The 55790-nt window shown below is 68.8% G+C and carries 55 protein-coding genes, 1 tRNA gene and 1 riboswitch (1 of these 57 cut by a window edge); of the genes, 18 read left to right on the forward strand and 38 right to left on the reverse strand.

The window, feature by feature from the left end; translation table 11 throughout:
* On the forward strand, window positions 1–112 hold the final stretch of the coding sequence (locus AC5W7N_RS02715; protein ID WP_014348722.1) for a response regulator transcription factor. 551 nt of this gene lie to the left of the window's left edge; the window shows 112 of its 663 coding nt (coding positions 552–663); the start codon falls outside the window, past its left edge; the stop codon is at window positions 110–112.
* 183 nt (window positions 113–295) lie between these two features.
* Window positions 296–553, forward strand: coding sequence for an SHOCT domain-containing protein (locus AC5W7N_RS02720; RefSeq protein WP_163813634.1), 258 nt, complete (start codon window positions 296–298; stop codon window positions 551–553).
* Between the two features lie 103 nt (window positions 554–656).
* Here AC5W7N_RS02720 and AC5W7N_RS02725 read toward each other — a convergent pair whose 3' ends face one another.
* The 19 genes from AC5W7N_RS02725 to ftsH form a co-directional block, all read right to left on the reverse strand.
* Complete coding sequence (locus tag AC5W7N_RS02725; RefSeq protein WP_194990200.1) at window positions 657–3212, reverse strand: ATP-dependent Clp protease ATP-binding subunit; 2556 nt, start codon at window positions 3210–3212, stop codon at window positions 657–659.
* 277 nt (window positions 3213–3489) lie between these two features.
* The gene (locus AC5W7N_RS02730; RefSeq protein WP_495923185.1) at window positions 3490–4422 is read right to left on the reverse strand and encodes an esterase/lipase family protein; all 933 of its coding nucleotides are present in this window, start codon (window positions 4420–4422) and stop codon (window positions 3490–3492) included.
* Window positions 4423–4486: 64 nt separating this feature from the next.
* Window positions 4487–5080 carry an anthrone oxygenase family protein gene (locus AC5W7N_RS02735; protein WP_194990198.1) on the reverse strand — a complete coding sequence of 198 codons (594 nt, stop codon included), beginning with the start codon at window positions 5078–5080 and terminating at the stop codon, window positions 4487–4489.
* A gap of 235 nt (window positions 5081–5315) precedes the next feature.
* Window positions 5316–5939 (reverse strand): FHA domain-containing protein, encoded by a 624-nt coding sequence (locus AC5W7N_RS02740; protein ID WP_163813638.1) that lies wholly within the window; start codon window positions 5937–5939, stop codon window positions 5316–5318.
* A 147-nt stretch (window positions 5940–6086) separates the two neighbouring features.
* Window positions 6087–6446, reverse strand: a complete 360-nt coding sequence (locus AC5W7N_RS02745) for a histone-like nucleoid-structuring protein Lsr2 (protein WP_036532452.1) — start codon at window positions 6444–6446, stop codon at window positions 6087–6089.
* A gap of 115 nt (window positions 6447–6561) precedes the next feature.
* Window positions 6562–8028 (reverse strand): lysine--tRNA ligase, encoded by a 1467-nt coding sequence (lysS, locus tag AC5W7N_RS02750; protein ID WP_195020916.1) that lies wholly within the window; start codon window positions 8026–8028, stop codon window positions 6562–6564.
* 190 nt (window positions 8029–8218) lie between these two features.
* The gene (locus AC5W7N_RS02755) at window positions 8219–8650 is read right to left on the reverse strand and encodes a rhodanese-like domain-containing protein (protein WP_163813639.1); all 432 of its coding nucleotides are present in this window, start codon (window positions 8648–8650) and stop codon (window positions 8219–8221) included.
* The gene (locus AC5W7N_RS02760; protein WP_228806302.1) at window positions 8650–9294 is read right to left on the reverse strand and encodes a cupin domain-containing protein; all 645 of its coding nucleotides are present in this window, start codon (window positions 9292–9294) and stop codon (window positions 8650–8652) included. The genes AC5W7N_RS02755 and AC5W7N_RS02760 overlap by 1 nt, the downstream gene beginning before the upstream one ends.
* A 167-nt stretch (window positions 9295–9461) precedes the next feature.
* Window positions 9462–10256, reverse strand: coding sequence for a type III pantothenate kinase (locus AC5W7N_RS02765; RefSeq protein ID WP_194990197.1), 795 nt, complete (start codon window positions 10254–10256; stop codon window positions 9462–9464).
* 28 nt (window positions 10257–10284) lie between these two features.
* Entirely contained in the window at window positions 10285–10704 is a 420-nt protein-coding gene (panD, locus tag AC5W7N_RS02770; RefSeq protein WP_195020508.1) for an aspartate 1-decarboxylase, read from the reverse strand.
* Between the two features lie 13 nt (window positions 10705–10717).
* Window positions 10718–11647, reverse strand: coding sequence for a pantoate--beta-alanine ligase (gene panC / locus AC5W7N_RS02775; protein ID WP_163813641.1), 930 nt, complete (start codon window positions 11645–11647; stop codon window positions 10718–10720).
* Complete coding sequence (locus tag AC5W7N_RS02780) at window positions 11644–12576, reverse strand: Rossmann-like and DUF2520 domain-containing protein (protein ID WP_194990196.1); 933 nt, start codon at window positions 12574–12576, stop codon at window positions 11644–11646. The genes panC and AC5W7N_RS02780 overlap by 4 nt, the downstream gene beginning before the upstream one ends.
* Before the next feature lie 131 nt (window positions 12577–12707).
* Entirely contained in the window at window positions 12708–13922 is a 1215-nt protein-coding gene (locus AC5W7N_RS02785) for a DUF6779 domain-containing protein (protein WP_195020507.1), read from the reverse strand.
* Window positions 13923–13992: 70 nt separating this feature from the next.
* Window positions 13993–14463, reverse strand: coding sequence for a DUF3180 domain-containing protein (locus AC5W7N_RS02790; protein WP_163813710.1), 471 nt, complete (start codon window positions 14461–14463; stop codon window positions 13993–13995).
* Entirely contained in the window at window positions 14460–14999 is a 540-nt protein-coding gene (gene folK / locus AC5W7N_RS02795; protein ID WP_195020506.1) for a 2-amino-4-hydroxy-6-hydroxymethyldihydropteridine diphosphokinase, read from the reverse strand. The genes AC5W7N_RS02790 and folK overlap by 4 nt, the downstream gene beginning before the upstream one ends.
* Complete coding sequence (gene folB / locus AC5W7N_RS02800; protein WP_195020505.1) at window positions 14996–15403, reverse strand: dihydroneopterin aldolase; 408 nt, start codon at window positions 15401–15403, stop codon at window positions 14996–14998. Before folB ends, folK begins: the two co-directional genes overlap by 4 nt.
* Window positions 15400–16221, reverse strand: a complete 822-nt coding sequence (gene folP, locus AC5W7N_RS02805; RefSeq protein ID WP_194992575.1) for a dihydropteroate synthase — start codon at window positions 16219–16221, stop codon at window positions 15400–15402. The genes folB and folP overlap by 4 nt, the downstream gene beginning before the upstream one ends.
* Before the next feature lie 53 nt (window positions 16222–16274).
* Window positions 16275–16919 (reverse strand): GTP cyclohydrolase I FolE, encoded by a 645-nt coding sequence (folE, locus tag AC5W7N_RS02810; protein WP_280210473.1) that lies wholly within the window; start codon window positions 16917–16919, stop codon window positions 16275–16277.
* A gap of 111 nt (window positions 16920–17030) precedes the next feature.
* The gene (ftsH, locus tag AC5W7N_RS02815; RefSeq protein WP_195020504.1) at window positions 17031–19415 is read right to left on the reverse strand and encodes an ATP-dependent zinc metalloprotease FtsH; all 2385 of its coding nucleotides are present in this window, start codon (window positions 19413–19415) and stop codon (window positions 17031–17033) included.
* A gap of 290 nt (window positions 19416–19705) precedes the next feature.
* Here ftsH and AC5W7N_RS02820 point away from each other — a divergent pair, with 290 nt between their 5' ends.
* Window positions 19706–20650: a hypothetical protein gene (locus tag AC5W7N_RS02820; protein ID WP_194992537.1), complete on the forward strand. Its 945-nt coding sequence runs from the start codon at window positions 19706–19708 to the stop codon at window positions 20648–20650.
* Between the two features lie 49 nt (window positions 20651–20699).
* Here the strand turns inward: AC5W7N_RS02820 and AC5W7N_RS02825 are convergent, their stop codons facing one another.
* The gene (locus tag AC5W7N_RS02825; protein ID WP_228807082.1) at window positions 20700–21491 is read right to left on the reverse strand and encodes a DUF1266 domain-containing protein; all 792 of its coding nucleotides are present in this window, start codon (window positions 21489–21491) and stop codon (window positions 20700–20702) included.
* Between the two features lie 144 nt (window positions 21492–21635).
* On the opposite strand from AC5W7N_RS02825, the gene AC5W7N_RS02830 reads away from it, so the two are divergent.
* A complete protein-coding gene (locus tag AC5W7N_RS02830) occupies window positions 21636–21896 on the forward strand; it encodes a DUF2277 domain-containing protein (protein ID WP_163813649.1) in 261 nt (86 codons plus the stop codon).
* Between the two features lie 18 nt (window positions 21897–21914).
* Here AC5W7N_RS02830 and AC5W7N_RS02835 read toward each other — a convergent pair whose 3' ends face one another.
* Window positions 21915–23240, reverse strand: a complete 1326-nt coding sequence (locus AC5W7N_RS02835; protein ID WP_195006914.1) for a PucR family transcriptional regulator — start codon at window positions 23238–23240, stop codon at window positions 21915–21917.
* A gap of 164 nt (window positions 23241–23404) precedes the next feature.
* On the opposite strand from AC5W7N_RS02835, the gene AC5W7N_RS02840 reads away from it, so the two are divergent.
* The 3 genes from AC5W7N_RS02840 to AC5W7N_RS02850 all read left to right on the forward strand — a co-directional run bounded on the left by AC5W7N_RS02840 (window position 23405) and on the right by AC5W7N_RS02850 (window position 27153).
* Window positions 23405–25009: an aldehyde dehydrogenase family protein gene (locus AC5W7N_RS02840; RefSeq protein WP_195006913.1), complete on the forward strand. Its 1605-nt coding sequence runs from the start codon at window positions 23405–23407 to the stop codon at window positions 25007–25009.
* Window positions 25010–25843, forward strand: a complete 834-nt coding sequence (locus tag AC5W7N_RS02845; RefSeq protein ID WP_163813652.1) for an SDR family oxidoreductase — start codon at window positions 25010–25012, stop codon at window positions 25841–25843.
* A 425-nt stretch (window positions 25844–26268) separates the two neighbouring features.
* A complete protein-coding gene (locus AC5W7N_RS02850) occupies window positions 26269–27153 on the forward strand; it encodes a LysR family transcriptional regulator (RefSeq protein ID WP_163813653.1) in 885 nt (294 codons plus the stop codon).
* Window positions 27154–27168: 15 nt separating this feature from the next.
* Here the strand turns inward: AC5W7N_RS02850 and AC5W7N_RS02855 are convergent, their stop codons facing one another.
* A complete protein-coding gene (locus AC5W7N_RS02855) occupies window positions 27169–28572 on the reverse strand; it encodes an amidase (RefSeq protein ID WP_228806993.1) in 1404 nt (467 codons plus the stop codon).
* A gap of 226 nt (window positions 28573–28798) precedes the next feature.
* On the opposite strand from AC5W7N_RS02855, the gene AC5W7N_RS02860 reads away from it, so the two are divergent.
* Window positions 28799–30847, forward strand: a complete 2049-nt coding sequence (locus AC5W7N_RS02860) for a serine/threonine-protein kinase (RefSeq protein WP_194992263.1) — start codon at window positions 28799–28801, stop codon at window positions 30845–30847.
* 1 nt (window position 30848) lies between these two features.
* Here AC5W7N_RS02860 and hpt read toward each other — a convergent pair whose 3' ends face one another.
* From hpt to AC5W7N_RS02880, 4 genes are all read right to left on the reverse strand, one after another.
* Window positions 30849–31409, reverse strand: a complete 561-nt coding sequence (gene hpt / locus AC5W7N_RS02865; RefSeq protein ID WP_194992262.1) for a hypoxanthine phosphoribosyltransferase — start codon at window positions 31407–31409, stop codon at window positions 30849–30851.
* A 103-nt stretch (window positions 31410–31512) separates the two neighbouring features.
* Window positions 31513–32529, reverse strand: a complete 1017-nt coding sequence (tilS, locus tag AC5W7N_RS02870) for a tRNA lysidine(34) synthetase TilS (protein ID WP_324197410.1) — start codon at window positions 32527–32529, stop codon at window positions 31513–31515.
* Between the two features lie 134 nt (window positions 32530–32663).
* Window positions 32664–33788, reverse strand: coding sequence for a zinc-dependent metalloprotease (locus AC5W7N_RS02875; RefSeq protein WP_228815228.1), 1125 nt, complete (start codon window positions 33786–33788; stop codon window positions 32664–32666).
* A gap of 14 nt (window positions 33789–33802) precedes the next feature.
* Entirely contained in the window at window positions 33803–35266 is a 1464-nt protein-coding gene (locus AC5W7N_RS02880; RefSeq protein ID WP_228815933.1) for a D-alanyl-D-alanine carboxypeptidase/D-alanyl-D-alanine-endopeptidase, read from the reverse strand.
* A 199-nt stretch (window positions 35267–35465) separates the two neighbouring features.
* Here AC5W7N_RS02880 and AC5W7N_RS02885 point away from each other — a divergent pair, with 199 nt between their 5' ends.
* Window positions 35466–35957, forward strand: a complete 492-nt coding sequence (locus AC5W7N_RS02885) for an inorganic diphosphatase (RefSeq protein ID WP_014348688.1) — start codon at window positions 35466–35468, stop codon at window positions 35955–35957.
* Window positions 35958–36106: 149 nt separating this feature from the next.
* On the opposite strand, the gene AC5W7N_RS02890 is transcribed toward AC5W7N_RS02885, so the two are convergent.
* Window positions 36107–36928, reverse strand: a complete 822-nt coding sequence (locus tag AC5W7N_RS02890) for a crotonase/enoyl-CoA hydratase family protein (RefSeq protein WP_195020502.1) — start codon at window positions 36926–36928, stop codon at window positions 36107–36109.
* A 102-nt stretch (window positions 36929–37030) separates the two neighbouring features.
* Here AC5W7N_RS02890 and AC5W7N_RS02895 point away from each other — a divergent pair, with 102 nt between their 5' ends.
* Together AC5W7N_RS02895 and AC5W7N_RS02900 are read left to right on the forward strand one after the other, a co-directional pair.
* Window positions 37031–37504, forward strand: a complete 474-nt coding sequence (locus AC5W7N_RS02895) for a YbaK/EbsC family protein (protein WP_163813658.1) — start codon at window positions 37031–37033, stop codon at window positions 37502–37504.
* A 126-nt stretch (window positions 37505–37630) separates the two neighbouring features.
* On the forward strand, window positions 37631–38101 hold the full coding sequence (locus tag AC5W7N_RS02900) for a flavin reductase family protein (protein WP_228807083.1): 471 nt from the start codon (window positions 37631–37633) through the stop codon (window positions 38099–38101).
* Between the two features lie 188 nt (window positions 38102–38289).
* On the opposite strand, the gene AC5W7N_RS02905 is transcribed toward AC5W7N_RS02900, so the two are convergent.
* Window positions 38290–39609 (reverse strand): aminotransferase class V-fold PLP-dependent enzyme, encoded by a 1320-nt coding sequence (locus AC5W7N_RS02905; RefSeq protein WP_195020501.1) that lies wholly within the window; start codon window positions 39607–39609, stop codon window positions 38290–38292.
* A 45-nt stretch (window positions 39610–39654) separates the two neighbouring features.
* Window positions 39655–39768, reverse strand: a riboswitch (SAM riboswitch).
* A 203-nt stretch (window positions 39769–39971) separates the two neighbouring features.
* On the opposite strand from AC5W7N_RS02905, the gene AC5W7N_RS02910 reads away from it, so the two are divergent.
* Window positions 39972–43898, forward strand: a complete 3927-nt coding sequence (locus tag AC5W7N_RS02910) for a Pls/PosA family non-ribosomal peptide synthetase (RefSeq protein ID WP_195020500.1) — start codon at window positions 39972–39974, stop codon at window positions 43896–43898.
* Window positions 43895–45244, forward strand: coding sequence for a M1 family metallopeptidase (locus tag AC5W7N_RS02915; RefSeq protein WP_195020499.1), 1350 nt, complete (start codon window positions 43895–43897; stop codon window positions 45242–45244). Before AC5W7N_RS02910 ends, AC5W7N_RS02915 begins: the two co-directional genes overlap by 4 nt.
* 7 nt (window positions 45245–45251) lie before the next feature.
* Here the strand turns inward: AC5W7N_RS02915 and AC5W7N_RS02920 are convergent, their stop codons facing one another.
* The 3 genes from AC5W7N_RS02920 to AC5W7N_RS02930 all read right to left on the reverse strand — a co-directional run bounded on the left by AC5W7N_RS02920 (window position 45252) and on the right by AC5W7N_RS02930 (window position 46156).
* Entirely contained in the window at window positions 45252–45440 is a 189-nt protein-coding gene (locus tag AC5W7N_RS02920) for a hypothetical protein (protein ID WP_195020498.1), read from the reverse strand.
* A gap of 76 nt (window positions 45441–45516) precedes the next feature.
* On the reverse strand, window positions 45517–45960 hold the full coding sequence (locus tag AC5W7N_RS02925) for a DUF2752 domain-containing protein (RefSeq protein ID WP_163813663.1): 444 nt from the start codon (window positions 45958–45960) through the stop codon (window positions 45517–45519).
* Window positions 45961–45994: 34 nt separating this feature from the next.
* Entirely contained in the window at window positions 45995–46156 is a 162-nt protein-coding gene (locus AC5W7N_RS02930; protein ID WP_228806764.1) for a glyoxalase superfamily protein, read from the reverse strand.
* Between the two features lie 349 nt (window positions 46157–46505).
* On the opposite strand from AC5W7N_RS02930, the gene AC5W7N_RS02935 reads away from it, so the two are divergent.
* Both AC5W7N_RS02935 and AC5W7N_RS02940 read left to right on the forward strand, forming a co-directional pair.
* A complete protein-coding gene (locus AC5W7N_RS02935; RefSeq protein WP_163813664.1) occupies window positions 46506–47558 on the forward strand; it encodes an alpha/beta fold hydrolase in 1053 nt (350 codons plus the stop codon).
* A gap of 157 nt (window positions 47559–47715) precedes the next feature.
* Window positions 47716–48636 carry an NADP-dependent oxidoreductase gene (locus AC5W7N_RS02940; protein ID WP_195020497.1) on the forward strand — a complete coding sequence of 307 codons (921 nt, stop codon included), beginning with the start codon at window positions 47716–47718 and terminating at the stop codon, window positions 48634–48636.
* Between the two features lie 413 nt (window positions 48637–49049).
* On the opposite strand, the gene AC5W7N_RS02945 is transcribed toward AC5W7N_RS02940, so the two are convergent.
* Window positions 49050–49406, reverse strand: a complete 357-nt coding sequence (locus AC5W7N_RS02945; RefSeq protein WP_195020496.1) for an Rv2640c family ArsR-like transcriptional regulator — start codon at window positions 49404–49406, stop codon at window positions 49050–49052.
* Between the two features lie 99 nt (window positions 49407–49505).
* On the opposite strand from AC5W7N_RS02945, the gene AC5W7N_RS02950 reads away from it, so the two are divergent.
* Entirely contained in the window at window positions 49506–49979 is a 474-nt protein-coding gene (locus AC5W7N_RS02950; RefSeq protein ID WP_195020495.1) for an ArsI/CadI family heavy metal resistance metalloenzyme, read from the forward strand.
* Between the two features lie 14 nt (window positions 49980–49993).
* Here the strand turns inward: AC5W7N_RS02950 and AC5W7N_RS02955 are convergent, their stop codons facing one another.
* Together AC5W7N_RS02955 and AC5W7N_RS02960 are read right to left on the reverse strand one after the other, a co-directional pair.
* Complete coding sequence (locus tag AC5W7N_RS02955; RefSeq protein ID WP_194991578.1) at window positions 49994–50521, reverse strand: GNAT family N-acetyltransferase; 528 nt, start codon at window positions 50519–50521, stop codon at window positions 49994–49996.
* Between the two features lie 11 nt (window positions 50522–50532).
* Complete coding sequence (locus tag AC5W7N_RS02960; protein ID WP_228806765.1) at window positions 50533–51270, reverse strand: helix-turn-helix domain-containing protein; 738 nt, start codon at window positions 51268–51270, stop codon at window positions 50533–50535.
* A 208-nt stretch (window positions 51271–51478) separates the two neighbouring features.
* On the opposite strand from AC5W7N_RS02960, the gene AC5W7N_RS02965 reads away from it, so the two are divergent.
* On the forward strand, window positions 51479–51790 hold the full coding sequence (locus tag AC5W7N_RS02965) for a hypothetical protein (RefSeq protein ID WP_195020494.1): 312 nt from the start codon (window positions 51479–51481) through the stop codon (window positions 51788–51790).
* Here the strand turns inward: AC5W7N_RS02965 and AC5W7N_RS02970 are convergent.
* The 3 genes from AC5W7N_RS02970 to AC5W7N_RS02980 form a co-directional block, all read right to left on the reverse strand.
* Window positions 51774–52781: an asparagine synthase-related protein gene (locus tag AC5W7N_RS02970; RefSeq protein WP_195020493.1), complete on the reverse strand. Its 1008-nt coding sequence runs from the start codon at window positions 52779–52781 to the stop codon at window positions 51774–51776. The genes AC5W7N_RS02965 and AC5W7N_RS02970 overlap by 17 nt on opposite strands.
* A 117-nt stretch (window positions 52782–52898) precedes the next feature.
* Window positions 52899–52974, reverse strand: a tRNA-Thr gene (locus AC5W7N_RS02975).
* A 142-nt stretch (window positions 52975–53116) separates the two neighbouring features.
* Window positions 53117–53509, reverse strand: a complete 393-nt coding sequence (locus AC5W7N_RS02980) for a winged helix-turn-helix transcriptional regulator (protein ID WP_195020492.1) — start codon at window positions 53507–53509, stop codon at window positions 53117–53119.
* 37 nt (window positions 53510–53546) lie between these two features.
* Between AC5W7N_RS02980 and AC5W7N_RS02985 the strand changes: the two genes are divergently transcribed.
* Window positions 53547–54509 carry an NAD(P)-dependent oxidoreductase gene (locus AC5W7N_RS02985; protein ID WP_495923196.1) on the forward strand — a complete coding sequence of 321 codons (963 nt, stop codon included), beginning with the start codon at window positions 53547–53549 and terminating at the stop codon, window positions 54507–54509.
* A 4-nt stretch (window positions 54510–54513) separates the two neighbouring features.
* On the opposite strand, the gene AC5W7N_RS02990 is transcribed toward AC5W7N_RS02985, so the two are convergent.
* Window positions 54514–55746, reverse strand: coding sequence for a DNA polymerase III subunit delta' (locus AC5W7N_RS02990; RefSeq protein ID WP_163813672.1), 1233 nt, complete (start codon window positions 55744–55746; stop codon window positions 54514–54516).
* Window positions 55747–55790 lie beyond the last annotated feature (44 nt).

Below are 55790 nucleotides of genomic sequence, written 5' to 3' on the forward strand. Positions count from 1 at the left end.
CACCGCCCGCACCCACGTCAGCCGCATCCTCACCAAGCTGAACGCCCGCGACCGCACCCAACTGGTGGTCCTGGCCTACGAATCCGGCCTGGTGCGCCCGGGCTGGCAGTAAAACCGGGTTGTCGGCGGGTGATGCTGGCCCGGCTACGGCCTCTGGCTCCGGTCTGCCGGATAGCCGACGCGACGCAGCCGGGGTGATCGTGCGGATCTGCCGTTCCCGTACGCCCGCAGACGTAGTGGAAGCAGGAACGCGCGACCGATGTGATCACGGTGCTCGCGGGCGCACTCTCGTGGCATGACCACTTACCTGACACCTGAAACCGCCACGCTGCTCGCCGACCATTACGACGGCGGTTGGCATCCCTGGCCGTTCTTCTGGATCTTCCCGCTGCTGTTCTGGATCACCGTGATCGTGATCGCCGTGGTGCTGACGCGGACCAGGTTCCGGCGCGACAGCGGCGTCGGTGCGTTGCGGAATTCGTTCGCTCGCGGCGAGATCACCGAGGCGCAATACCGCGAACGACTGGCGGTGCTACGCGAAACCCGAAGGTGACCTGCCCGCACCCACAACCCGCCGACGCGCACGGAACATCGTCCACCCGCAGACGAGCACGGGCCCGCTCCCATCAGGAAGCGGGCCCGTGTCGACTCGGTTGTTACTCGCCGGAGGCGGCCTCGGTGGTGCCTTCGGCGGCGCCGGTCAGCACGACCTCGGGCTTCTCCTCGGCGGCGGCCTTGGTCAGCTTCGCCTTGGGGGTGAAGGTGAACTTGGCGTCCTCGCCGGAGCCTTCGCCGTCCCAGCCCTCGACGTCGACCGTGACGACCTGGCCGGGGCCGATCTCGCCGAACAGGATCTTCTCCGAGAGCTGATCCTCGATCTCGCGCTGGATGGTGCGGCGCAGCGGCCGGGCACCGAGCACGGGATCGAAGCCGCGCTTGGCCAGCAGGCTCTTGGCGGAATCGGTGAGCTCCATCGCCATGTCCTTGTTCTTCAACTGGACACCGACGCGGTTGATCATCAGATCCACCATCTCCACGATCTGCTCGGTGGTGAGCTGGTGGAAGACGATGACGTCGTCGATGCGGTTGAGGAACTCGGGCCGGAAGTGCTTCTTCAGCTCGTCGTTGACCTTGAGCTTCATCCGCTCGTAGTTCGAGCCCTCGGCGTTGGACTGCGAGAAGCCCAGGCCCACGGCCTTCGAGATGTCGGAGGTACCCAGGTTCGAGGTGAAGATCAGCACCGTGTTCTTGAAGTCGACGGTGCGTCCCTGGCCGTCGGTGAGACGGCCGTCCTCGAGCACCTGCAACAGGGTGTTGTAGATCTCCTGGTGCGCCTTCTCGATCTCGTCGAACAGCACCACCGAGAACGGCTTGCGGCGCACCTTCTCGGTGAGCTGGCCGCCCTCCTCGTAGCCCACGTAGCCCGGAGGGGCACCGAAGAGCCGCGAGGCGGTGAAGCGGTCGTGGAACTCGCCCATGTCGATCTGGATGAGCGCGTCGTCGTCGCCGAACAGGAAGTTCGCCAGCGCCTTGGACAGCTCGGTCTTACCGACACCGGACGGGCCGGCGAAGATGAACGAACCGGACGGACGCTTCGGATCCTTCAGGCCGGCGCGGGTGCGGCGGATGGCCTTGGATACGGCCTTGACCGCATCTTCCTGGCCGATGATCCGCTTGTGCAGCTCGTCCTCCATGCGGAGCAGACGGGTGGTCTCCTCCTCGGTGAGCTTGAAGACGGGGATACCGGTCCAGTTGGCCAGCACCTCGGCGATCTGCTCGTCGTCGACCTCGGCCACGACGTCCAGATCACCGGAGCGCCACTGCTTCTCCCGCTCGGCACGCTTGGCGACGAGCTGCTTCTCCTTGTCGCGCAGGCGCGCGGCCTTCTCGAAGTCCTGCGCGTCGATCGCGCTTTCCTTCTCGCGACGGGCGTCGGCGATCTTGTCGTCGAATTCGCGCAGGTCCGGCGGTGCGGTCATGCGGCGGATGCGCATGCGGGCGCCGGCCTCGTCGATCAGGTCGATGGCCTTGTCCGGCAGGAACCGGTCGTTGATGTAGCGGTCGGCCAGCGTGGCGGCCGCGACCAGGGCACCGTCGGTGATGGAGACCCGGTGGTGCGCCTCGTAGCGGTCGCGCAGACCCTTGAGGATGTTGATGGTGTGCTCGACGGTCGGCTCGCCCACCTGGACCGGCTGGAACCGGCGCTCCAGGGCGGCGTCCTTCTCGATGTACTTGCGGTACTCGTCGAGGGTGGTGGCGCCGATGGTCTGGAGCTCGCCGCGGGCCAGCTTCGGCTTCAGGATCGAGGCGGCGTCGATCGCGCCCTCGGCGGCACCCGCGCCGACGAGCGTGTGCAGCTCGTCGATGAACAGGATGATGTCGCCGCGGGTGTTGATCTCCTTGAGCACCTTCTTCAGGCGCTCTTCGAAATCACCGCGGTAGCGGCTGCCCGCGACCAGGGAACCCAGGTCGAGGGTGTAGAGCTGCTTGTCCTTGAGCGTCTCGGGAACCTCGCCGTTGACGATGGCCTGGGCCAGGCCCTCCACCACGGCGGTCTTACCGACACCGGGCTCACCGATCAGCACGGGGTTGTTCTTGGTGCGGCGGCTGAGCACCTGCATGACCCGCTCGATTTCCTTCGAGCGGCCGATGACCGGGTCGAGCTTGCCCTCGAGCGCGGCCTGGGTGAGATTGCGGCCGAACTGGTCGAGCACCAGCGAGGTGGACGGGGTACCGGTCTCACCACGGGCACCGGACTCGACCGGCTCCTTGCCCTGGTAACCGGACAGCAGCTGGATGACCTGCTGACGCACCCGGTTGAGATCGGCGCCTAGCTTGACCAGCACCTGGGCCGCCACGCCCTCGCCCTCGCGGATGAGGCCGAGCAGGATGTGCTCGGTGCCGATGTAGTTGTGGCCGAGTTGCAGGGCCTCGCGCAGGCTCAGCTCCAGCACCTTCTTGGCGCGCGGGGTGAACGGGATGTGCCCGGACGGGGCCTGCTGGCCCTGCCCGATGATCTCCTCCACCTGGCTGCGCACGCCTTCCAGCGAAATGCCGAGCGACTCCAGCGACTTGGCCGCGACGCCCTCACCCTCGTGGATCAGCCCCAGCAGGATGTGCTCGGTGCCGATGTAGTTGTGGTTGAGCATCCGGGCCTCTTCTTGGGCCAGGACAACGACGCGCCTCGCGCGGTCGGTGAACCTCTCGAACATCGCTCCCTCACTCTCCTGCTCCGACATTCTGGCAACAGACGCCGCAGTGTGCTGTCGAACAAACCTGGGCGCCAAACCCGACGAACCTAGCCGTCAGCCTGCCATGAAGCCCGGGGGTTGCGGCCCCCGCCTCCACTCTAGTTGGCGGAGGATTCCGCCGCCGCCGGTCCACCCTATTGCCGACCGGCGACAGCACGGTCATTCACTCATAACGTGGCTGTTCCCGGTTTCGTTTCCGATGCGGTTTTGCCCTCAGCGAACATCGCCGATCGGGCGCTCAGCCGGTGAACGGCGCCACGAAATGGCACGGAACTTCCCGGGGATGGGCAGGGTCGAGGGCGTTGAGCACGTGCGCCGCGGCCCGCGGGCTGCCCGCGATACCGAGATGTTCGGAGTAATCCTGCGCGCAACCGTGCTGGACGACGATGTTGGTGACGTTCGGCCCCGGCGGCACCGCCGAGGTGTAGGGCACCACGATCTCCTCCATACTGCCCACGATATTGGTGTAGGTCACGCCGGGGTGGTAGATACCGTCGGCATTGAGTTCGGCCAGGAACGGCCCGCCTGCGGGCATCTGCGCACAGGCCAGGCACGGGATCGAGTTCCAGGCCTCGCCCAGCCCGACCGCGCGGGCGAAGGCGGCCACATCGGCCATGCCGAAGGCGGTGGTGCCGAGCCATGGCACCGCGAGCGAGACGATCTTGTCCACCTTGTCCGCCCCACCGAGCCGTTTGACCAGGTAATTGGCGACCAGCCCGCCCTGCGAGTGGGCGACCACATCGACCTGCCCGGCGCCGGTGGCGGCGAGCACCCGGTCGACAAAGGCGCCGAACTCGGCGGCGTTGTCCTGGATCGGCATCATGCCGCCGAGCGCCGACAGCGGCCAGGGCAGGTCGTACGCGCCGTAGGTGAGCGCGTAGACGCAGTAGCCCTCGTTGGCCAGCAGTGCGACGTAGGTGCCCCAGTTGGTCTGCGCGCCGCCGCCGGTGCCGTGCGCCAGCACCACCGGGTTGGGATGTTCGGCGGTGGGACGGCAGGACCAATCGTTGGAGCCGGGCAGCGAGCCGCCGGGGTTGGTCAGTTCGCCGGGGATGCCGGCGAAGAAGTTGTAGACGACCGGATATCGCTCGGCCTGCGCCGCCCCCGCCGAGCTGACCCACAGCGCGGCGAGGACGGCGACGATGACGGCGATGACGGGTGCTCGGCGCATGACCCCTCCCAATTTCTGTAACGCGTTCCAGAAGGCTACGTAGTGACCAGCGCCGATGGGGCCGTTACTGACGGGTAGGTTCTGAAACGAGTTCCGCTCGGGCCGGGGCCTGCGCGACCGCGACACCCGGCTGCGCGGGCAGCGCCGCGGCATCGTCGCGGCCCTGCTGCAGACCCGCGCTGAACAGCGCGCCCGTCAGCACCAGGAACGCCAGCGTGTGCAGCACCGCGCGCACGATATTCCAACGCACCCAAGCGGATTCGAACTCCGCGCGCACCGCCGCCGGATCCGCGATGGCCCCTGGATCGCCCGCCGCCATCAACTGATCATTGAGCGGGACGTTGAGCGCGATGGTCACCGCGAACGCGATCACGTTGAGTACCAACGCGACTGCGATCCACAGCAGCGTCATCCTGCGGTCCGCGCCCAGATGCAGCAGCGCCGCGAGCACGGTGAACCCGACCGTGCCGAGGAACCCGATCATGAAGGCGGGGTTGATGATCACGACATTGATCTTCTGCATGGTCTCGATCAATGCGCGATCGTCCATCCGGGCCAGCGCGGGCATCACCGAGATCGCGTACGCGTAGAAAACCCCCGCGATCAACCCGGTCGCCAATGTTGCCGCCACCAGCGCGACGATTCGCCCTACCGACATGATCTGCTCCGTTACCGTCCGGCCGCCGACGCGGCGTGTTCGTGTCCCTTCGGCTCCCGAACGGGGATCCGCATGGTCGCCCCTTCGCGGTTGCGCGGGGCGCTTGCGAACCTGTGCGTTCCGGCCGAGCGGGTGGAGCCTCGCGAGCTCCGATGACACCTATGAGTCAACAGAGTCCGGAGCCGCGCGACCATCGCCGAGACGCTCGCACCCATCAGCGAGCGTCTACGGCCGGCTACAGGTCGCGGTCGGAGATGAGTCCGCTCTGCATGGCGAGGGCTGCCAGGCGCACCCGTTTCTGGTTCTGCGGCAGATCCTCGACGCCGAATTTGGCGAACAGCGCGCGCAGGTGGGTCTTGATGGCGTCGACGCTGAGGAACAATTCCTCGGCGATCTGCTGATTGGAGGCCGGAGTGGCGAAACCGGCGCCGTGTTTGTAGGGCCTGCACAGCGCGACCAGCACCGCGCGCTGGGTGTCGGTCAGTGAGCGGGCAGTGGGGATGGTGCCGGTGGAGGCGCGGGTGGCGTCGTCGGCCACGGCACCGAATTCGTGGAACGACACCAGCGAGGTGCCGACCCGGATCCGGTCGCCCGCCATCAGCCTGCGCCTGCCGACCAGGCGCTCACCGTTGACGAAGGTGCCGTTGCGGGACAGGCCGTCATCGACGATGGTCCACTGGGCGCCCAGATATTCGACGGCCGCGTGCAGCCGCGAGACCTCGGCGTCCCAGCGCAGGGACAGATCGGCATGAGTGGAACGTCCGATGGTGACGCGCGGGTGGTCGGGATTCAGCAGGTACTCGTGCCGATGCCCGTCCGCGTCGGTGTAGCGCAGGATTGATCCGACGAAAGCTGTCACGACCTCATGACCCCAGCTCGACGGGATGACACGACTCTGCTGGATACGGTGCTGCGCACAGATCCATGGTGCCGTGCCTCGGCCACTACGAACAAGGCTGCCGCCGGGGCGTCGCACGATTCGCCCGGCGGCAGCCGCGAATTACGACTAGCTCTTGGCGGCCTTGTTGTAAGCCTCGGTGATGTCGGCCGAGATACGCCCCCTGGCATGCACCTTGTGACCATTCCGGCGCGCCCACTCACGAATTGCCGCGGTTTGTTCACGGTCCATCGGAACGCGGCTCTTGGTGGTGCTACCGGTGGTGGACGCGGCCTTCACCCGACGCCGGCCGCTCACCCGCCGAGCGTTGGCAACCCACTGCTCCATCTCTTCCCGCAGCTTGGCCGCATTTGCCGCCGACAGGTCGATCTCGTACGACACACCATCGATACCGAACTCGATGGTCTCGTCCGCGATGGACTCACCGTCGACATCGTCGATCAAGCTTACGGTGACCTTCTTTGCCATGAGATGAACGTCCTCTCGAAATCGTGCGACCCGCATACTAGGCCGATTGCCCGAGGCAAGAATACCTCTAATTCGAAAAATGCCAAGACGAGCTTCAGACGTGCAATCCGTTCGCTCAGCGAGCGGACGGTCGCACAATTGGGAACAGTATCGTTTCCCGGATTCCCAAACCAGTGAGGGCCATCAACAAGCGGTCGATTCCCATACCGGTTCCGGTGGTCGGCGGCATACCGTGTTCCATCGCGGCGAGGAAGTCCTCGTCGAGCACCATGGCCTCGTCGTCACCGGCGGCGGCCAGCCGAGCCTGATCGACAAACCGTTCGCGCTGAATCACCGGATCGACCAACTCCGAATAGCCGGTGGCCAACTCGAACCCGCGCACATACAGGTCCCACTTCTCGGTGACACCGGCCTTGTCGCGATGCTGACGGGTCAGCGGAGAAGTCTCGACCGGGAAGTCACGCACGAATGTGGGCGCGTACAACTTGTCGCCGTACTGGTGCTCCCATAGTTCCTCGACGAGTTTGCCGTGGCCGTAGCCCTTGCCTTCCGGAATTTCCAAACCGACCCGTTCGGCCAGCGCGAGTAATTCCGGAATCGTTGTTTCCGGGGTGACCTCCACGCCGAGTGAGTCCGACAGCGACGGATACATCTCGACGGTCGCCCACTCACCGCGAAGGTCATATTCGGTGCCGTCGGCGAGGGTCACCACCTGGGTGCCGAAGGCTTCCTCGGCCACTTCTTGGATCAATTCCCGGATCATGCGCGCCGAGTCGTCATAGGTGCCGTAAGCCTGATAGGTCTCCAGCATCGCGAACTCCGGCGAATGCGTGGAGTCGGCGCCCTCGTTGCGGAAGTTGCGATTGATCTCGAACACCCGCTCGAGGCCACCGACCACGCAGCGCTTCAGGAACAGCTCCGGCGCAATACGCAGGAACAGATCCATATCGAGCGCATTGGAATGGGTGACGAACGGCCTGGCCGCCGCGCCGCCGTGCAGGGTCTGCAACATCGGCGTCTCGACCTCGAGGAATCCGCGCCGCTCCAGCGCGTTGCGCAGCGCACGCACCACCGCGACCCTGGTGCGGGCCATCTGCCTGGCCTCGGGGCGCACGATCAGGTCGACGTAGCGCTGCCGGACCCGCGATTCCTCGTTCATCTCCTTGTGCGCGACCGGCAGCGGGCGCAGCGACTTGGCCGCCATGCTCCACTCGTCGGCCATCACGCTCAATTCGCCGGTTCGCGAGGAGATGACCTCACCGTGCACGAAGACGAAATCACCGAGGTCCACATCGGACTTCCAGGCCGCGAGCGCCTCGGCCCCGACCCCGTTGAGGCTGATCATGGCCTGCAATTTGGTGCCGTCACCCTCCTGGAGGGTGGCGAAGCACAACTTGCCGGTATTGCGCATGAAAATGACGCGCCCGGCCACACCGACGATGGTGCCGGTCTGGGTGTCGGGCGCCAGATCCGGATATTCGGCGCGGATCTCGGCCAGCGAATGAGTGCGCGGCACGACGACCGGATACGCCTGCCCGCCCTCGGCGAGCAGGCGCTCCCGCTTCTCCCGGCGAATCCGCATCTGTTCCGGCACGTCATCGACGTCGACGGGGCGGTTGGCGCGGCCCGCGGGAGCCGAGGCCGCGGAGCTACCGGAGGAAGGGGAGTTGGGGGTGCTCACGTTGAACTACCCTAGCGTGCACCGGAAACCGTTTTGCGTCCCGCCCGCCCCTGCTGACCGGCTGCTCCCGGCCCGGCTGAGGTGGGTATTTCTACAGCGAGGCGAGGGCGGCGACCTCACGGGCGAAATGCGGCGCCCGCGACGCCACGGTGAGTAGTCCGGCCGCCTTCAGCGCCTGGTAGCCGCCGACCAGGTCGGTGGCGCGATGCAGCCCCAATTGCTGTAGCGAGGCGGCGGCCAGGCTGGAGGTGTAGCCCTCCGAGCACAGCACGATCCATTCCACGTCGTGATCGGTGGCCAGCGCCAGCCGAGCCGAGCTGGTGGGATCGAGCCGCCATTCCAGAACATTGCGTTCGATCACCAGGGCGCCGGGCATCGTGCCCTCACGAATTCGCTGCGCCTGCGGTCGGATGTCGACCAGAATCGCGCCGCGTTCGAGCGCCTGCGGCAATTCGAAGGCGTACAGCCTGCGCAATTGCGAGCGCGCGGCGTCGAGCATCTGGTCGATGGTCTGCGGGCTCATCACATATCACCTTCGGGCTGGTCGGTGAGGACGGTGCGGGTACGGCGCAGGCCGCCGTGCCCGGTGAGTTCGTAATAGGACATGGCGGTCAACGGTGGGGAGTAGGCGTGCACGCTCAGCGTCGGATCCAGCGGACCGACCGATTCGGCGACCGACGCCGGCACGTCGAGGCCGGCGACGGGCGGCTCGGGCGCGCGCACGACGTCGTGCACCCAGCCGATCGGGAACGAGGCCTGATCACCGGCCACCAAAGTGCGATGACGCAATTCGGTTCCATTCCAACGGTATTCCGACAGCGCGCCGCTGAGCACGGTGAGCGCGCCGATGGAGCCGGCGTGATCGTGCAGCTCGGTGTGGCGGTCCGGGGTCCAGCTGATCAGCCACACATCGACCTCGTCGTCGGACAGCAGGCGGGTGGCCCAGCGTTCCTCGGTCGGCCAGCGGCCGTCGGCGGGTAGTAGGTGGTCGTAGCGGCCGGCCAGTACGTCCTCGGCGCCTTCGTCGGTCAACCGGAGCAGGTCGGCCGGGCGCAGCCGGGTGGGCAAGGCGGGGGCGACCGAACGGGTCGGGACGGGATTGGCGGCCCGTGTGCTCAGCGTGCGGGTGTCACGGGCGGACGGAAGGGAAAGAACAGAAGAACGCATGAGCGAATCTCCAGGAGGTGTGCGACGGTCGAGGACTTTACGAATGCCTCGAACGGTCGAGGCAGGTCAGCCTCGACAACACTCCTGGGTGCTCACGCGGAAATACACGTCGATGAGTGTAGCAGCCACCTCGGCGCACCGCCGATGACCTGCCCCACAGTCGCTGCTCACGCGCGCCGGTTGCGTTGGTTGCGCTCGTAGACCAGTCGCAGACCGGTCAGCGTCAGCCGGGGTTCGTGATGTTCGATGGTCTCCGATTCCGGCACGATCAGCGGTGCGCCCGCTCCCGTGGCCACCACCGCGACGTCATCGCCCGCGAAGGCCTCCACGTCATCGCGGATCCGGTCGACCAGGCCGTCCACCAGGCCGGCGAAGCCGAACACCGCACCGGACTGAATGCACTCCACGGTGTTCTTGCCGACCACCGACCGTGGGCGTGCCAGCTCGACCCGGCGCAGCGCCGCACGTTCGATGAGCGCCTCGGTGGAGATCTCCACCCCGGGGGCGAGCACCCCGCCGAGGAACTCGCCCTTGGCCGAGACCAGATCGACGCAGGTCGACACCCCGAAATCGATGACGATGGCCGCGCTGGCGAACTTGTCGTAGGCGGCGAGACTGTTCACGATACGGTCCGCGCCGACCTCCTTCGGATTGTCGACCAGCAACGGAATGCCGGTCCGCACACCGGGTTCCACCACCACATGCGGTACGTGATTCCAGTACCGGTCCAGCATCAGCCGCAGTTCCCGCAGCACCGGCGGCACGGTGGACAACGCCGCGACGCCGACCACCTCGTCCAGATGCGCACCGACCAGCCCGCGCACCTGCATGGCGAATTCGTCGGCGGTCAGCAACGGGTTGGTGTGGATGCGCCAGTGCCGCGCCAGTTTCGCGTGCGCGCCGCTGCCGGAGAACAGCCCGAGTTCGATGCTGGTGGTGCGGACGTCGATGGTCAGCAGCATGTGCCGATCCTCTGCTCCCCCGCGCCCGTCAGACGAACGACAGGTCGCGCGGGGTGAGCAGGCCCGAGCCCTCGGGGGCGTGCGCCGGGTCGGAACCGAGATCGACCGGGCGGTTGCGGTCGTCGACGAAGACCACCTTCGGCGAGTACTCCTTCAGCTCCTGCTCGTCCATCATCCCGTAGGCGATCAGGATGACCAGATCGCCGGGGTGCACGAGATGGGCTGCGGCGCCGTTGATTCCGATGACACCCGAACCGCGCTCACCGGCGATCACATAGGTCTCGAGGCGGGCGCCGTTGTCGATGTCGACGATGCAGACCTGCTCGCCTTCGAGCAGATCGGCGGCGTCGAGCAGATCCTGGTCCACCGTCACCGAGCCGACGTAGTGCAGATCGGCGTGGGTCACCGTGGCGCGGTGGATCTTCGACTTCATCATGCTGCGCAACATCGTCGTCGCCTTCCTATACCGATACCTGGGCGGGCGGGGTGCTTGGATTGGGGTGGCCGTCGATCGTCGCGCCGAGAACCACCGGCATGTTGTCGATGAGCCGGGTGGCGCCGACCTTGGCCGCGATCAGCAACCGGGCATTCCCGGAGGCGGGGGCGACATCGAGGTTCGACGAACGAAGTTCGAGATAGTCCAGGTCGAGGCCGGGCACGGCGTCGAGGACGGCGCGGGCCGCGGCGAGCACCGATTCGGGACCGGCCCCGCCGGCGCGGGCGCCCGCCACCAGGGCAGCCGACAGCGCCGTCGCGGTGTCGCGCTGCTGCGGATCGAGGTAGCGGTTGCGCGAGGACAGCGCCAATCCGTCCGCCTCGCGCACGGTCGGCACGGCGACGATGGAGACATCGAAATTCAGGTCGCGCACCATCTGGCGGATCAGCGTGAGCTGCTGATAATCCTTCTCGCCGAAGAACGCCTCGTTCGGCTTGGCGATCTGCAGCAGCTTGGCCACCACGGTCAGCATGCCGGCGAAATGCGTGGGACGGGTGCCGCCCTCGAGTTCGGCGCCGAGCGGACCGGGATGAACGGTGGTGCGCGGGCCGTCCGGATACATCTCCGCCACACTCGGCGCGAAGACGATGTCGACGCCCTCGGCTCGCAGCAATTCCACGTCGGCGTCGAGGGTGCGCGGGTATTTGTCCAGATCCTCGCCCGCACCGAATTGCAGCGGGTTGACGAAGATCGAGACGATCACGACCGTGTTGGTCCGCTTGGCGCGACGCACCAGCTCGAGATGCCCTTCGTGCAGCGCGCCCATCGTCGGCACGAGACCGACCGTGCGGCCGACGCCACGCAGCGCCTTCGACACCGCCGCGACCACCGACGGGTCGTGCAGCACATTCACTTCGCCGGGCCGATAAGCGTCACGAAGTTTCGGATCCATCATCGACGCTCCTCCAGCAGTTCGATCAGGGCGGCATCGGAATCGACCCGCTCGGCGGTGCGCAACGACAGCGCACGGTAGCTCGCGGCCAGCCGCGGATCGAGCGCGTCGAGCGCTCGCAGGTGCGCGCCGACCGCGTCGGCGTCGCCCCTGGCCACCGGGCCGGTCAGCGCGGACTGGCCGCGGCGCAGGGCATTGTCGAGGGCGGCCGAGGCCAGCGGGGCGAGCAGCCGTTCGGCCAGGCCGCCGGGCGCGTCGTCGACCACCTGCTGGCCGAGCAGACCGGGGCCGTCCAGCGCGGCGCGCAACGCGGCGACCGCGTCGACGATGACCGTGACCAGGTGATTGCTGCCGTGCGCGAGCGCGGCGTGATAGAGCGTGCGGTGTTCCTCGGCGACCCGCACCGGCTCCCCGCCCATCTCGATCACCAATGACTGCGCGATGGCATAACCGATCTCGTCCGCGGCGGTGATGCCGAAACACGCATTGGCCAGCCGGGCCAGATCCTCGTCGTGGCCGGTGAAGGTCATGGCCGGATGAATGGCCAGCGGACGAGCGCCGAGTTCGGTCAGCGGAGCGAGCACGCCGACGCCGTTCGCGCCGGAGGTGTGCGCCACGAGCGTGCCGGGACGCACCACGCCGGCGGAAGCGAGTCCGCGGATCAGGCCGGCGAGTTCGCTGTCGGGCACGGCGAGGATCAGCAGCTCGCTGCTGGCGGCGACCTCTTCCACCGGCAGAATCCTGGATTCGGGCAGCCGGGTGCGCGCACGATGCACCGAGGCGTCGGAGATCGCGGACACACCGAACACCACATGTCCGGCGCGTTCCAACGCGACGCCGAAGGCCGAACCCACGCGTCCCGCCGAGACGATTCCTACCGTCAGTCGTGCGGGCGCGGGATCGGGTCCCGACGCGGCGTTGCCAGAATTCACGCTTGGCGAGGTCAACAGTGTCCTCTCGGATGTCGTTCCAGTCCCGCTCGGCGGGTACCAGACGTTACGTCACGAGAATATGGGCAAGCCCCGCCATGCGCCATGGCCGGTCCCCGTGATCTACACCGCAGTCAGCTCGACCGGTTGCTCTGCTCGGATTGCAGATTCGCCATGATCTCGGCCACCGACAGCCGCTTGGACGACGCGTCGCCCGACTCCGATTCGGCCCGCCTGCGCCGCCGTGAACTGGCCGAACCGAAGGTCGGGCCGGATTGCGCGGTGCGCGTGGGCGCTGCTGCCGGGGTGGCCGAGCCGTTGGTCGGCGCCGGATCGTCCTTCGATGCGGACGTGGCGGCCGTGGAGCTCTCCGCGGCACCGGCGCCCGCGGCCCGCGTGGCGGGATCGGCCGTTTCCGGCTCCGGCGATGTGTCCGATGATGCCGACCATGCCGGAAGCCGCTGGGCGGACGAACCCGAGGTGTCCGGTGCGGGCGGTCCGACGATGTCCTGACCGTGGAACTCGGCGGGAGCGGGCGGTCCCACCAATGTCGACTCGCCGGATGCCTGCGCGGCCGTCCACGGCGCGGCGCTGTCGTCGGGCTCGGCCGGGGTCTCGGCGAACGCATCGGCCCAGCCGGTTGTCGCGCCGAACGGGTCGGCAGCGGTGCCGTTCGCCGTGGTAGCGGGGCCGTCCTCGTGGTCGAGGGTGATGATCGAGGTCTCGGCGGTCACCGGATCGTCGAAAGGGCTGGCGAAGACCGGCGGCTGCGGATGATCGGTGTCGTAGACGGGGGTCACCGAATCGCGGGGCAGCTGCGGCCCGGCCCAGCCGTCGGCATTCGACGAGTTAACGTTCGCCGAACCGGCCGGTCGGCCGGTGAGTTCTTGGACGCGCACGGCGTCGGCGTGCAGCGCGGGGCGATCCATCGGGAGATCACCGTCGAACAGCCGCTGCAGACTCTGCCGCAGCACCGTCAGCTCGGCCCGCAGCGCGGCCATCTCGGCGGCGTCGGCACCCACTTCCTGGCGCACCCGCGCCTCCACGCCGAGCTCGTATTCGCGCCGCGCCGAGATCTCGCGATCGAGCTGCAGTTCATAGACCTTCTGCAGGTCACGGACCTTCGCCTTGTCGACGGTCGACTCCTTGCGGTACTTGGTCGCCGCGAGGGCGCCGAGCACCGCCGCCCAGAGCGCCGCGACCAAGCCGATCCGAATAAATTGCACGCTATCGCTGAAAATCAGGAAAATACTGGCAACCAGGCCGAGCAGAATCAGTGCACCGATGAACAATTTTCCCGCATAGTCCCGCCGTCGGGGGGAGCTGCTGGTACGGGAGGGTGAAACCATGCCCGCCAGGGTAGCTCGGATGACCGCGGCGGCCCAGGTTCCGGGGTGGTGATTCACCCGACCATGTTAGCTAGGTGGTAGCTGGATCGTCGGTCGGATCGTCGGGCGCGCGGCAGCAATATTCGAGCCACAGCGCCGCCGCCACCAACGCCGCCGCCGCACCGAGCCCGATCAACGCCCCCGGCACATCGGCGTCGGCCGCGCGCAGATCGCCGCGCTGCGGAAACACCCAGACGAGGAAGCCCAGCCACACCCCGGCCGCCAGCGAACCCACCTGCGCCGAAGCCTTGGCCAGCGCCACCGCCCGTGCCGCGGTGATCGGATGCAGTTGATGCGGCCCGTCACCGATGCGATGCTCGTTGACCCTGGCGCGGATGATGAACCCGAGCGCCACTTCGATCGCGGCCACCGGATACAACGAGGCTCCGGCGAAGCTGGAGATCGGCGGGAAGCTGCCGTAGGCGATGCGGGTGGCCGCCCAGGCCAGCGCCGCGGCGATCAGCAGGTTCGCGGTGAGATCAAGGGCGCGCGTGGGTTTCAGCTGCTGCACTGGCCTGCTCCCCCGCGCGTCAAGGTCAGGTCGGTGCGGTGCACGCCGTCACGTTCGGCGGCCTCGAGCCCGGCCAGCAGATCGCGCACCCGGCACATCCGGCCGTCCACGTCGAGTTCGGCGTCCGGCTCCACCGCGAGCCACGGCACCAGCACGAACGCCCGGCGGTGAGCCTGCGGATGCGGCAGCGTGAGCTCGGGATCGTCGCTGCGACAGGGGCGCCCGGCTTCGGCGCACCACACCACGTCGACGTCCAGCGTCCGCGCACCCCACCGGATTTCGCGCACGCGATCGGCCGCCTGCTCCAATTCCTGCCCGCGGCGCAACCAATCGACGCAGCCGAAGGCCGGATCCTCCACCACCACAACGGCATTGAGGTAATCGTCTTGTTCGACCCCGCCCCACGGCGCGGTCGAATACACCGGTGACACCGCGACCACCCGGGGACCGAGCCCGTCGATCACGCTGCGCAGATAGCCGAGCCGGTCACCGAGATTGGAACCGATGGACAGAACCGCGCGACTCATCCGGCCGCCCTTTCCCGGCTGGTGACCACCCGGACGTCGGCGAAGGCGTGCGGGATCGGCGCGGACGGTTTGTGCACGACCACTTCGACCGCGTCGATCCGCGGATCGCCCGCCATCACCGCATCGGCGATCTCGGCGACCACGGTCTCGATCAGATCGCGTGGCGGGCCGGCGACGATGCTCACCGCCAGATCGGCCAGCGCGCCGTAGTCGACGGTGTCGACCAGATCATCGGAGGCCGCGGCGGCGGTGAAATCGACCCATACCGTCAGGTCGACCACGAACTCCTGGCCGTCGCGTTTCTCATGGTCGAACACGCCGTGATGGCCGAAGACGCGCAGCCCGCGCAGCTCGATGCGATCACGCGCACGCCGCGACGGCGCCCCGCCTGCGGGCTCGTTCACCGCACCACTCCCGTCGCGGCCGCCGCGCGCTGCCAGGCATCGGTGACCGCGATGGCGTCGAGGGAGGCGCGCACATCGTGCACCCGCACACCCCAGGCGCCGTGCAGGGCGGCCAGCGCCGAGATGGTGGCCGTCGCGGTCTCGCGGCCGTCGGGCGGGCGCGGGCCGGACTCGTCGGCGAGCAGCGAGCCCAGAAAACGCTTACGCGAGGCGCCGATCAGCACGGGGAATCCATCGGCCACGAACTGCGGCAGCGCACCGAGCAGGGCCCAATTGTGTGCGGCGTTCTTGGCGAAACCGAGGCCGGGATCCAGGATCAGCCGGGCGGGATCCACCCCGGCGGCAACGGCGCGGCGCACCTGGGTGTCCAGTTCGGCGCGCACCTCGGCGACCACGTCGTCGTAGTGGTCGGCGGGACCGGTGTGCCGGTAGTCGGCGTCGGCCCGCCAATGCATGAGGATCCACGGAACATCCGCACCCGCCACGACCTTCACCATGTCGGCGTCGGCGCGGCCACCGGAGACATCGTTGACCACCGAGGCCCCCGCCGCGATGGCCGCCTCGGCGACCCGGGCACGCATGGTGTCGACGCTGACCGGCACACCGGCGGCGACGAGGCCGCGGATCACCGGGACCACCCGCCCCGATTCCGTTTCGGCGTCGACCCGGATCGCACCCGGCCTGGTCGACTCGCCACCGACGTCGATGATGTCGGCGCCGGCTTCGAACAGTTCGATACCGTGCCGCACGGCCAGTTCGGGATCGAGGTAGCGGCCGCCGTCGGAGAACGAATCGGCGGTCACGTTCACCACGCCCATCACCACGCAGGAACGTCCGGCGCGCGGCCGGACCCCTGGCTGCGGTGCGTGGCTCACTTGCGCAGAATCAGATCGAGCGCCTCGGCGCGCGAGGCGGCGTTGGTCTGCAACAGCCCGCGCACCGCCGACGTGGTGGTGCTCGCGCCCGGTTTGCGGATGCCGCGCATGGCCATGCACAGATGCTCGGCCTCCACCACCACGATCGCACCGCGCGGATCCAGCTTGCGCATGACGGCGTCGGCGATCTGGCTGGTCAGCCGCTCCTGCACCTGCGGACGCTTGGCGTACAGGTCGACCAGCCGGGCCAGCTTGGACAGGCCGGTCACCCGTCCGTGCGTGCCGGGGATGTAGCCGACGTGCGCCACACCGTGGAACGACACCAGGTGGTGTTCGCAGGTGGAGTACAGCGGAATGTCGCGCACCAGCACCAGCTCCTGGTGCTCCTCGTCGAAGGTCGTATTGAGCACGGCGTCCGGCTCGAGGTAGAGCCCGGCGAACATCTCCCGGTACGCCCTGGCCACGCGGGCCGGGGTGTCGATCAGGCCGGGCCGGTCCGGGTCCTCGCCGACGGCGATCAGCAGCTCCCGGATCGCGGCCTCGGCGCGCGGCTGATCGAAGGGCTTGCCCGTGTGCAGCGCGATGAGCTCGGAATCGCTCAATTCCGGGCCCGGGTCATCGAGCACCGGCCGAGCGGACACGGTGGGAGCTTGGCCGTTGCTGTGATCGTTGGCCGACAATCGAGGACACCTCCAAATCTCAGGGTGCGGGCGCAGCGCCCGGCCCCGAGGATCGAGCGTAATCGGCGCTGGTCAACCCCTGCCGTTCGGTCCGTCCCAGTCCCGATTGCCGCCCTCGGGACCGGGGTTGTCGGGGTACGCGCCCCGATCGTCGTAACCGCCGCGGTCGTCGTAACCGCGTTCGGGCTGGTAGCCGTGCCTGGGCCGGCCCTCGCCGGGCTCGGGCCAGGCACCGAAACCAGGGTCGCCGGACTGCTCCTGCGGCTCGTCACGCGGTGGCCAGCCGGGCGCCGACCAGCCGGCGGGAGCGCCGTAATCGGGACGCGAACCATGCGTGGGGCCGGGGCGCTGATAGCCGGGGTGCTGCGGCATCGGATAGCCGGCCGGCGGCTGGGCCGGGCGGCCGTGCTGCGGTTGCGGCTGGTAGCCGCCCGCGGGCGGGTACCCGTTGGCCGGCGCGGGCTCGCGGGCAGCGGTCGCCGCGGCGGGCAGCGACGGCGCCACCGGCTCCGGCGGCCACGGCTCGCCGCGCTCGGCGGCCAGCTCGCCCGGGGTCTTGACCGGCGGCTTGTCCGAGGGCACGCGATCGCCGAAATCGTTGAACGCGGTGATCCGCGGCCGCTTCTCGACCGCGGCGAGGATCTGCTCGAGATCCTTGCGGTGCAGCGTCTCGCGTTCGAGCAGCGCGGTGGCCAGATCGTCGAGGACATCGCGGTAATCGTTGAGGATCGACCACGCCTCGGTGTGCGCGGCCTCGATCAGGTTGCGCACCTCCTCGTCGATGGCGCCCGCGACCTCGTGCGAGTAATCCGAGGCCTGGCCCATCGAGCGGCCGAGGAACGGATCGCCCGCCTCCTGGCCGTAGCGCACCGCGCCGAGGCGCGCGCTCATGCCGTATTCGGTGACCATCGCGCGGGCGATCTTGGTGGCCTGATCGATATCGGAGGACGCGCCCGTGGTCGGCTCGTGGAACACCAGCTCCTCGGCCGCACGGCCGCCCATCGCCATCACCAGGCGGGCGATCATCTCCGAGCGGGTCATCAGGCCCTTGTCGTCCTCCGGCACCGTCATCGCGTGACCGCCGGTGCGGCCGCGGGCCAGGATGGTGACCTTGTAGACCGGCTCGATATCGGGCATCGCCCAGGCCGCGAGGGTATGGCCGCCCTCGTGGTAGGCGGTGATCTTCTTCTCGTGCTCGCTGATGATGCGGCTCTTGCGGCGCGGACCGCCGATCACCCGGTCGACCGATTCCTCGAGCGATTCACCGGTGATCATCGAGCCGTTCTCGCGGGCGGTGAGCAGCGCAGCCTCGTTGATGACGTTGGCCAGATCGGCGCCGGACATACCGACGGTGCGCTTGGCCAGCCCGTCCAGATCGGCGTCCGGGGAGATCGGCTTGCCCTGCGAATGCACCCGCAGGATGGCGCGACGGCCGGCCAGGTCGGGGTTGCCGACCGGGATCTGGCGGTCGAAGCGGCCCGGGCGCAGCAGCGCCGGGTCGAGGATGTCGGGCCGGTTGGTGGCCGCGATCAGGATGATGCCGGTGCGATCGCCGAAGCCGTCCATCTCGACCAGCAGCTGGTTGAGGGTCTGCTCGCGTTCGTCGTGGCCACCGCCGAGGCCCGCGCCGCGCTGACGGCCGACCGCGTCGATCTCGTCGACGAAGATGATGCACGGGCTGTTCTGCTTGGCCTGTTCGAACAGGTCACGCACGCGGGAGGCGCCGACACCGACGAACATCTCGACGAAGTCGGAACCGGAGATGGTGAAGAACGGCACCCCGGCCTCGCCCGCGACCGCGCGCGCCAGCAGCGTCTTACCGGTGCCGGGCGGGCCGTAGAGCAGCACGCCCTTGGGGATCTTCGCGCCGAGCGCCTGGTAGCGCACCGGGTTCTGCAGGAAGTCTTTGATCTCGTAGAGCTCTTCGACGGCCTCGTCGGCGCCGGCCACATCGGCGAAGGTGGTCTTCGGCATGTCCTTGGACAGCTGTTTGGCCTTCGATTTCCCGAAGCCCATCATGCCGCCGCGACCACCGCCCTGCATCCGCGACATCACGAAGATGAACAGGCCGAGCAGGATGATCATCGGCAGCACGAACAGCAGGATCTGGGTGAGCCAGCTGTCCTGTTTGACCACCGTGTTGTACGGGGCGCCGGACTTCTGCACCGCGTCGAAGATCTGCGCGGCGGTCTGGCTGCCACCCGGGTACTTGGCGATGATCTTGGTCTCGCCGCTGGTGGCCTCGTTGCCGTTGTTCAGCTCGATCCGCAGCTGCTGCTCACGGTCGTCGATCTGAACGTTCTTGACGTTGCCCTGTTCCTGGAGCTGGCTCAACGCCACCGAGGTGTCGACGTTCTTCCAGCCGCGCGTGTCGTTGCCGAAATAGCTGAACAGATAGATCACGAGCAGAATGCCCGAGACTATCGCCAGGGTGCGAAACACAGTCTTGCGGTTCATAGAGCGTCGGCCGGGCGGCCAGTCCTTTCCGGTGTCTCCGGTTTTTGCCTAGCGATGCGAACGGATGCGGACATGCCACGTTACCGCGTACGGTCTATCCGATACATCGCGCAGTTCGGCCGGTGATGGGAGTTCAACAGGTAAACGGCCGGACAACGCCCGTGGTTCCCGATCTCTCCGGCCTGGTTTGTGCCGAGTGGTCACAATCATGGCATGTTCGGCCTATCGTGAGCGACGGCACAGTGCGGTGCCCCGCCGAGAGCACCCCAACCACATTGAGCGCAGGGGGTATGGACATAGTCGAGCTACGGACACCCACAGCGATAGTGCGCCACGGCCGGGGGCGGCTGATCGTCCTACGACCCGGCACCGACGGCGAGCGCGTGCTCGACGTCCCGGTGACCGACCTGCTCAAGGTCCGCCTGAACCGGCGCGCCGACGACGCGGTCGTCATCGAGATCTACCTCCGGTATCCCACCCCCGTCCTCACCGGTGTGCCCGCGGACCGCACGCCGCTGCCGGTGTTGATCGCCGAGCACGACGTGCCCGCCGCGGTCGAGATCGTCGACCGGATCAACGATCAGATCCTGGATTTCCAGCGCATCGATGTCGCGGCGCCGGATCTGACCCCGCCGGCTCCGGAATGGAATTCCGGCGGCCCCGTCCGCGCCGATGTGGAGCGCGCGGTGCGCCGGATGGCGCCGCGCAAGGAAGCGAAATCCGCGATCAACGCCCTGCACCGGCTGGCCTCGGCCGAGGAATACGTGCTGGAAACGGCGCTGGCCGTCGCCCATCCCCCGGCCGGGCACGGTCAGGGGCTACTGGCCGCCACCACCCAGCGATTGCTGTTCATCTCCCTCGGCAACGGCGAGCGGTACGCCCACGAACTGGCCATCGCCGCCATCATGTGGGCGCGCAGCACCGACGGCACGGCGAGCGCGCCGGGCGAGATCGGTACCCTGCGCACCGATACCGGCATCGACGTGCACGACGGCAATCAGACGCTGCATTTCACCGGGCTCGATCGGGCCGACACCCAACGCGTCACCTGCGCGGTGAACTTCGCGATCCGGCTGGAATCGGCCGACGGCGTGGCCGGGCCCGCCGATCCCGGCACCGCCCAGTTGTACGCGGAGTGGGAGCTGCTGGTGGAGCGGCATTCGCTCGGCATGGTCGACGACACACAATTCCAGCGGTACGGGCGGGGCATCCTGCGGTCGCTGCCCGGGGTGTAGCCGGAGGATCGCACGCGGGCCCGAATGCGATCGGGCCCGCGGCGATGCCTCAGTTCAGGCCGATGCGCCGCCACGGGCTCGTCGGCCGGGTCCACAGGCGCAGCAGCTCCATCCTGCGGTCGACGCCGCCGTCCTTGAGCACGGCCAGATCCTCGGTGGCCTGCCAGTAGGTCCAGCCGGTCAGGTAGGCATCGCCGAATTGCCGCCAGTTGCGGTAGCGCCGCCGCGCCAGCGGCAGGGCCCGCGCCAGGTAGCTCCACGCGATGTCGGCGTCCAGATAGCCCGCGGTGAACGCCATCCGCGCGACCGCGACCACCCGCGCCAGATCCCAGGCGTAGATATCGCCGGGCAGCGGGCGCGAAAGATGCTCGGTGAAACCGATCTTGATGGCCTGGGACCAGATGTCGTAATCGCGGACCAGCGCCTCCGGATTGTCCATCCCCCGAAACGATCCGACCTGGCGCAGGAAGGCGCGGTGCCGGTCGGCGCGCTCCCCGAAACGGTCGCGTTCACTGGCATTGATGGATGCCATCACCAGTGGATGCACCAGCGCGTACAGCGGCGCATGCATGCCGTCGAGCAGCTGTTCCATCGATGCGCGCGCCTCGGTGCCGTCGGTGATGCCCCAGGCGCCGGTGAGGGTGTCGATGGCCAGTTCGCGGCGATCGCCGAGTGGGTGCTCGCGCTCGGGGCCGAGCAGCAGCTCGTCGTGGAAGGCGTCCCAGCGGGCGGAATAGAACGCACCGAGAGCCAGCGCGCGCAGTTGATCGTCGGTTATCTGCGCACCGGACCAGTGGTCGTCCTCGCGCTGATCGAGCTCCTCGTACGGGAATGTTGTCAACGTAGGTAGACCGCGGGCAGGCATAGGGCGAGTCTAGGTGCCCGGGACCTCTCGGTGGCCGGTTCACCGAGCGCGTTCAAAGGTTTTTCACATCTTCGAATTCTTGGCCTGCCGAGCGCGGCGCCGGAGGGCTAATGTGCATTCATGTGTAGAAACATCACCGTCTTGCGTGGTCTGGAGCCTGCCGCTACCGAGCAGGAAATCTATGCCGCCGCATTGCAATACGTGCGCAAGGTCGGTGGCTTGACCGGCCTGAGCTCCACCACCAAACCGGCGGTCGACAAGGCCGTCGCCGCGATCGCCGCCGCGACCACCCAATTACTCGCCGAACTACCCGACCGCCGGGTGCCGCCGAGCACCGAACCGCCGCTGCGCCGCATCGCCGCCCGCGAAGCCCAGGCGTAGTGGTTCAGGCGTAGTGGCTCAGGCGTTGTCGCCGGGTAGTACGTCCTGACCGTAGGCGGCGACGCAGGCGAGGGCGGTCTGCAACGGCAGCGCGCGCTCGTCGATGCGATGGCCGAGTAGTTCCTCGATCCGCTGGATCCGATAGCGGACGGTGTTCTTGTGTACACCGAGTAGTTTCGCCGCGGCCTCCGGGCTGTGCTGGCTGCGCAGGTACGCGCGCAGCGTCTCGCGCAACCGGGCCGAGCCCGCGTCGCGGCGGGCCAGCGCCCGCAACTCGCGCGCGATCAGCGCGCGCATGGCCGTCTCGTCGACGCCGGCCAGATACGCGATCTCCACCTCGCGGTAGGCCGTGATCCTCGGCCCGTTCGCCGGGCCGCGTTCGGCGACGTGGCGGGCCGCCATCGCCTCTTCATGGCTGCGCCGGAATCCGGCCACTCGCTCGCCCGGGACCCCGAGCGCGATCCGCACCGGCGCCTCGACCAGGTGCGCGAGCCCGTCCACTTCCGTGATCCGGTCCGGCGCACCGTCCAGCCCGATCCAGGCCCACATGCCGCTCGCGCCCGAGGCGACAGTGAGCACGCGGTTGCTGCCGAGCTCGGCGGCCAGCCTGGCACAGACCCGATCGAGCACACCGCTCATCTCGCTGTCGGCGCCGGCTTCGGCGGGCTCGTCGGCCCACAGCACCACACCGAGATGCTGCTGGTTGAGCCGGTAGCCGAGCCGGGTCGAGGCCTGCTCGAGATCGACGTCGTCGCCGGCCAGCAGGGCCCGCACGGTTTCGGTGCGGCGATTGAGGGCAGCGCGCAGGACGCGTTCGCGCTCCTCGAGATAGGTCTCGGTCAGCGTCTCCACCGATGCGCCCACCCATTGCGTGGCCCGCTCGAACATCCGCATCATCACCACGCGTTCGATCGGATAGGGCGTGCGCCGCTGGTCCAGCGCCTCGGTGAAGTAATCGAGCACCGCGGCCAGTCCCGCGTGGTAGGTGCGCAGCAGCATCTTCAGCTCGAATCCGCGGCGGGCGAGCGTTTTGGCGAAGGCGTGCGCCTCGTGCGGCAGCACCGGCTCGATCGTGTCGCTGGTGAGCCCGCTCAGCACCACCCTGGCATGGGCGCGGGTGCTGGCCGCGAGATCGCGGCGCATATCCCGGTCGGCGAGTTCGGGGATGCGGGCGACGATGGCGTTGTCGAGCCGGGCGACCACCTGATCCAGGGTTTCGCTGCGCAACGTCTCATAGACGAATTCGGCCAGCCAGTACCGGACCTGCTCATTGGTCGGAGCCGGACCACCGGCGGCGGGCTGTTCGAGCGGGACCGGGCCAGCGGGCGGAACCGGGTTCGTCATCGGCCTCCTCATGAACTTCGAGTTGTATCGAGAGCACAAAACCTTCTCGCCTCGGTTGACAAACGAAGCCAAGAATGTCGGCGTCGATTGTGCCACGATCATAGTTCGTGAGCTGCTTCACAGCAGCTGAGCACAGCCAGAGCCACGACGTAGTGGGAGAGACCGTGACCGACACCGAATCCGCCCGACCGACGAAACGAACGACGACGCGCAAGAAACCGGCCGCGCCCGGCGTGATCGAGGTGCGCAATCCGGCCACCGGCGAGGTCGTCGGCACAGTGCCCGAGGTCTCGGCCGACGATGTCGCCGCCAAGGTCCGTGAGCTGCGCCTGTACCAGCCGGAGTGGGAGGCCATCGGCCCCGAGGGCCGCAAGGAATGGTTGCTGAAGCTGCAGGACTGGCTCATCGACAACACCGAGCACCTGGCCGACGTACTGCAATCGGAGACCGGCAAGCCGCGGGTGGACGCGCTCATCGACCCGGCCTTCTCGGTCGATCTGACCGGCTACTACGCCCGGCGCGCGGCGAAGTTCCTCGCCGATGAGAACCCGTCACCGCACAGCCCGCTGGCGCGCACCAAGAAGCTGACGGTCGCGTTCAAGCCGTATCCGGTGGTCGGCGTGATCACGCCGTGGAACTTCCCGCTGGCCATGCCGGTGGTCGATGTCATCCCCGCGCTCGCCGCCGGCGCCGCGGTGATCCTCAAGCCCTCCGAGGTGACCCCGCTTTCGGCGATCGAGCTGGCGCGCGGCTGGGCCGAGATCGGCGCGCCGCCGGTCTTCGCGGTGGTGACCGGTGCCGGTGCGACGGGCGCCGCGGTGGGGGACAACGCCGACTACATCCAGTTCACCGGTTCCACGGCCACCGGCCGCAAGATCGCCGCGGCCTGCGTCGAGCGGCTGATCCCCTACAGCCTCGAACTCGGCGGGAAGGATCCGGCCATCGTGCTGGCCGACGCCGATATCGATCGGGCCGCGCACGGCATCGCCTTCGGCGGCATGTTCAACGCGGGCCAGGTGTGCATCTCGGTGGAGCGGGTCTACGTCGAGGCGCCGGTCTACGACGAATTCGTCGCCAAACTCACCGCCAATGTCGCCGCGCTGCGCCAGGGCATCGATGGCCGCACGCCGAATCACGACGTGGGCGCGCTGGCCAACGAGAACCAGGTGAACATCGTGCAGCGGCATGTCGACGAGGCCGTCGCGGCCGGCGCGAAGGTGACCACGGGCGGCAAGCGCACCGGGGTCGGCACCTTCTTCGAGCCCACGGTGCTCGTCGACGTCGACCACTCGATGTCGTGCGTCGCCGAGGAGACCTTCGGCCCGACGCTGCCGGTCATGAAGGTGGCCGACGAAGCCGAAGCGATCCGGCTGGCCAACGACTCCATCTACGGCCTGTCCGCCTCGGTGTGGACCGGCGACAAAGATCGTGGTGAGCGGGTGGCGCGGCAACTGTCGGCGGGCGCGGTGAACATCAACGACGTCTTCTCCAACATGTTCAGCTTCGCGCTGCCGATGGGCGGCTGGGAGAAGTCGGGCGTCGGCGCACGCTGGGGCGGGCCGAACGGTGTGCGCAAATACTGCCGCGCGCAGGCGATCACCAAACCGATCCTGCCCACGCAGGAAAAGGAATTGATCTGGTTCCCCTATCAGGTACCCAAGATCCTGTTCGCGCTCGGCGCGATGCGGGCGGCGGGTGCGCGCGGTCTGCGCCGGCTCGATGTGCCGGCGCTGCTGCGACTCAAGGGCGATTCGAAGGGTGCGGAGTAAATGGCAGACGCGATGAAGATTCGCGGCAAGGTCGTCGTCATCACCGGCGGCGCGCGCGGCATCGGGCTGGCGACAGCGACGGCGTTGCAGGCGCTCGGGGCCAAGATCGCCATCGGCGACATCGATGAGGTGACGGTCAAGGAGTCGGGCAGCAGCCGCGACTTCGAGGTGTACGGCCGCTTGGACGTCACCGATCCGGCCTCGTTCGAGGCCTTCCTCGACGAGGTGGAGCGCACCCTCGGCCCGATCGATGTGCTGATCAACAACGCCGGCATCATGCCCACCGGCAAGTTCGCCGACGAGCCGGATCAGGTGACCCGCCGCATCCTCGACATCAACGTCTACGGCGTGATCCTCGGTTCGAAGCTGGCGCTGGCGCGGATGCTGCCGCGGCGCAGCGGGCACATCATCAATATCGCCTCGCTGGCCGGTGAGACCCACATTCCGGGACTGGCCACCTACAACGCCAGCAAGCACGCGGTGCTCGGATTCACCGATACGCTGCGCGAGGAGTACCGGGGCACGGGTGTCAGCTTCTCCTCGGTGCTGCCGACGTTGACCAAGACCGAACTCGGCTCCGGGGTCAGCACGCCGAAGATTCTGCGCCCGGCCGAGCCGGAGGAGATCGCCGATGCCATCGCGGAGCTGATCGCTGCGCCGAAGTCGAAGGTCAGGGTCACCGCCGTGGCCGGTGCGATCGCCCAGGTGGTCAATCTGCTGCCGGAATCCTGGGGCGATGGGCTGGCGCGGGCGCTGGGTTCCAACCGCGCCTTCCTCGATGACGTCGATACCGCGCAGCGCAAGGCCTACGAGGAACGCGCGCGCAACGTCTGAGCCGATTGTGGCGCGCGCTACGGCGCCGTGACCGTCCTCGTGACGGGCGCGGCGCCGTTTCGCGTTCTCAGCTGTGGGCGGATTTCGGCGCCCGGCAAACCTGATTGTGAGCAACATCACTGCATGTGCCCTGAGCGCCTCTCCTCGCCACGGGTCGCCGGAGCCGGAGACCCGATCAGGAACACTCGCGTACATGAAACAAGCTCTGACCTCGGCCACATCCGCCCTGGTCATCAGCCCAGGAAGACGACGCTCCAGCGTCCCGGGCCATGCATCCCGGGTACTCGCCGAATCCGATAGTGCGCAACACCATCACAGGCCATATGCTGTGACTAACAAACCTGTTGACCGTTTCGGGCCGAGATTCCGAACTTCCCGGTTTGATTAGGCTGGAAATCCGGCACCAATTCTGATAGCAATAGGCTATGGACCCGCATTTGCGCGACCTGCGGTATTTCGTCGCTGTCGCTGAGGAACTGCATTTCACCAACGCCGCACAGCGGCTGCACATCGCACAACCCACCCTCTCGCGCCAGATCCGCCAGCTGGAACGCCAGCTCGATGTGGTCCTGTTCGATCGCAATCAGCGCAGTGTGGCACTCACCGTCGCGGGCAAGGAACTGCTCGACGGCGCCCGCAAGATCCTCGAGCTCTGGGAAGTCACCAACTCCTCCCTGCAAGAGGCCGGCGAGGTGCTGCGCGTCGGCATCCAATCCACCCTCGGTCGCGGGCTGCTCAACGACCTGGAAAGCGCCAGCGGGCACCGGCTCGCCCTGCACGCCGCCTCCTGGACCGACCCGTCCAGCGGCTTGGCCGGCCGGCAGGCCGATCTGGCGCTGGTCTGGCTACCGCTACCGGATCCGAACCGGTACCGCTGGGAGGTGCTGCGCACCGAAGACCGCTGGGTGCTACTGCCGGAGAACCACCGGCTGGCCGATCAGGACACCATCGACTTCGCCGACCTGATGGACGAGCCGTTCGTGGCGCTGCCGCCCGAGGCGGGCGCGGTCCGCGATTTCTGGCTCGGCAACGACGGTCGCGGCGGGCGTCAGCCCAAGATCGGCGCCGAGGCCGCGACGCCCGAGGACAAGCTGGAGGCCGTCAGCCTCGGCCTCGGCGTATGCCTGCTCGCCGAGAACAACGTGCCGATGTACCGGTGGCCCGGTCTGACCGCCCGCCCCGTCACCGGGCTCGCCCCGTGCGAGCTGGCGGTGGCCTGGCGCGCCGACGACAACCGGCCGACCATCCTGGAATTCGCCGGCCGGGCCGCGCAGGGCGGGTTCGCCGGCAAACCCGCCCTTGCGGTCTGAACCACCGGGACCGAACTAGTCCTGCCCGGACGGCCGATCCGCGGCCGTCCGGGGCCACGGATGCTGCTGCTCCAGCTGAGCCGCCAGCCGCAGCAACGTCGACTCGCTGCCCGGCGGGCCCGCCAGCTGCGCCGCCACCGGCGTCCCGGACTCCGGATGCAGCCCCATCGGCACCGTCATCGCCGGCCACCCGACGAGATTCCACATCGGGGTGAACGGTGAATAGCGCGGGCTGTTGAGGAAATTGGTCAGCCAGCCCTTGGCATGCCAGGCCTTTGCCTGCGGCGGCGGCAGTGCCAGCGCCGGGGTGATCACCACGTCGAAGTTCTCGAAGAACTCGACCAACCTCGCCTCCACCCGTTCGACCTGCGCGGGCCGCACCAGGTTCAGCCGGACGATCAAGCGGCCGAGCGCCAGATGACGACGGGTGCGTTTCTGCAACAGCTGCGGCTGCGGCAGCTCGTCGGCCTCCGGGATCGCCAGCATCGGCCAGCGCAGCATCACCGCGGTCACCGCGTCGCCGTAGGGCAGTTTCACCGAGTCGACCGCGTGCCCGGCCGCGGCCGCCGCCGATCCGGCCGTGCGCGCGGCGGCGGTCCAATGCCGGTCCACCTTGATCAGCGGACTCGGCGCGTTGACGGCGAGCGCGACGCGCAACGGTGCCGCGGCGTCGACGTCGGCCAATTCCGGCCGCCCCGCCATCACCGACAGGGTGAGCGCCGCGTCGGCGACAGTCGTTGCCAGCACACCGTTTTCGGTCATCCCGGCCCACGAGTCCGGCCCGACCTCGGCCGGAACCACCCCGCGCCCCGGCTTGATCCCGACGACGCCGCAGCAGGCCGCCGGAATGCGCACCGAACCAAGACCGTCGTTGCCGTGCGCGACCGGAACCAGCCCGGCCGCCACCGCCGCCGCGGCCCCACCCGAGGATCCGCCGCAGGTGCGCTCGGGATTCCACGGGTTGCGGGTGATGCCGTCGGGACCGTCGGTCATGCCCCACAGGCTCAGTTCCGGCACCGTGGTCAGCCCGACGACCACCGCGCCCGCCTCCCGCAGCCGGGAGACCACGGGATGGTCGGCGGTGGCCGGAGCCGGATCGGTGGCAAGCGATCCGTCCAGCACGGTCTCGCCCGTCACCGCGACATTGTGTTTGATCGCCACCGGCACACCGGCCAGCGGCAGCGCGTCCAGATCACGCTGCTCCAGTTCGGCCGCCTCCGCGCGCGCCCGCTCCGCACGCACCACGTCGAAGGCGTATACCTCGGCATTGCCCTCGTCGATCCGGGTCAGCGCGGCGTCCACCTCCGCTGTCGGCGTCGTCGATCCCTCCCGCACCCGGGCCGCGGTCGTGACGACCGGGCCGGGTGGAGTGATCGTGTCATTGCCCGCATGCGAATTCGCGGGCTCGTGTGCCCCCATCGGTGCCCTCCTGCCGTGGCCTGCCCGTCGTCGGGCCCGGCCGCGCTCATCCAGCTCGTAGCCCGACGCGACGTTGCCGAAACCGGGTGAGACACCGTTCCGGTGGACGTATCATTTCCGATTACCGGTCGCCGTCGATGGCGTCGGGTGTGGCGGAGTTTATCGGCAACCCCGTCGGCCGACCAGTGCATGTTTTACGGCATCCACCCAGCAACCCCTCGGGATCATGAGCGCCGAACCGGAAACCACCCCCGACTCCCCTCCCCCAGCGGAATCCTTTGCGGGAGCAGCCTCGCCGGACGTCGACGGCGAGGCGACGACCCAGGCCGATCAGCCGACCCGCACCACGGCCGCGCCCTTCGACATGGCCACCCAGCTCGACGCCGGGCCCGGCAGTGGTTCGGGCACCGGCCCCGGCACCGACGAGGCGCTGGACCGGATCGAGGTCGGCACCAGCATCGGCGATTTCGATCTGCTCACCGGACTCGGCAGCGGCGCCTTCGCCCGCGTCTTCCTGGCCAGACAGCGTTCGCTGCAAAGGCTGGTGGCGGTGAAGGTCTCCGCCGACCACGGCACCGAACCGCAGACGCTGGCCCAGCTCGACCACGACTACATCGTGCGGGTATTCGACCAGCAACTGCTCGAATCCGGCCGGGCACGCGGCTCCCGTCGGCTGCGGTTTCTCTACATGCAGTTCCTGCCCGGCGGCACGCTGCTCGGGGCGCTGCGCTGGGTGCGCGCCACCCCGCCCGAGGAACGCAACGGCAGGCTGCTGCTGGACGCGGTGGACACCGCGATGGAGGAAAAAGGCGAGATCCGGCCCACCGATTCCAGCGTGCGTGCCGAGATCGCCACCCTGAGCTGGCCGGAAACCGTGGCCTGGCTGGGTAGGCGGCTGGCCGAGGCGCTGGACTACGCCGCCTCGCACGGGGTGCTGCACCGCGACGTCAAACCGGCCAATGTCCTGCTCACCGCCGAGGGCGTGCCCAAGCTCGCCGATTTCAACATCAGCTTCAGCCGCAATGTGGAGGGCACCAGCCCGGTGTCGTACTTCGGCGGCTCCCTGACATACATGTCGCCGGAGCAGCTGGAGGCCTGCCATCCCGGCCGCGTACGCGGTGCGGGCGACCTCGACACCCGCGCCGACATCTACTCCCTCGGCGTGCTGCTGTGGGAGCTGCTGACCGGCGCGAAACCCTTCGACGACACCACCGCGGGCGCGGACGACCAAGGCGACGACACCACCCTCGAAGCCATGCTGGAGCGGCGCAGCACCGGCGTCGACGAGTCCGCCCTGGAGCGGCTGCCACCGGATTGCCCCGCCGCGCTGCGCCGAGTCCTGCTCACCTGCCTCGATCCGGACCGGGACCGGCGCTGGCCCAATGGCGCGACGCTGGCCAGACAGTTCGACACCTGCCTCGATCCGAGGGCCCGCGAACTCGTCGACCCGGCCCCGGACAGCTGGCGGCTGCGGCTGCGGCCGTGGATGGTTCCGGTGCTGCTGCTCGCGCTCGGCGTGCCCAACGCGCTGGCCTCGCTGTACAACATCGAGCACAATCACCAGCTCATCGTCAGCAGGCTCTCGGAAGAGGCGCAGCGCAATTTCGTCATCATCACCGGCATCGTCAATTCGATACTTTTTCCGATGGGCATCGCGGTCGTGCTGTACCTGGCGCGGTATGTGCTGCGGGTGACGCGCGGGCTGCGCAAGGGCAAGCGCTACGACTCGGACACTCTGCGGCGCGCCAGACGCGACACGCTACGACTGGGCGATCAGGCCGTCGCCGTCGCGTTCACGCTGTGGGTGGTCGCCGGGTTCACCTTCCCCATCGCGTTGCGGCTGACCACCGACGATCTGCCCGCGCGCGGGGTGTGGCATTTCCTCGCCTCACAGGCGGTCTGCGGCGCCATCGCGGTCGCCTACCCGTTCTTCCTTGCCACCTTCTACCTGGTGCGTTGCGTCTATCCGATCTTCCTCCGGCACGGCGACGTCAGTTCCGAGGACGCGGGCTGGCTGCGCAACCTGGACAAACGCTGCAACGGCTACCTCGCGGTGGCCGCGTCGGTGCCGTTGCTCGCGGTGGCGGGGGTGACGTTCCTGCCGCCCACCGATATCGCGGAGGTGATCGTCGCGGTCCGGGTGCTGTGCGTGGGCGGCATCATCGCCTTCGTCGGCACCTACGTGGTGTTCCGCGCACTCGAAGCCGATCTGCGCGCCTTGGAGCGCGTGGTGTCACCGGGCGATCCGGTGACCAAACGCCTGGCGGCGGCCTAGCTCAGGATTCGCCGCCGTAGACCCTCGGATGCAGGGTGCCGATGTAGGGCAGGTCGCGGTAGCGCTCGGCGTAGTCGAGGCCGTAGCCGACGACGAATTCGTTCGGGATGTCGAAACCGACGTGTGCGACCTCGACCTGGGTGCGCAGCGCGTCGGGCTTGCGCAGCAGGGTGACCACCTCGAGTGAGGCCGGATTGCGGGTGGACAGGTTGCGCATCAGCCACGACAGGGTGAGACCGGAGTCGATGATGTCCTCGACGATCAGCACATTGCGCCCGGCGATGTCCTTGTCCAGGTCCTTCATGATGCGCACCACGCCGGAGGACGAGGTGGACGAACCGTAGGAGGACACGGCCATGAATTCCAGCTGGGTGGGGATCGGCAGCGCCTTGGCCAGATCGGTCATGAAGAAGATCGCGCCCTTGAGCACGCCGATCAGCAGCAGATCACCCTCGGGGGCGTCGGGCGGATAGCGCTTGGCGATCAGTTCGGCCAGTTCCCTGGTCTTGTCGGCAATCTGTTCCTCGGTGATCAGCACCGACGCGATGTCGTCCCCGTACACGTCCGCTGGTTCCCTTCCCTGCGTTGATCCGCGGTGCTCTTGCGGGCCGTCCGTGGTCACGCCGCACTTTCCGGCCGATCGACCGCTGTCGCCGCGGGGCCCGTCACTCGCGCTCGCCCGGGCGAACCCGATCGGTATGCGCGAGTGTCAGCCTGCCACGTTCACGCCCAGCAACCAACCTCGTGCCCGGTTCGCCGCCGCCGACCGCGACTGCGCCCTGTCCACGCCAGGCGGTGACCAGTTGATCGACCGCGTGTAAATGTTTGCCGGTCAGGGCTTTCGCGCCGCCGTCGAGCAGCCAGAACCGGATGGCTCTGCGGCGCAGGGCCGCGGGGGCAGTGGCGAGCGTCTCGCAGGACAAACTCACGTCATGAATGCCGGCCGGTTGCTCCCCCGCGTGGCTCGCCACCCGCAGCAGGTCGCGGGCCAGCTCGTCGAGCACCGCGTTGTCTTCGCGCAGCTGCTCGGCGGTGCGGCCCAGCGCCTCGGCGACGCCGCCGCCGAGTACCTCCTCCAGCAGCGGCAGCACCTCGCTACGCAGCCGGACCCGGGTGAATTCCGGCGAATCGTTGTGCGGGTCCGCATGCGGGGTGAGCCCGAGGTCGGCACAGCACTGGCGAGTGGAGGCGCGCCGCACACCGAGCAGGGGCCTGCCCCACGGCGGGGCGTACGGCGCCATCCCCTGGATGGACCGTGGGCCCGAACCGCGAGCCAGCCCGAGCAGCACGGTTTCGGCCTGATCGTCGAGGGTATGGCCGAGCAGCACCGGCAGGCCCTCGCGGGCGGCGTCCAGCGCCGCATAACGCGCCCGCCTGGCCGCCGCCTCCATTCCGCCCTCGCGGCCCACCTCGACCGGCAGGACGTGCGCGGATCGGCAGCCCAGCTGCAGCGCGGTGGCCGCGGCCGTGGCGGCGACCGCGGCCGATCCCGGTTGGAGCCGGTGGTCGACGATCAATGCGTCGACGGCGTCGGCCTCGGCCACCAGCGCCGCCGTCAGCGCGAGCGAATCCGGGCCGCCGGACAGCCCCACCGCGACCTCGCGGCCGACGTCGTATCGGGTCAGCCAGCCGCGCACCGCATGCCGGAGTTCGAGCACCGCGGACGTCTCGGGTAGGCGCACCGCACCGGCCCGCTCGTCGGATGCCGCTCGGCCCGGCTGCCGTGCCGCGACTCCGTCCGGCCGATCAGATACCGACTCGCCGGATCGAGCGCGCGACCCGCCGCCCGCACCGGCCCGCACGGGCTCGAACGCGCTCATCCCAGGACGCGGCTGATCCACCGTTGCGGGTCTTCGATCTCGTCCGGACGCGGCAGGGTCTCGGCGTCGGTCCAGACAGCATTGAAGCGTTGCATGCCGACGGCGTCGACGACGTGGTCGACGAAGGCCTTGCCACGCACGTACTGGGCCACCTTCGCGTCGACGCCGAGCAGCGCGCGCAGCAGCCGCTGCACCGGGTTGGTCGGGCGTTTGCGGCGCTGGTCGAAGGCGGCGCGGATCTGTTCGACGGTCGGGATGACCGAGGGGCCGACGGCGTCCATCACATGGTCGGCGTGGCCCTCGAGCAGGGTGCCGAGCATCAGCAGCCGGTCCAGTGCCTCGCGTTGCGGTGCGGGCTGGGTGGCGCGCAGCAGGCCGACCACACCGCGGGCGGCGGGATCCTCGGGTGTGCCGTTGCGGCGGCGGTCGCGCACCTCGGACAGCAGACGGGCGAGCATATCGGCCATCGGTTCGTCGCCGACGTCACCGAGGACGTCGACGTTGGCGCGCATGTAGTCGGCCAGCCAGGGCGCCGAGGAGAACTGCACCCGGTGGGTCACCTCGTGCAGGCACACCCAGAAGCGGAAATCGCTCGGCTGCACCCCGAGGGCGCGCTCCACCGACATGATGTTCGGCGCCACCAGCAGCAGGGTGCCGTCGCGGCCGGTGAACGGATCATATTGACCGAGGATCGCGGTGGACAGGAAGGCCAGCATGGCCCCGGCCTGCACGCCCGCCGGTTTCCCGGTGAATGCCCCGCGGCCCTCGCCGACCCCGGTGCCGGTGAGCTGGGCCATCGAATCGGCCGCCGCGCCGATCCAGCCCGGCCGGTCGACGATGCGCGCCTGCGGGACCGGTTCGTCGTCGAGCAGACCGGTCACCTGACGGACCGGTGCTTCGGCGCGCACCGAGGCGTCGGCGAGTTCGCTGACCACCTGTTCGGCGGAGTACCTGCTGGTCCGCGGCCCGGAAGGGACGAGCGCGGCGCCGGTGCGGGCCGCGATCCGCCAGTCGACGGCACCGGACAACCGGGTGCGCCCGCCGGCCTTGCCCGCCGTGTCGACGGCACCACCGCCCGATTCGACGGCACCGGAATCGCCGGGGCGTTGTTCGGTCGTCATAGGTCACCCACCCGTCAGGAGCATCCGCAATTACGCAGTGTGGCCGCGATGGCATCCAATGCGGGTCTGCTCACCTCCGGCGGCCGATCGCTCGACATCAACGCGAAGGTGAGGACTCGCCCATCACTGTCCAGCACATACCCGACCAACGTGCTGGCCACCGACAGAGTTCCGGTCTTGGCCCGGACCCAGCCCGCGCCATCCCGGTCCCGTACCACATAACGGCTGGTCAGCGAGCCGGTAGCGCCCGCAACGGGTAGATCATCGAGCAGCGGTGCGAGCTGCGCCGAGAGCGAGGGTTCGGTGCCGGAATCCCGGCCGGGGGACGCACCGGGACGCACCAGGCCGCCGGGCCGCAGGCCCGGGTTCGTGCTGGCCGGGGTGTTCGCCTGCTCGGTGATCTCGTCGTCGCGCGCGGCCGTCGCCAGGATCCGGTCCAGCACCTGCGCCGGGATGCGGTCGTCCACCGACAGGCCGCTGGTGTCGTGCATGCTGACGCCGGTCAGATCGAAGCCCGCCTGCTCGAGCGTCTCCTGGACCGCGGCGGCCGCACCGTCGAACGAGGCGGGCCGTCCGGTGGCCGTGGCGATTTCGCGGCCGATGGTTTCAGCGAGCACATTGTCCGAATGCACCATCATCGCGTGCAGCCGCTGCCCCAGCGGCGCCGAGGAGACGCTCGCGATCTGCTTCGAACCCGCGGGTGCGGTGCCGGGACGGACCCGTTCGGCGCTCACACCGAGTTCGGCCGCGAGCCGACGGCCGACATCGAGGCCGGGCGAATCGGAACGGGGCGCGTATTCGACCAGCGGGTCGAGCCGGCCGCCGTCGAGCATCAGCGGCTCGATCGGCGCGATGGAACCGCCCGGGATATCGATCGGATCCCAGCCGCGCGCCATCGCAGGCCCCGAGTACAGCAAGGTGTCGACCACGATGGAGTCGACCGGAATCTGTGCGGCCCGAATCTGGTCGACCAGGTCCGACAGCTTCGGCCCGCCCGGGTAGTAGCCCTTGCCGTCGGGCTGCGCGGTGAGCGTCGGATCACCGCCGCCGACCAGCACGATCTCCCCCGGCGCCGAGCCGGCGACCACGGTGGTGTGTACCCGCTGATCCTCGGGCAAGGTGAGCAACGCGGCCGCGGTGGTCAGGATCTTGGCGGTCGAGGACGGCACCATGGGCTTGGCCGCCTCGGCGCTCCACAGCACCGTGCCGGTGTCGGCATCGGTCACCGAACCGGCGAAACCGCCCAGATCCGGATTCGACACCACCGGGGCCAGCGCCGCGGCCAGGCCCGCCGCACTCGGCGCGGGCGCGTCGTCGGGGGCGGGCGCGACCGCGGGGAACGGCCGCACCGGCACCGGAGGCTCGGCGATGGTGAGCCCACCGTGCCGGAACTCCTCGCTCCACGGCTGCACGGTCACCGCGACGCCGGTGCCCACCGCGAGCAACACCACCAGCGTGGTGATCAGACCGATCCACATCCGGCGCCGTCGCCGCGAGGCAAGCCCGCCGATGTTCTTACCCACCACGTTGTCCGCCGTCTCCTCACGCCCGCCACATCCGCTTGGCCCACACTATCCTCGTTCGGCTACCGTTCCCCCGAACGACCTGGCGCGTCGGCGGCCCGTCGGCCCGCTGAACAGCCGCAGTACACCAGAGGCACCGGAAGAAGGAGTTGGCGTGGAGTTCGACGTCACCATCGAGATCCCCAAGGGTTCGCGCAACAAGTACGAGGTGGACCACGAGACCGGACGGGTCCGGCTCGATCGTTTCCTCTACACCTCCATGGTGTACCCCGCCGACTACGGCTACATCGAGAACACCCTCGGCGAGGACGGCGACCCGCTGGACGCGCTGGTCCTGCTGCCCGATTCGGTGTTCCCCGGCGTCATCGTCGAGGCCCGCCCGGTCGCCATGTACAAGATGACCGACGAGGCAGGCGGCGACGACAAGGTGCTGTGCGTGCCCGCCGGTGACCCGCGCTGGGACCACATCCAGGACCTGAAGGACGTCCCGGAGTTCGAGCTGGCCGCGATCAAGCACTTCTTCGAGCGCTACAAGGACCTCGAGCCCGGCAAGTACGTCAAGGGATCGGAGTGGGTCGGCCGCGCCGAGGCCGAAGCCGAGGTCGAGGCGTCCATCCAGCGCCTGAAGGACCAGGGCGGACACTGAGCGTCGCCGGGGCGGCCCGCTGAGACGTCGAGCGGTCGCACCATAGATCGACAGCGGCACATCACCGAGATAGCGCCCGACCAGGCGTCTCGGTGGTGTGCCGCTCGGCGTTCGGCAATGGAGACGGTCCCCTCACCCGGACTGCTCGCTCAGCGGCCCTTGAACTGCGGGGCGCGCTTCTCGAAGACGGCCTGAATCGCCTCGGTCAGATCCTCCGACGGCAGGAACGCCGCGTTCCACGCCGACACATAGCGCAGCCCTTCGGCCACCTCGGAGGCATTGCGCTGATACAGCACGTCCTTGGCGCCCTGCACCACCAGCGGCGGGTTGGCGGCGATCTCCCGCGCGGTGGCGTGCGCGGCCTCCAGGGTGGCCTGCTGATCGTCGAAGACGTCGTTGACCAGGCCGATCTTCTCCGCCCGCGCGGCGTCGATGTCCTTGCCGGTGTAGGCCAGTTCGCGCAGGTGACCTTCGCCGATGATGGCGGGCAGCCGGTGCAGCGAGCCGATATCGGCGACGATGGCGACCTTGGCCTCACGCAGGCTGAACTTGGCCTCGGCGCTGGCGTAGCGGATGTCGACGGCGGCGATCAGGTCCAGGCCACCGCCGATGCACCAGCCCGAGACCGCGGCGATGACGGGCTTGCGGCAGTCGGCCACCGCCGTCACCGCGGCCTGCATGCGGCGGATCTCGTGCAGGAAGTCGGTGCGCGGGGCGGCCAGCGCCTTGTCGGCGAGCAGCGGGCCGAAGGTGCCGCTCATCGCGGGCAGGTCCAGACCGTAGGAGAAGTGCTTGCCCGAACCGGTCAGCACGATCGCGCGGACCTCGGGGTCGGCGTCGAGGGCGGTGAAGATCTCGGGGAGCTCGCGCCAGAAGTCGGGGCCCATCGCATTGCCCTTACCGGGGCCGGTCAGGGTGACCTGCGCGACGTGGTCGCTGGTTTCGACGGTGAAAGCCTGCCAATCAGTCATCTGTACAGCGTATACACGGCGGTAACGGCGGCGATACCGTGTGGGATGGAACCCGTTATCGCGAACCCGGCAGCCGGAAGCGGTTAGCTCTACCCTGGATTCATGCGCAGGTCACTTCCTCCGGTCGCCTGCCGGGTCGCGGACACCCTGATCGCCCGGGGCCACCACGGCGTCATCGTCACCCACCCGGATCGGCCCACCGCCGCGGCCGACGCCGCCCGCGCCCTCGGCGTCGACATCGGCGCCATCACCCTGGCCCGGCTGTACCTGCTCGACGATGATCCGGTGCTGCTGCTGGTCTCCGGCGGCCACGACGTGGATCTCGCCCACACCGGCGAACGGCTGGAAGGCACCCTCACGCCCGCCCCCGACGAGCTCGTCCTCGAAGTGACCGGCCATCCCGTGGATGCCGTCGCCCCCGTCGGCCATCCGACCAACATTCCCACCTGGGTCGACACCGCCCTGTCCCACCACCGCGAACTGTGGGCGGCCGGCGGTCATCCGGATGCGGTGTTCCGCACGACCTTTCGGGAACTGGTACGCATCACCGCGGGCCTGCCGATCGACGTGGACTGAAACCCGTGTAGCGGCAGGCAGTAGTTTCGTCATGTGACCGACGCGCATGAACCGACCGCCGCGGAAGCCCGGCTGCGGGTGCCCGACGACCTGAGCGGCATCACCGCCGAGCAGTACCGCGCCTCGATGCGGCACTATCCGTCCGGGGTGACGGTGGTGACATTGTCGTCGCCGAACGGCCCGGTCGGGTTCACGGCGACCTCGTTCGCGTCGCTGTCGCTGGAACCGCCGCTGGTGTCGTTCAATATCGCGCACACCTCGTCGAGCCTGGCGGCGATGAGCGAGGCGGATTCGGTGGTGATCCATTTCCTCGGCGAACATCAGCGCCATATCGCGCAGCGGTTCGCGCGCAGCGCCGAGGAACGCTTCACCGACCGGTCGCTGTGGACCACGCTGGACACCGGCGAACCGGTCCTGCACGGTACGCCGATCTGGCTGCGCACAACCGTCGAGCAGCGCATTCCCATCGGCGATCACACCTTCATCGTCGGCCGGGTGACCCGCGTGCACGACGCCACCGAGGAGAAGCCGGCGGCCGCGCCGCTGCTGTATCACAACGGGCGCTACCACCGCCCCACCCCGCTGGACGAGGACTGATTCGGCGCGGTCACCTGCCCGGCCTGCTCTGACCGGCTGCTGGACCACGCACCGGCACCCAGCCGCTCCGCGCAGAGGGTGCCACGGAGTGACGGCAAGCGGCTGCGCCCCGGGGCCGATGCGATGGCGGCAGTGCTCGCACCGGGTCGTCCAGAATCCCGCAACACCTCGGTGGCCGGTGCCGGCGGTCAGCCGATGAGGCAGGGCGCCGCACCCGCATCCTCGGCGCCGGTGAACGACCTGGTTTCCGGGCTCGGATTCCACAGCCCGCTGGTGCAGGTGTAATCCCATGCGGGGCCGTCCTGCACGAGCGCGGCGACCGCCGAGACCAGCCGGTCCACGTCGGCGGAATCGGTGCCGAGGCCGATGCTCGCGCGCAGCGCGCCATCGAGCCCCAGCCTGGCCAGCAGCGGATGCGCGCAGAACCGGCCGTCGCGCACACCGATGCCGTGTTCGGCCGACAGATACGCAGCCACCTGGCCGGGTGCGAAACCGTCGAGTGTGAAGGCGACGATGCCGACGGTGTCGGGGCTGTCGGACCACAGGCGCAGCAGCCGCACACCCGGGATCGCGCACAAGCCCGCGCGCAGCCGCTCGGCGAGCCGCCGTTCGTGCGCGATCACCCGCTCGGCGTCGATCTCGGACAGTGCGTCGCAGGCAGCGGCCAGGGCCGCGACACCGAGCACATTCGGCGAACCGGCCTCGTGCCGTTGCGGCGCGGGTGCCCACTCGGTGCCGTCGACGCGCACCTCACGCACCGCACCACCGCCGGCCAGGTACGGCGGCGCCGCATCGAGCCAATCCCGCTTACCCACCAGCACCCCCGCGCCGAACGGCGCGTACAGCTTGTGACCGGAGAAAGCGAGATAATCGATGCCGCACTCGCGCAGGCTGATTCGCCGATGCGGTGCCAGCTGCGCGGCGTCGACCAGGATGCGGGCGCCGCACTGGTGGGCGATCTCGGCCAGCCGGGCCAGCGGCAGCACTTCCCCGGTCACATTGGAGGCACCGGTAACCGCCAGCAGCGCAGCCGGTTTCGCGCACAACTCGGCGACGAGCCGGCGAATCGTCTCCTCGACGGTATCGGCCGCGGCCACCACGCGCCGCCCACGCCGTTGCCAGGGCAGGAAATTGGCGTGGTGTTCGACATCGAGCACCACCGTGTCGCCGGGCACGCAGGCGGCGAGCAGGTTCAGCGAGTCGGTGGTGTTGCGGGTGAAGACCACCACCTGGTCGTCTGCCGCATCCAGGAACCGGGCCACCGAACCGCGGGCGGCCTCATAGCATTCGGTGGAGATCCGCGAGGCGTAGCCGGCGCCGCGGTGCACGCTGGCGTAGAGCGGCAGCAGCCGCTGCACCCGGTCGGCGACCTGAGCCAGCGCGGGCGCGCTCGCGGCATAGTCGAAATTGGCGTAAGTGCAGGTCCCGCCCTGTACGAGGGGTACCTGGAGGTCGTCTCCGGAGACCCTGGCGAGGGCGGCACAGGTCTGATCGAACACAGCGGTCATCACGTCATCCCATCGGCTTAGGGACCCGCGAAAGAGGATTCGTCGAGTCCGCGCTTGCCGCGCCCGGTCGGGCGTCGGCCCGGTCGTCACCCGGAGCACCCCACCGCGGAGGAGGGTTGCCGGCCAGCAAGCCGGGGCTTGACGCTGGCACTCATGACCTGTGGCGAGATTGGCAGACCGGCCGCGCCGCTGTCAACCCGTCCCGCGCTGCGGGTACCGTTGACTACTGGTCACCGGGGTGTTTTCCGTTTGCCCATTGGTAACCCTCGTATGAAACAACCGTCTTCGAGAATTAGTTGGTGAGGCCGTACCGCCGAACATGGTTACTGCCGGACAGTGCTGAGGAAGGTGGGCCGGACGTGATGCTCCAGCCGCAGATCGACACCGATGGTTCGGTCCAGGAGCTCGATCCGCTGCTACGTTCGACCCTCGCCCCACCTGCGCGAACGCTGGTCGACATCCTCGCCGAGACGGCACGTGCCCATCCGGACGCCCCCGCCATCGACGACGGCGATACCGCCCTCACCTACACCGAGCTCCTCGCCGAGATCGCCGCGACGGTCGAGCGCCTCGGCGCGGCGGGGGTGCGGCGCGGCGACCGCGTCGGGGTGCGGATGCCGTCCGGTACCCGTGAGCTCTACGTCACGATTCTCGCGGTACTGCACGCGGGCGCGGCCTACGTACCCGTGGACGCCGACGATCCCGACGAACGCGCCCGCCTGGTCTTCGGCGAGGCGCGGGTCACCGCGATCGTCACCGCCGCCGGGATCGAAGCGACCGAGCACGCCAGCACGGCAAACGATGGGCAACCCGACGGGCCGCAGCAGCCCTCCCCCGCCGACGACGCCTGGATCATCTTCACCTCCGGCTCCACCGGCACGCCGAAAGGTGTTGCGGTAACCCATCGCAACGCTGCCGCCCTGGTCGACGCCGAGGCCCGGTTGTTCCTCCGCGATGCCCCGATCGGCCCCGGCGACCGGGTGCTGGCCGGACTGTCGGTGGCCTTCGACGCCTCCTGTGAGGAGATGTGGCTGGCCTGGCGGCACGGCGGCTGTCTGGTCCCCGCACCTCGCGCGCTGGTGCGCACCGGCGCCGATCTCGGTCCGTGGCTGGTGCGGCACGAGATCAGCGTCGTCTCCACCGTGCCGACGCTGGCGGCGACCTGGCCCGCCGAAGCGCTGGAACCGGTGCGGCTGCTCATCTTCGGCGGCGAGGCCGTGCCGCCGGAGCTGGCCGAACGTCTGGCGGGCGACCCGGAATCCGAACGCGAGGTGTGGAACACCTACGGCCCCACCGAAACCACCGTCGTCGCGTGCGCGGCGCTGCTGGACGGGAACTGGCCGGTGCGCATCGGTTTGCCGCTGGACGGCTGGGATCTGGCCGTCGTCGACGCCGCCGGTAATCCGGTGGGCGAGGGCGAATCCGGCGAACTGGTGATCGGCGGCGTCGGCCTGGCCCGCTATCTGGATCCGGCCAAGGACGCCGAGAAGTACGCGCCGCTGGCCTCCCTCGGCTGGGAACGCGCCTACCGCAGCGGCGATCTGGTGCGCAACGACAAGGCCGGACTGGTCTTCATCGGCCGCGCCGACGATCAGGTGAAGGTGGGCGGGCGCCGCATCGAACTCGGCGAACTCGACAACGCGCTGCAACATCTGCCCGGGGTGAGCGGTGCGGCCGCCGCCGTCCGCACCACCGCCGCAGGCAATCAGATCCTGGTCGGCTACCTCACCGGTATCCCACCCGATTACGACATCAAGGCCGCCCGCGCGCTGCTCGCCGAGCAATTGCCCGCCCCGCTGGTGCCGCGGCTGGTGGTGGTGCCGGAACTACCCACCCGCACCTCGGGCAAAGTCGACCGCGACGCCCTGCCCTGGCCGGTGGGCGGCAGCGACGAGACCGTCGACCACGGGCTCACCGGCACCGCCGCCTGGGTGGCCGAGCTGTGGAGTTCGATCCTCGGCGCCGAGATCACCGGCGCGGACGCTGATTTCTTCGATCTCGGCGGCGGCTCGCTCTCGGCGGCACAGCTGGTGACCGCACTGCGGCAACGGTATCCGCGCATCGCGGTCGCCGACCTGTACGACCATCCGCGGCTGGGCGCGCTTGCCGAATTCCTCGACGAGACCGCGCCGTCGGACGCCGTCGTCGAACGGACCGTCCGCCCGACGCCGCTGTCCGCACAGTGCGCCCAAGTCCTCGCCACCCTTCCGTTGACCACGCTCACCGGCCTGCAATGGCTCACCTGGTTGGCCATCGCGGGCAATATCGCGAGCTGGGCGGGCGCGCTGCCCTGGCTGCCGCAGCTGTCGTGGTGGTGGACGCTGCTGCTGTTCGTCGTCTTCATCACCCCGCTGGGCCGGATGAGCATCTGTGTCGCAGGCGCCCGGCTGCTGTTGCGCGGGGTCGCACCCGGCAGCTATCCGCGCGGTGGTTCGGTGCATCTGCGGCTGTGGGCGGCGGTGCGGCTCTCGGAGGCCAGTGGTGCCGAGAACCTGTCCGGCGCACCGTGGATGGTGCCGTTCGCGCGGGCATTGGGCGCGAAGATCGGCAAGGGCGTCGACCTGCACACGCTGCCGCCGGTGACCGGAATGCTCGAACTCGGCGACGGATGCAGCGTCGAGCCCGAAGTGGACCTGTCCGGTTACTGGATCGACGGCGACGTCGTGCATATCGGGCCCATCGTGGTCGGCCGCGGCGCGGTGATCGGCGCGCGCTCGATCCTGCTGCCCGGCACCAAGATCGGCCGTGACGCCGAGATCGCGGCCGGTTCGGCGGTCTCCGGGAAGGTCAAGCCGGATCAGGAGTGGGCGGGCTCGCCCGCGGTGAAGGTCGGCAAGGCCAGGCACCGCTGGCCCGCCGAGACGCCGAAACGCGCGATTCACTGGGTGCTCGCGTTCGCCATCAGCTCGATGGGCCTGGCCGCGATGCCCATTCTCGGGCTGGCCGCCGGTGGCGCGCTGATCGTCTGGTGGATCCGCGACACCACCACCATCGCGGGCGCACTCGGACGTGGCCTGCTCATGCTGCCGGTGGCCACCCTGGTGAGCCTGCTCGTCTACGCCGTGGCCACGGTGCTCGCGGTGCGGGTGCTCAGCCTCGGCCTCACCGAGGGCTACCACCCGGTTCGCAGCCGCGTCGGCTGGCAGGTGTGGGCCACCGAACGGCTGCTCGACGGCGCCCGCAACTTCCTGTTCCCGCTCTACGCCAGCCTGCTCACCCCCATCTGGTTGCGGCTGCTCGGCGCCAAGATCGGTAAGCGGGTGGAAGCTTCGACGGTATTGCTGCTGCCGAAGTTCACCACCGTCGCCGATGGCGCGTTCCTGGCCGACGACACCATGATCGCCAGTTACGAACTCGGCGGCGGCTGGCTGCGCATCGGCGAGGCGAAGGTCGGCAAACGCGCCTTCCTCGGCAACTCCGGGATGACCGCGCCCGGGCGCCGGGTGCCGAAGAACGGGCTGGTCGCCGTGCTCTCGGCCGCCCCGAGCAAGGCCAAGGCGGGCTCGTCCTGGCTCGGCAGCCCGCCCGTGCGGCTGCGCCGCGCCGCCGAAACCGCCGATACCGAGCGCACCTTCGATCCGCCGCTGCGGCTGCGAGTCTTCCGCGGCGTGGTGGAAACCTGCCGCCTGCTGCCGGTGCTCGTCACCTTCGCGATCGGCGTCGGCGTGCTGTTCACGCTGGCCTGGCTGGCGCAGAACATCGGCTACCCGGGCGCCGCGCTGCTCTCGGGTGTGGTGCTCATGGTCGCGGGCGCGCTGGCCTGCGCGAGCGCGATCACCGCCAAATGGCTGCTGATCGGCCGGATCCGCGCCGAAGAACATCCGCTGTGGAGTTCGTTCGTATGGCGTAACGAGGTGTCCGACAGCTTCGTGGAAACGGTGGCGGCACCGTGGTTCGCGCGCGCCGCGACGGGTACTCCGGTGCTGAATCTGTGGCTGCGTGGTCTGGGTGCCCGTATCGGTCGCGGTGTGTGGTGCGAGTCCTATTGGCTACCGGAGGCGGATTTGGTGACCCTCGGCGACGGCGCGACCGTGGAACGCGGTTGTGTGGTGCAGACCCATCTGTTCCACGATCGGATCATGTCGATGGACACCGTCACCCTCGGACCGGGCGCCACCCTCGGCCCGCACTGCGTCGCCCTGCCCGCCGCGACCATCGGCGCGGGCGCGACCATCGGCCCGGCCTCGCTGGTCATGCGCGGCGACACGGTGCCGCCGTCGACGCGGTGGTGGGGCAATCCGATCGCGCCATGGGCTGCGGCCGCCGATCCAGGGGCCGCCGGCCGATGAGAGGCAAGTTCTACGACGCCCCCATCGACGAGTACCTGCCGCAGAACGGAAACCGGGGCTATCGGGTCTCACGGTACGAACTCGACCTCACCTACAAGGTCGCCAGCAACCGGCTCGCCGGCCGTGCCGACATCACCGCGGTCACCACCGAGGTCCGCCCGCGCTTCGCCCTCGACCTGTCGCAATCGCTGTCGGTGTCGAAGGTCCTGGTCAACGGCAGCAAGGTCGCGAAGTACACCCATCAGCACGGCAAACTCGTCATCACCCCGCAGCAGCGGATCCCGGCCGGTGGGCTCCTCGCGGTCACGGTGCAGTACGCGGGCACCCCGCGCCCGGTGCGCGGCCCGTGGGGTGAGGTGGGCTGGGAGGAACTCACCGACGGGGCCTTGGTCGCCAGCCAGCCCAATGGCGCCGCGTCCTGGTTCCCCTGCGACGATCATCCGAGTTCCAAGGCCAGCTACCGCATTTCGATCACCACCGACACCCCCTACCACGCCCTCGCCAATGGCACCCTGCTGCGCAAGCAGACCAAGGCCAGCCAGACCACCTGGGTCTACGAGCAGTCCGAACCGATGTCGAGCTATCTGGCGACCATCCAGATCGGCCAGTACCGCAAACACCGGATCGGCCCCGCGCACGGTCCGGTCCCCATGCACGCCCTGGTACCCGCCCGCCTGCGCGCGAACTTCGACCACGATTTCGCCCGGCAGCCGCAGATGCTCGCGGTGTTCATCGACAAGTTCGGGCCGTATCCGTTCGAGGCGTACACGGTGGTCGTCACCGATGACGAGCTGGAGATCCCGATCGAGGCACAGGGCATCTCGATCTTCGGCGCCAACCACTGCGACGGCCGCCGTGGCGCGGAACGACTCGTCGCGCACGAACTCGCCCACCAGTGGTTCGGCAACAGCCTCACCATCCGGCAGTGGCGCGATATCTGGCTGCACGAGGGCTTCGCCTGCTACGCGGAATGGATCTGGTCCGAGGCCTCCGGCGGGCCGAGCGCCGACCAGCAGGCCAGGGCGGCGCGGCACAATCTGGCGCGGCAACCGCAGGACATCGTCGTCGGCGATCCTGGGCCCGCGCACATGTTCGACGATCGGGTCTACAAGCGTGGCGCGCTGTGCCTGCATTCGCTGCGGCTCGAGCTCGGCGATACCGCGTTCTTCGACATGCTGCGGGAATGGACCTCGCGCTATCGGCACGCCTCGGTGACCACCGAGGAGTTCACCGATCTGGCGGGGCACTACAGCTTGGTGCCGCTGCGCCCACTGTGGGACAGCTGGCTGCTGGCCGAGGCATTGCCACAGCTACCGCCCTCGGGTGGGATGTCGACCGGCGCCTGAGCGTTGCTCAGAAGACCAGATAGCGGGTGGCGAGTTCCTCGACAAGCGGATCGTCCTCGGCCACGCTGTCGAGGGCGTCGAGATCGGTCTCCACCGAGATCAGCCGGGGATCGTCCTGCTCGGAGTCCGTCGGTCCGTCCTCGACGAGCTGACGCAGCAGCTTGGCACGTACCCGTGCCTTGAGTGAATCGATCATGCGCTGTGTCCTTTCCGGCCGCTGCCCTATCTCCAGCTTGCCCCGTTTCGCCGGGGAGCGGGGGCGTTCGGGCTGCTCAGACCGGCGTCAACCAGCTACCCCACGGCGTATTGCGTAGCACTGTGTACACCGCGAGGAAGCCGAAGATCGACCACATGGTGAGGGCATTGATGCCGAAGTGCCGCATGGGTTTACCGCGCCACGCCCGGATCGCCCAGTCGCCCACCCATACCGCGAACAGCATCAGCAGCGGCAACGCGATGAGGTTGCTGTGCAGCGAATCGAGCACCTGCCCCTCGGTGAGGTTGTGTACTGCCCGCATACCACCACATCCCGGGCAGTACACCCCCGTCAGCGCATACACCGGGCAGATCCCCCACGATCCCTCCACATGCGGATCCCGCAGATGCACAGCCAGCACCGCGAGCACCCCGGCCCCGGCCACCGCCGCCGGCACCGCCAGGGCGCGCCACCTGGTCTGCGGCCGCCGGGCCACCGGTTCCGACTGCGTGATGTCCACGAATCTCACCGTAGCCGGGGCCGACGTGCCGCCGCTATCGAGACTGCGGCTGCGCGAATCGCAGCGAGTTGCCCGCGGGATCGACCAGGTCGAAGCCCGGCCCGCCGGGGCCGTCGTGCGGACATCCCGGGTCGGCGTACCGGTATTCCTTGGCCGCCAGCTCGGCATGCCAGGCGTGAATATCATCCACAGCCATCCACAACACGCTGCCGGGAGTGCCGTCACCGTGGTGCTCGCTAGGTCTTCGCCACATCGAACATGCGCAGCACGGGTATCGGCGGTGCAAGCCGATCGGATCGGTCGCCATCGCCCCATGATCGCACCGGGCACCGACACCGTTCGGTTCGGTAACGACACGCACACATCAGCAAACAGGAGGCATATTTCGGCCCCATTTCGGGCATTTTCCCGGTAACGGCATTACACACCGGACCGACACCCGGTGTAGCGGACCGTCGCGGTAAGAGTTTCCGGCAAGCGGCGCTTGCACTTGCAAGCACCCCAGCTTGCATTTACCGTGACGGTAGACACAAAGGAGTGCTCTGATGCTGGTGAAGTCGATGAAGACGCTGGCGCAGGTCCGCCACGGCGCCCTGACCGCCCCCTTTCGCGCCGGACTGCGGTCGCGCACATTCCAGACGGCGTCGCTCAACGCGCCCACCGCACCGCACGAGGTCATCCCGGTAACCACCATCGACGGCGCGCGCCTGCGGGTGCACGCCTACGGCCCGGCCGACGGCGATCCGATCGTGCTGGTCCACGGCTGGAGTTGCAGCATCGAGTACTGGAACCCGCAGATCAACGCCTTCGCCGATACGCACCGGGTCATCTGCTACGACCAGCGCGGCCACGGCGAAAGCCAAGCCGGAACGCTGTTCCCCAGCGCCGACACCATGGCCGACGATCTCGCCGCCGTCCTCGACGCCACCCTGCGCCCCGGGCAGCGCGCGGTACTCGTCGGCCACAGCATGGGCGGTATCACCCTGCAAGCATGGGCCGCCCGGCACCCCGACCAGGTCCGCCGCCGCGCAAAGGCCGCCGTCCTGGTGAACACCACCTCGGGCAATATCCGCTACGACACCGACCTGTTGCCGCTGCTCAACAAGCCGCTGATGGTCGCCGAACGTCCGATCACGGTCTTCGGGGCCGGTGTTCGGATGCCCATCATCTTCGCCGAGACGCTGCTCACCGCGCCGGTCCCGTTCCCCGGCGGATGGGCGGCCCGCGCCGTGCTCAAGTCCCGCATCATGTCACCGACCGCCACCCCCGACCAGGTCGAATTCGCTCTCGGTATCGTCCGCTCCTGCCGCCCGCTCGCCCGCGGCAGGCACGCGGCCGCCCTCGCCGACCTCGAACTCGGTGACGCCGCCAGCAACCTCGCCGTCCCGACGACGGTGATCGCGGGCGAGCACGACCGCCTGCTGCCGGAACGGATGTCGCGCATCATCGCCGACGCCCTCGACCGTGCCGGCCACCTCGCCGACTACCACGTCTGGCCCACCGGACACCTCACCAATATCGAAGCGGCCGACCGGTTCAACGCAGAACTGGCTCGGATCATCCGCCGCACCGGCCTGCGCGCGGCAGCCGCGGGCTGAGCGGAGGTTCACCGAGATCCGGTCAACGGTGCCCGGTCTCGGTGAGCTCTGGGTTCCTCCGGCGCCGGCATGTACCGGCGCGGAATCCGCTCGGAATATCGGTGCGGTGCCTCTGTTGCACTCGGAGACCACGGAACCGATATCGAGAGGATGCTTCATGCGCGCCGCAACCTACGACCGGTACAGCTCCGATGTCGCCGACATTCGGGTGCAAGAGCTGCCGAAACCGAAGGTTTTTCCGGGAACGGCGCTGGTCGAGGTGCGAGCCGCGGGGGTGAATCCGGTCGATTGGAAGTTGATGACCGGCGGGCTCGACGGGTTGATCGACGCGATCTTCCCCGTCATCCCGGGCTGGGATGTGGCCGGCGTCGTCGTCGAAACCGGCCCTGACACGCCGGAATTCACCGTCGGCGACGAAGTGCTCGGTTACGCACGCAAGGACACGCTGCACGCGGGTACCTTCGCCGAACTGGTGGCCGTGCCCGCCCCCACCCTTGCCCGCAAGCCTGCGGAACTGTCCTGGGAGCAGGCCGGCGCGCTGCCACTGGCTGGCGGCACCGCACTGCGCACCCTCGACACCCTGCGGGTCGGCGCGGACGACACCGTCCTCATCCATGCCGCGGCCGGTGGTGTCGGCAGCCTCGGCGTGCAGATCGCCACGGCGCGCGGCGCGCGGGTGATCGGCACCGCCTCCGAACGCAACCACGATTTCCTGCGCGAACTCGGCGCCGAACCGGTGAGCTACGGCGACGGCCTCGCCGACCGGGTCCGCGAACTCGCACCCGACGGGGTGGACGCGGTCGCCGATTTCGTCGGCGGCCAACTCGACGTCACCACCCAGGTGCTCGCCACGAACGGCCGCCACGCCTCCATCGCCGATCCCGAGGTGGAAGCGCACGGCGGACATGTGGTGTGGGTACGCCCGGACGGCACCCAGACCCAGCGCCTCGCCGACCTCGCCGCAGCGGGTTCGCTCACCGTGCCGATCGCCCGCACCTACTCGCTCGACGAAGTACCGCAGGCGTTCACCGCTAGCCGAGAGGGACACGTCCGCGGCAAGATCGTCATCGTGCCCTGAGGGAGGTCGGTACCGGTTCGGGGTGGTACCTCGGCCGGGTCGAATGCGGCTCGGTAGGTACCGGGCCAGACCAGCGGCACGGCGGGTTCGACGCCCGGCACGGACGGCTCGACGCCCACACGACCGGCTGGGCATAATGCTGTCGGCTCGACAGGCCCGACACCGACTCGGCCGACCCAACACGGCTCGGCCGGTTCAATGGCAACGCAGCCCGGGCCCGACAGCAGGGTGGTGGGCCCAGCGCCGCACTCGGCCGGCTCAACACCAGCACGACTGCCGAACACCGGCGCCGGCCCAGGTCGATTCCAGCGCGACCAGCTCAACCCCAGCGCGGCTGGCCACGCCACGCACGGTCGGCCCAACACCGCACGGACAGCCCGGAACCGGCACAGCCCAACACCGGTACGGCCGGCTCAGCAGCAATTCGGATCGAGCACCACGCACAGTGCGGACAGCGCCTCGCGGCGCGCCTGGTGGAATACGCTCATCCCGCGCCGCTCGGATCGCACCAGACCAGCCTTCCGGAGCTGGCCGAGGTGATGGCTCACCGTCGATTCGGCGAGTCCGAGCGCGCGGGCCAGCTCGCCCGTGCTCTCCGCGCCATCAGCCGAGGTGAGCAGCAGTGACATCAGTTTGACCCGCGCCGGGTCCGCGATCGCCTTCAGGCGCAGCGCCACCTCGAGGGCGGCGGCATCGTCGACCGGGCCTGCGGCCACCGGAGCGCAACACACCGGCGCCGACATATCCACCAGGGGCAAAGTTTTCGGCACGAAATCCACCTTACGCCGGGTATTGACATATGTCGAAAAGGTGAGCAAGCTGATGCCTGTCAGCTCTTCGATATATGTCTCACAGGTGGAGGTTCTGTCATGTCCCGCATCCAACTCGCCCTCAACGTCGACGACCTCGAGGCGTCGGTGAAGTTCTACTCGACCCTCTTCGGCACCGAGCCGGCCAAACGCAAGCCCGGCTACGCCAACTTCGCGATCACCGAACCACCGTTGAAGCTCGTTCTCATCGAAAACCCGGGCCACGGAGGTTCCGTCAACCACCTCGGCGTCGAAGTGGAATCCACCGACACCGTCCACTCCGAAATCACCCGCCTCGCCGAGGCCGGCCTGTTCACCGAGGAAGAAATGAACACCACCTGCTGCTTCGCCACCCAGGACAAGGTCTGGGTAACCGCACCCGACAAAGAACGCTGGGAGGTCTACACCGTCCTAGCCGACAGCGAAACCTTCGGCAAGGCCCCGGAATTGCTCGCCGACGACGAATCCCGCTGTTGCGGAACCACAACCACCGAAGCCGACGCCGCCTGCTGCTCCACGGCCGCGCGGACGTAGCGGGCCGCCGCACCTCAGACGCGAAGCCGATCGAGCGCGATCCGGTACCGCCGGGCCGGACCGAGCTCGGTCTCCTCAATCGCCTCGAGCACGCCACCGCAGCGCTCGATCGTCTTCGCCGAAGCGACATTTCCGGCCGCGCAGATCACCAGCACCCGCCCCATCCCGAGCCCCCGCGCCTCATCGAGCATCCGGCCAAGAGCCCACGTCGCCAGCCCGCGCCCACGCGCCGAAGGCCGGATGCCATACCCGATGTGCCCCACCCGCAGCACGTCGTCTTCGCCCCCATGCCGTAGTGCGATCCCACCGAGCACCCGATCATCGTCGACGATCCACCGGTAGGTACACCGCGCCGCCGCGGGCATCACCCCACTCGACTCATCCAGCAGTCGCTGCACCCATGCCGCGAATCCGGTTGCCGACTCGACGTCATCGGACGGCCGCAATCCGAACCCGTCCTCATGCACCCCCGGCCCCCACTCGGCATGTGCCTCGAGCCACCCCGAACGCCATCGCACCGCAGGCACAACCAACTCCGGCATATGCCCTCAGCCTATGCCTCGACCGGCCGCTGATACGCGTCAAGAGTCGACTTGCTGGTATTCGACTCTTGGAGAACCAATTCCCATGGACCCGAGTTGATTTCGAAGTCCTTCCCGAATCCGATCCACTTCCCGGCCATCCGGTTGCCGGTCGGGTCGATGAGCAGTTGTACCGCTCCGTGGTAGCGAGCGCCACGGTAGTACCCGTCGACCGCGGTGCGTTCGGACCACGTGCCGGTCGCGACATTGCCGTCCGCGGTGAGGTCCATCTCCGTGACCGACGGCGACGACCCGGGCAAGCTGCGCACGGTGATCTGGGTGTCGTGATGCAAGACCACGGCGTAATGGGCGACAGTGAACGTCGCGTCGCGTCCGGTCGAGTAGTACTCGTATCGGCTCAGCCACACTCCCGAATGATCGCCGCTCACCCGCGCCGCCGCTGCGGGAACGCTGTCGAAGGTGCCGACCGGCGACTCGACATCTCGGCTGTTGTCGTTGAGGCCACCGATTCCGCGCCCCGCCCGCACCGCCCCGAACCCGAGCGATTCGATCGGCAGCTTCATCACCCGTTCGAGCGCCTGAGCGTGACTCGGCCGGGGGTAGGCCGTCGCACCGGACTCCCAGCGCTGCACCAGCCGCTTGGTCGCGCTGACACATCCGGCCTCCCGCAGCGCCCGCGCCAGATCGTCCTGGCTCATCAAACGGGCCGTACGAGCGGCCCGCAGCGCGGTATTGGGTGTCGTTCGCATAGCTGCCACCGTAACCCGAATGACGCCGAAATGTCGCCCTATTTGCTGACCAGAAGACACCCGCCGCGTCGTCGCCAGGACATCCCCGAGCGAGCACTGTCAGCTGCACGCCCCGCCGCCGGGTGTCTGATCTCCGGCGGCGGGAGCGAGCCAACTACGGGACAGAGGGGTCTTGGGAATGGACTGCACGCCGAAGGCAATCGGATTGATGCGGCGCGGAGTACCCGGCGAAGACGGGGCCGATCTCGGTGCGCTCGCCGAACGGTACGGGTATCGGTTGGTTTTCACAGTCGGGCTCGACGTCCGGCCGCTGGTGGCGGCGATGGCGCTCGCGCAGCATTTGGGCGATCACGCGGCGACTGCCGTGGTCGTGCCGACCTTCGAGCACGCCGAGCCGTACCGGATGATCGTCACCGAACTCGCGGTCCTGATCACTCCGGTGCGGGTCTACCGGCGCGGGCACCGCTGGCCGGCCGGTGGCGAGGAGGGCAGGCGGCGAGGGGTTATCCCTTCCCGATGATGGCCAGGTACAGGCGGGTGGCGACGGCTTCGGCGTCCTCGGTCATCGGGTCGGAGTAGGTCTGTGCGCCGGGGAGGTCGGCGGCGTATGCCCTTGCGGCGGAGACGAGGGCGCCCATCAGGCCGGATGAGCGTTGGATCGGTGATTTCGGCGACCAGGCAAGGTGTTTCGATTCCGCGGGCAAGGCAGCGTCGCAGGCCATGCGGAGGGCGAATTTGTCGAATGCGCGGCCGTCGCGGGTGCCGAAGAGGGCGGATGGGGCGAAGGTCTCGGCGAGTGCCCACCAGCGGACCGTCTGGTAGACGTGGATCAAGCGGTCGGCGTATCCGTCCAACAGGGCTGGATAGAAATGCGGGACGAGCCGGTCGTAGCGGAAGTTCGCCGCGGATTCGGCTCTGATCAGCCGGTCGAGCTCAGCCCGGGCTGCATGGGAGGCGGGCGGATGCGTCAACTGTCGACCGCCGCCGAATATGGCATCGGCGCCGCTTCCGTCCAGGATCGCGCCCAGGTCCGGGATCGTGTCGAAGACCCGGCGGGCCGCGACGAGCGGAATCCCGGCCGTGACCTCCCACAGTTCCGAGGTGCCGAGCCGCCCCATCACATCGCGCGAAAGCTCGATCACATCGGTGCCGCCGAGCCGGATCACGTGATGACGTAGCCCGAGCGCAGCTGCCGCGACCGCCGCGTTCGCCTCATGGTGCTCACCATCGGTGACGACGGTGACCGCCACCGGCTCGGCACCCAACGCAACGGCAACGGCTGCCACGTAGATCGAGTCGACCCCACCGCTGAGCAGCACGGCCGGGATACCGCCGAACCGTTCGAGCACAGCGGCGATGCGCGATCGGGCTTCTTCCGCGATCAGCTCAGCGGCTTCGGCCGGATCGGTGATCGTGCGCGCATCGGGATTCGGTTCGGCGATGCCGTCGACGAGGTCCGAAACGTATTGCAGCGGTTCGGCGGTCTGCTCGGTAGCGGTGCGAATATCCACCGTTCAGTTGTACGGCAGCCGGCGATGTGACAATCCGTGACGAGAACGGTTCCGGGGCCTACCGCACCGGAACCGTCGTCGACATGAAGAATCAGCTGATCAGAGCTGGTCTCCGAGTGGAGCCGCCTGGGGGAATCGAACCCCCGACCTTTTCATTACGAGTGAAGCGCTCTACCGACTGAGCTAAGGCGGCGTGCCTTTCGGCGTCGCGAGTCTATCGTCTCGGCGGGCGGAACGCGAAAACGGGTGCTCGGTGGGCTGGTGGGGCGGGCTGCGAGGCCTGGTTCCGGGCTCGTCCAGGGCGACGAGAGCCGGGTATCGGGCTGTGGGGGAGCTCAGTGGGTCGGCTGAGCAAGCCGGTGGCCGGTGCGTGATGGGTCGGCGGGGCTCGGGTGCGCGGTGCCGCCCATCAGGTGTTCGCGGCCCCATGCCTCCAGGGGGAGCAGTGCGTCGTTGAGCAGTGCGCCGAGCGGGGTGAGCGAGTATTCGACGCGTGGCGGCACCTCGTCGTAGACCTCACGGTGCACGATGCCGTCGGCTTCGAGCTCGCGTAGCTGGGTGGTGAGGACCTTCTCGGTGACGCCGGGCACCGAGCGGCGTAGTTCTCCGAACCGGCGCGGGCGCTCACTCAACGGCCAGAGGATCAGCAGCTTCCATTTACCGTTCAGCACCGACAGCGTGGCATCCAGTCCGCACGTGTAGGCGCCCGGCCTGCGCGTAATCGGCATCGCTACCCCTCTCACCTGCCTGTTCACTTTCCCAGAAGTGCGTGCGCACTTCGATGTGCGTACTTGTCGGGCCTCCGGGACCGGGCAAAGACTATCCGCCATGTCCGACAACAATTCTCAGCAAGCAGTCACCGTCCTCGGTCTCGGCGATATGGGGACGGCACTGGCCCGGGCCTGGCTGTCCGCCGGATTCTCGGTCACGGTGTGGAACCGCAGCGTCCGCCCCGCGCCGGCGGGCGCGGTGGTCGTGGCGGATATCGCGGCCGCTGTCGCGGCGAATCGGCTCGTCGTCGTGTGCCTGCTCGACGACGCGTCGGTCCGCGCGACGCTCGACGGTGTCGACCTGGCCGGTCGTGACGTCGTCAGTCTGACCACCAGCACTCCGGCGGAGGCCCGCACTCTGTCGGAGTGGGTGGCCGCGCGCGGCGGGCGGTTCCTCGACGGCGGCATCATGGCCGTTCCGTCGATGATCGGTGTGCCCGGCTCGGGCGCGTACGTGTACTACAGCGGCTCGCCCGAGCTGCACGAAGCCCATGTCGAGGCGTTGTCGGTGCCCGCCGGGGTCGAGTACGTGGGCGCGGATGCCGGGTTCGCCGCCCTCTACGACATCGCCCTGCTCAGCGGCATGTGGGGCATGTTCGCCGGCGCCGCGCACGCCTTCGCGCTGATCGGGAAAGAGGACATCTCGCCAGTCGAGTTCGCACCGCGCTTGATCGCCTATCAGCAGGCGATGGCCGGCTACTCGTACGGCACCGCGGCCCAGCTCGCGAGCGGCGACTACACCGACGGTGTCGAATCGAATCTGGCGATGATGGTGACGACGAACGCGACACTGTTGCGCACCGCGGCCGAGCAAGGCGTCAGCGCGGAGCTCCTCGCGCCGTTCATGGCATTGATGGATCGGCGAGTCGCCGAGGGCGGAGGCCGGGAGTCCACCACCGGAGTGGTCGATTTGCTGCGTCTACCAGACGTTGCCGCGCAGCACAGCCGCCCCCGGTGACCATCTAGCCGGACTGCGCGGCGATCAGCGCCGCGACCATGGCTGCGAGGGCGAACCGGGGCTTGACGTTGAGGTCGAGCGCTTCGCGGCAGGCCAGCACCGCCTCGAGCGAGCGGAGCAGCCCTTCGGGTGGTACGCGGTCGGCGAGGTCGGTGATCTGGTCGGCCAGGTCGGGGTGGGTGAGCGTGATCCCGTCGGTGCTGGGTTTGCGGCGCGAACGGCCCATACCGGTGCCGGCGGCGAAGCGGACGGCGAGCGCGTCACGGTAGACGCCGGCGACGTCGATCAGGGCGCGGTCGAGGGCGTCGCGGCCGGTGCGGGTGGCGCGGGATTTCTGCCGGCGCTCGAGATCTTTGAGCACGCCCGCTGATCCCCGGGTGGCGCTCGCGGCGCCCTTGCCGGTGCCGCCCGCACCCATGGCGGTGGCGAGTTCTTCGCGTTCGCGCTCGTCGCGGTCGGCACTCATCTGCTTGGCTTCGTCGTCGGCGGCTTTCACCAGGTCGTCGGCGGCGGCGTAGGCGGCGCCGGGCCTGGACACCGCGGAGACCAGGGCGAGGGCGCGTTTGCGGTGCTCGCGTGCTTCGGCGTCGGTGGCGAGGCGGCGAGCGCGCCCCACATGCCCACCGCTGACCGAGGCCGCCCACTCGGCGGTCTCGGCGTCGAGCTGGTCGCGTTCGCGCAGGACCTGAGCGATCGCGGGGACCGAGGGCGTGACGAGATGGACGTGCCTGCATCGCGAGCGCAGCGTGACCGAGATGTCCTCGGGATCCACCGAGGGCGCGCACAGCAGGAACACCGTGCGGTCCGGCGGTTCCTCGACCACCTTGAGCAGCACATTGCCGGCTGCTTCGGTGAGCCGGTCGGCGTCCTCGATCAGCACCACCTGCCAGCGGCCGGTGCTCGGGCGGCGCGCGGCGATCTGGACGATCTCGCGCATCTCCTTGGTGCTGATGCTCAGGCCCTCGGGGATGACCCGGCGGACGTCACCGTGGGTGCCTGCCATGGTGGTGGTGCAGGCATGGCAGTGGCCGCAGCCGGGTGTGCCGGGATCGGTGCACTGCAACGCGGCGGCGAAGCACAGCGCCGCCACCGAACGGCCGGACCCCGGCGGGCCGGTGAACAGCCACGAATGCGTCATCGCGCCCTCGACGGACCCGGCGCGTGCGGCGATCGCGGCAGCAGTCAGCTCCGATTCGACCGCATCCTGGCCGACCAACCGATCGAAGACACCCGCCACGTCGTACACCCTAGCGGCCGGAACCGACACGTCGTTGCGGCGCG

This window comes from Nocardia sp. CDC519, from assembly GCF_059509835.1.

Bases quoted from the DNA above. Each gene is read 5' to 3' on its own strand.
- AC5W7N_RS02720 (WP_163813634.1), top strand. From the start codon at position 296: ATGACCACTTACCTGACACCTGAAACCGCCACGCTGCTCGCCGACCAT.
- AC5W7N_RS02725 (WP_194990200.1), bottom strand. From the start codon at position 3,212: ATGTTCGAGAGGTTCACCGACCGCGCGAGGCGCGTCGTTGTCCTGGCC.
- AC5W7N_RS02730 (WP_495923185.1), bottom strand. From the start codon at position 4,422: ATGCGCCGAGCACCCGTCATCGCCGTCATCGTCGCCGTCCTCGCCGCG.
- AC5W7N_RS02735 (WP_194990198.1), bottom strand. From the start codon at position 5,080: ATGTCGGTAGGGCGAATCGTCGCGCTGGTGGCGGCAACATTGGCGACC.
- AC5W7N_RS02745 (WP_036532452.1), bottom strand. From the start codon at position 6,446: ATGGCAAAGAAGGTCACCGTAAGCTTGATCGACGATGTCGACGGTGAG.
- lysS (WP_195020916.1), bottom strand. From the start codon at position 8,028: ATGCGGATTCGCCGGGAGAAGCGGGAGCGCCTGCTCGCCGAGGGCGGG.
- AC5W7N_RS02755 (WP_163813639.1), bottom strand. From the start codon at position 8,650: ATGAGCCCGCAGACCATCGACCAGATGCTCGACGCCGCGCGCTCGCAA.
- AC5W7N_RS02760 (WP_228806302.1), bottom strand. From the start codon at position 9,294: ATGCGTTCTTCTGTTCTTTCCCTTCCGTCCGCCCGTGACACCCGCACG.
- AC5W7N_RS02765 (WP_194990197.1), bottom strand. From the start codon at position 10,256: ATGCTGCTGACCATCGACGTCCGCACCACCAGCATCGAACTCGGGCTG.
- panD (WP_195020508.1), bottom strand. From the start codon at position 10,704: ATGTTGCGCAGCATGATGAAGTCGAAGATCCACCGCGCCACGGTGACC.
- panC (WP_163813641.1), bottom strand. From the start codon at position 11,647: ATGATGGATCCGAAACTTCGTGACGCTTATCGGCCCGGCGAAGTGAAT.
- AC5W7N_RS02785 (WP_195020507.1), bottom strand. From the start codon at position 13,922: ATGGTTTCACCCTCCCGTACCAGCAGCTCCCCCCGACGGCGGGACTAT.
- folK (WP_195020506.1), bottom strand. From the start codon at position 14,999: ATGAGTCGCGCGGTTCTGTCCATCGGTTCCAATCTCGGTGACCGGCTC.
- folP (WP_194992575.1), bottom strand. From the start codon at position 16,221: ATGGGCGTGGTGAACGTGACCGCCGATTCGTTCTCCGACGGCGGCCGC.
- ftsH (WP_195020504.1), bottom strand. From the start codon at position 19,415: ATGAACCGCAAGACTGTGTTTCGCACCCTGGCGATAGTCTCGGGCATT.
- AC5W7N_RS02820 (WP_194992537.1), top strand. From the start codon at position 19,706: ATGGACATAGTCGAGCTACGGACACCCACAGCGATAGTGCGCCACGGC.
- AC5W7N_RS02830 (WP_163813649.1), top strand. From the start codon at position 21,636: ATGTGTAGAAACATCACCGTCTTGCGTGGTCTGGAGCCTGCCGCTACC.
- AC5W7N_RS02835 (WP_195006914.1), bottom strand. From the start codon at position 23,240: ATGACGAACCCGGTTCCGCCCGCTGGCCCGGTCCCGCTCGAACAGCCC.
- AC5W7N_RS02845 (WP_163813652.1), top strand. From the start codon at position 25,010: ATGGCAGACGCGATGAAGATTCGCGGCAAGGTCGTCGTCATCACCGGC.
- AC5W7N_RS02850 (WP_163813653.1), top strand. From the start codon at position 26,269: ATGGACCCGCATTTGCGCGACCTGCGGTATTTCGTCGCTGTCGCTGAG.
- AC5W7N_RS02855 (WP_228806993.1), bottom strand. From the start codon at position 28,572: ATGGGGGCACACGAGCCCGCGAATTCGCATGCGGGCAATGACACGATC.
- AC5W7N_RS02860 (WP_194992263.1), top strand. From the start codon at position 28,799: ATGAGCGCCGAACCGGAAACCACCCCCGACTCCCCTCCCCCAGCGGAA.
- AC5W7N_RS02875 (WP_228815228.1), bottom strand. From the start codon at position 33,788: ATGACGACCGAACAACGCCCCGGCGATTCCGGTGCCGTCGAATCGGGC.
- AC5W7N_RS02880 (WP_228815933.1), bottom strand. From the start codon at position 35,266: ATGTGGATCGGTCTGATCACCACGCTGGTGGTGTTGCTCGCGGTGGGC.
- AC5W7N_RS02890 (WP_195020502.1), bottom strand. From the start codon at position 36,928: ATGACTGATTGGCAGGCTTTCACCGTCGAAACCAGCGACCACGTCGCG.
- AC5W7N_RS02895 (WP_163813658.1), top strand. From the start codon at position 37,031: ATGCGCAGGTCACTTCCTCCGGTCGCCTGCCGGGTCGCGGACACCCTG.
- AC5W7N_RS02900 (WP_228807083.1), top strand. From the start codon at position 37,631: ATGCGGCACTATCCGTCCGGGGTGACGGTGGTGACATTGTCGTCGCCG.
- AC5W7N_RS02905 (WP_195020501.1), bottom strand. From the start codon at position 39,609: ATGACCGCTGTGTTCGATCAGACCTGTGCCGCCCTCGCCAGGGTCTCC.
- AC5W7N_RS02910 (WP_195020500.1), top strand. From the start codon at position 39,972: ATGCTCCAGCCGCAGATCGACACCGATGGTTCGGTCCAGGAGCTCGAT.
- AC5W7N_RS02915 (WP_195020499.1), top strand. From the start codon at position 43,895: ATGAGAGGCAAGTTCTACGACGCCCCCATCGACGAGTACCTGCCGCAG.
- AC5W7N_RS02920 (WP_195020498.1), bottom strand. From the start codon at position 45,440: ATGATCGATTCACTCAAGGCACGGGTACGTGCCAAGCTGCTGCGTCAG.
- AC5W7N_RS02930 (WP_228806764.1), bottom strand. From the start codon at position 46,156: ATGGCTGTGGATGATATTCACGCCTGGCATGCCGAGCTGGCGGCCAAG.
- AC5W7N_RS02935 (WP_163813664.1), top strand. From the start codon at position 46,506: ATGCTGGTGAAGTCGATGAAGACGCTGGCGCAGGTCCGCCACGGCGCC.
- AC5W7N_RS02940 (WP_195020497.1), top strand. From the start codon at position 47,716: ATGCGCGCCGCAACCTACGACCGGTACAGCTCCGATGTCGCCGACATT.
- AC5W7N_RS02950 (WP_195020495.1), top strand. From the start codon at position 49,506: ATGTCCCGCATCCAACTCGCCCTCAACGTCGACGACCTCGAGGCGTCG.
- AC5W7N_RS02955 (WP_194991578.1), bottom strand. From the start codon at position 50,521: ATGCCGGAGTTGGTTGTGCCTGCGGTGCGATGGCGTTCGGGGTGGCTC.
- AC5W7N_RS02960 (WP_228806765.1), bottom strand. From the start codon at position 51,270: ATGCGAACGACACCCAATACCGCGCTGCGGGCCGCTCGTACGGCCCGT.
- AC5W7N_RS02965 (WP_195020494.1), top strand. From the start codon at position 51,479: ATGCGGCGCGGAGTACCCGGCGAAGACGGGGCCGATCTCGGTGCGCTC.
- AC5W7N_RS02980 (WP_195020492.1), bottom strand. From the start codon at position 53,509: ATGCCGATTACGCGCAGGCCGGGCGCCTACACGTGCGGACTGGATGCC.